This window comes from Adlercreutzia sp. ZJ141 (assembly GCF_011038965.1).
GTDB lineage: Bacteria > Actinomycetota > Coriobacteriia > Coriobacteriales > Eggerthellaceae > ZJ141.
On sequence record NZ_JAAKEB010000010.1, the window covers coordinates 57,672 to 105,466 of the forward strand.

General features: G+C 56.2%; 33 protein-coding genes, 1 pseudogene and 2 riboswitches (1 of these 36 only partly in view). Of the genes and pseudogenes, 7 read left to right on the top strand and 27 right to left on the bottom strand.

Features of this window, described 5'->3' with window-relative positions:
- The 11 genes from atpB to G7Y44_RS06475 form a co-directional block, all read right to left on the bottom strand.
- Positions 1-236, bottom strand: partial view of a F0F1 ATP synthase subunit A gene (gene atpB / locus G7Y44_RS06425; protein WP_165043512.1) — the 5' portion only. 562 nt of this gene lie to the left of the window's left edge; only the first 236 of its 798 coding nucleotides appear in the window; it begins with the start codon at positions 234-236; its stop codon lies off the left edge, out of view.
- Positions 237-250: 14 nt separating this feature from the next.
- Positions 251-568: a hypothetical protein gene (locus G7Y44_RS06430; RefSeq protein WP_165248444.1), complete on the bottom strand. Its 318-nt coding sequence runs from the start codon at positions 566-568 to the stop codon at positions 251-253.
- Between the two features lie 380 nt (positions 569-948).
- Positions 949-1,404: a deoxycytidylate deaminase gene (locus G7Y44_RS06435; RefSeq protein ID WP_165248446.1), complete on the bottom strand. Its 456-nt coding sequence runs from the start codon at positions 1,402-1,404 to the stop codon at positions 949-951.
- A gap of 1 nt (position 1,405) precedes the next feature.
- Positions 1,406-2,659, bottom strand: coding sequence for a serine hydroxymethyltransferase (gene glyA / locus G7Y44_RS06440; protein WP_165248448.1), 1,254 nt, complete (start codon positions 2,657-2,659; stop codon positions 1,406-1,408).
- 6 nt (positions 2,660-2,665) lie between these two features.
- Positions 2,666-3,106: a ribose 5-phosphate isomerase B gene (gene rpiB, locus G7Y44_RS06445; protein ID WP_165248450.1), complete on the bottom strand. Its 441-nt coding sequence runs from the start codon at positions 3,104-3,106 to the stop codon at positions 2,666-2,668.
- Positions 3,107-3,408: 302 nt separating this feature from the next.
- The gene (gene glpK, locus G7Y44_RS06450) at positions 3,409-4,902 is read right to left on the bottom strand and encodes a glycerol kinase GlpK (RefSeq protein WP_165248452.1); all 1,494 of its coding nucleotides are present in this window, start codon (positions 4,900-4,902) and stop codon (positions 3,409-3,411) included.
- A complete protein-coding gene (locus G7Y44_RS06455; protein ID WP_165248454.1) occupies positions 4,881-5,951 on the bottom strand; it encodes an alpha/beta fold hydrolase in 1,071 nt (356 codons plus the stop codon). Before G7Y44_RS06455 ends, glpK begins: the two co-directional genes overlap by 22 nt.
- Before the next feature lie 224 nt (positions 5,952-6,175).
- A complete protein-coding gene (locus G7Y44_RS06460; RefSeq protein WP_165248456.1) occupies positions 6,176-6,673 on the bottom strand; it encodes a hypothetical protein in 498 nt (165 codons plus the stop codon).
- A gap of 8 nt (positions 6,674-6,681) precedes the next feature.
- Positions 6,682-6,772, bottom strand: a riboswitch (SAM riboswitch).
- Between the two features lie 78 nt (positions 6,773-6,850).
- Complete coding sequence (locus G7Y44_RS06465; RefSeq protein WP_206214417.1) at positions 6,851-8,092, bottom strand: PDDEXK nuclease domain-containing protein; 1,242 nt, start codon at positions 8,090-8,092, stop codon at positions 6,851-6,853.
- Positions 8,093-8,310: 218 nt separating this feature from the next.
- Entirely contained in the window at positions 8,311-8,661 is a 351-nt protein-coding gene (locus G7Y44_RS06470) for a HigA family addiction module antitoxin (RefSeq protein ID WP_165248458.1), read from the bottom strand.
- Between the two features lie 13 nt (positions 8,662-8,674).
- Complete coding sequence (locus tag G7Y44_RS06475; RefSeq protein ID WP_165248460.1) at positions 8,675-8,956, bottom strand: type II toxin-antitoxin system RelE/ParE family toxin; 282 nt, start codon at positions 8,954-8,956, stop codon at positions 8,675-8,677.
- A 587-nt stretch (positions 8,957-9,543) separates the two neighbouring features.
- Between G7Y44_RS06475 and G7Y44_RS06480 the strand changes: the two genes are divergently transcribed.
- Together G7Y44_RS06480 and G7Y44_RS06485 are read left to right on the top strand one after the other, a co-directional pair.
- Positions 9,544-10,578 (top strand): AAA family ATPase, encoded by a 1,035-nt coding sequence (locus G7Y44_RS06480; protein WP_206214418.1) that lies wholly within the window; start codon positions 9,544-9,546, stop codon positions 10,576-10,578.
- A gap of 1 nt (position 10,579) precedes the next feature.
- Positions 10,580-12,928 (top strand): S8 family peptidase, encoded by a 2,349-nt coding sequence (locus G7Y44_RS06485; protein ID WP_165248462.1) that lies wholly within the window; start codon positions 10,580-10,582, stop codon positions 12,926-12,928.
- Between the two features lie 26 nt (positions 12,929-12,954).
- Here G7Y44_RS06485 and G7Y44_RS06490 read toward each other — a convergent pair whose 3' ends face one another.
- Genes G7Y44_RS06490 through G7Y44_RS06505 form a run of 4 tightly spaced genes read right to left on the bottom strand, consistent with a single transcriptional unit; the run spans position 12,955 to position 22,945 of the window.
- Complete coding sequence (locus tag G7Y44_RS06490; protein WP_206214419.1) at positions 12,955-16,392, bottom strand: DUF499 domain-containing protein; 3,438 nt, start codon at positions 16,390-16,392, stop codon at positions 12,955-12,957.
- 13 nt (positions 16,393-16,405) lie between these two features.
- Positions 16,406-19,177: a DUF1156 domain-containing protein gene (locus tag G7Y44_RS06495; RefSeq protein WP_165248464.1), complete on the bottom strand. Its 2,772-nt coding sequence runs from the start codon at positions 19,175-19,177 to the stop codon at positions 16,406-16,408.
- The gene (locus G7Y44_RS06500) at positions 19,168-22,767 is read right to left on the bottom strand and encodes a helicase-related protein (RefSeq protein WP_165248465.1); all 3,600 of its coding nucleotides are present in this window, start codon (positions 22,765-22,767) and stop codon (positions 19,168-19,170) included. Before G7Y44_RS06500 ends, G7Y44_RS06495 begins: the two co-directional genes overlap by 10 nt.
- Entirely contained in the window at positions 22,760-22,945 is a 186-nt protein-coding gene (locus G7Y44_RS06505; RefSeq protein WP_165248467.1) for a type II toxin-antitoxin system prevent-host-death family antitoxin, read from the bottom strand. Before G7Y44_RS06505 ends, G7Y44_RS06500 begins: the two co-directional genes overlap by 8 nt.
- Positions 22,946-23,365: 420 nt before the next feature.
- On the opposite strand from G7Y44_RS06505, the gene G7Y44_RS06510 reads away from it, so the two are divergent.
- Positions 23,366-23,992, top strand: a complete 627-nt coding sequence (locus G7Y44_RS06510; protein WP_165248469.1) for an L-threonylcarbamoyladenylate synthase — start codon at positions 23,366-23,368, stop codon at positions 23,990-23,992.
- Between the two features lie 91 nt (positions 23,993-24,083).
- Here the strand turns inward: G7Y44_RS06510 and G7Y44_RS06515 are convergent, their stop codons facing one another.
- From G7Y44_RS06515 to G7Y44_RS06555, 9 genes are all read right to left on the bottom strand, one after another.
- Positions 24,084-24,779: an ECF transporter S component gene (locus tag G7Y44_RS06515; RefSeq protein ID WP_165248471.1), complete on the bottom strand. Its 696-nt coding sequence runs from the start codon at positions 24,777-24,779 to the stop codon at positions 24,084-24,086.
- Positions 24,776-26,635, bottom strand: coding sequence for an ATP-binding cassette domain-containing protein (locus G7Y44_RS10505; RefSeq protein ID WP_305793584.1), 1,860 nt, complete (start codon positions 26,633-26,635; stop codon positions 24,776-24,778). Before G7Y44_RS10505 ends, G7Y44_RS06515 begins: the two co-directional genes overlap by 4 nt.
- Positions 26,632-27,540, bottom strand: coding sequence for an energy-coupling factor transporter transmembrane component T family protein (locus G7Y44_RS06525; protein ID WP_165248473.1), 909 nt, complete (start codon positions 27,538-27,540; stop codon positions 26,632-26,634). The genes G7Y44_RS10505 and G7Y44_RS06525 overlap by 4 nt, the downstream gene beginning before the upstream one ends.
- A gap of 13 nt (positions 27,541-27,553) precedes the next feature.
- Complete coding sequence (locus G7Y44_RS06530; RefSeq protein WP_165248475.1) at positions 27,554-28,462, bottom strand: DUF4430 domain-containing protein; 909 nt, start codon at positions 28,460-28,462, stop codon at positions 27,554-27,556.
- On the bottom strand, positions 28,459-33,198 hold the full coding sequence (locus G7Y44_RS06535; protein WP_165248477.1) for a DUF4430 domain-containing protein: 4,740 nt from the start codon (positions 33,196-33,198) through the stop codon (positions 28,459-28,461). The genes G7Y44_RS06530 and G7Y44_RS06535 overlap by 4 nt, the downstream gene beginning before the upstream one ends.
- 426 nt (positions 33,199-33,624) lie before the next feature.
- Complete coding sequence (locus tag G7Y44_RS06540; RefSeq protein ID WP_165248479.1) at positions 33,625-34,905, bottom strand: SLC13 family permease; 1,281 nt, start codon at positions 34,903-34,905, stop codon at positions 33,625-33,627.
- The gene (locus tag G7Y44_RS06545) at positions 34,893-36,668 is read right to left on the bottom strand and encodes an NAD(P)/FAD-dependent oxidoreductase (protein ID WP_371807467.1); all 1,776 of its coding nucleotides are present in this window, start codon (positions 36,666-36,668) and stop codon (positions 34,893-34,895) included. Before G7Y44_RS06545 ends, G7Y44_RS06540 begins: the two co-directional genes overlap by 13 nt.
- Positions 36,662-38,002: an aminoacetone oxidase family FAD-binding enzyme gene (locus tag G7Y44_RS06550; RefSeq protein ID WP_241159213.1), complete on the bottom strand. Its 1,341-nt coding sequence runs from the start codon at positions 38,000-38,002 to the stop codon at positions 36,662-36,664. The genes G7Y44_RS06545 and G7Y44_RS06550 overlap by 7 nt, the downstream gene beginning before the upstream one ends.
- Before the next feature lie 142 nt (positions 38,003-38,144).
- The gene (locus G7Y44_RS06555) at positions 38,145-39,536 is read right to left on the bottom strand and encodes an alanine/glycine:cation symporter family protein (RefSeq protein WP_165043790.1); all 1,392 of its coding nucleotides are present in this window, start codon (positions 39,534-39,536) and stop codon (positions 38,145-38,147) included.
- A gap of 487 nt (positions 39,537-40,023) precedes the next feature.
- Positions 40,024-40,221, top strand: a riboswitch (FMN riboswitch).
- Positions 40,222-40,386: 165 nt separating this feature from the next.
- On the opposite strand from G7Y44_RS06555, the gene G7Y44_RS06560 reads away from it, so the two are divergent.
- Genes G7Y44_RS06560 through G7Y44_RS06575 form a run of 4 tightly spaced genes read left to right on the top strand, consistent with a single transcriptional unit; the run spans position 40,387 to position 44,174 of the window.
- A complete protein-coding gene (locus G7Y44_RS06560) occupies positions 40,387-40,977 on the top strand; it encodes an ECF transporter S component (RefSeq protein ID WP_165043550.1) in 591 nt (196 codons plus the stop codon).
- A 3-nt stretch (positions 40,978-40,980) separates the two neighbouring features.
- Positions 40,981-42,888, top strand: a complete 1,908-nt coding sequence (locus tag G7Y44_RS06565; protein WP_165248481.1) for an energy-coupling factor transporter ATPase — start codon at positions 40,981-40,983, stop codon at positions 42,886-42,888.
- Positions 42,888-43,697 carry an energy-coupling factor transporter transmembrane component T family protein gene (locus G7Y44_RS06570; RefSeq protein WP_165248483.1) on the top strand — a complete coding sequence of 270 codons (810 nt, stop codon included), beginning with the start codon at positions 42,888-42,890 and terminating at the stop codon, positions 43,695-43,697. Before G7Y44_RS06565 ends, G7Y44_RS06570 begins: the two co-directional genes overlap by 1 nt.
- Positions 43,698-43,748: 51 nt before the next feature.
- Positions 43,749-44,174 carry a pyridoxamine 5'-phosphate oxidase family protein gene (locus G7Y44_RS06575; protein WP_165248485.1) on the top strand — a complete coding sequence of 142 codons (426 nt, stop codon included), beginning with the start codon at positions 43,749-43,751 and terminating at the stop codon, positions 44,172-44,174.
- Between the two features lie 288 nt (positions 44,175-44,462).
- Here G7Y44_RS06575 and G7Y44_RS06580 read toward each other — a convergent pair whose 3' ends face one another.
- From G7Y44_RS06580 to G7Y44_RS10435, 3 genes and pseudogenes are all read right to left on the bottom strand, one after another.
- Positions 44,463-46,196: a BCCT family transporter gene (locus G7Y44_RS06580; RefSeq protein WP_165248487.1), complete on the bottom strand. Its 1,734-nt coding sequence runs from the start codon at positions 46,194-46,196 to the stop codon at positions 44,463-44,465.
- A gap of 63 nt (positions 46,197-46,259) precedes the next feature.
- Positions 46,260-47,051 (bottom strand): creatininase, encoded by a 792-nt coding sequence (locus G7Y44_RS06585; RefSeq protein WP_165248489.1) that lies wholly within the window; start codon positions 47,049-47,051, stop codon positions 46,260-46,262.
- Between the two features lie 99 nt (positions 47,052-47,150).
- Positions 47,151-47,795 (bottom strand): annotated as a pseudogene (locus tag G7Y44_RS10435) (serine/threonine protein kinase); the annotation flags it as partial.

Genomic DNA, 47,795 nt, shown 5'->3' on the forward strand with positions numbered 1-47,795 from the left:
ACGGCGTCATAGCCCCACTCAACCATGCCGGCAAACTTGCCGTTCGGAACGACTCCGATCTTACGTACACCGATAAGCACCACCGCCAGCACCACCGCCAGCACGATAAACATCCACAGCGTGTACTGGGTGATGCCGAAGCCGCCGAAGTCGACGACGAACGCCGAATCGAACGAAGAACGAAGATGTTCGATCGGAGCGGCGATGTCCGCCAAAGGGTTACCCGTCAGTTCCATGTAGCTCTCCTCTACTATTGTCGCTTCGATATAAGACCGAAAGCAATAACCGCAACGATGAACGACACAACCTCGGCGAGCGCGTACGCAAGCAAAACGTCACGTGCAATCAAGCCGCACACAACGATACCAGCGCCGAGCATCACGAAGGAAACGGCGATGGCGGCGAAGAACAAACCTGCAAGGCTGCCCGTGTGCGTTGGGTTGATTGCACGCACGCGGACGGTGGCATACCGAAACGGCAGGCAGCTCACCACGCCTATCAGAACTCCTATGATGATCGCAATCGCCAAAACAACTGCTTCCCCTCCGCATGCCGTACGAATCGACATGCATGAAACGTCATTTGAAAGTATAGTAGCGAAACGCGCGGAAAGCACCTATTTATATTTATTTTTTTGCCTCGCAATTCGGTAGATGATGCATAAACTCTCACTATTATGAATAATTTCTGATTAGTTTGATTTATTATCAAGATAATGTAAGTTCTGGAGCTTTTCCCAAGAATCGAAAAAAGAATTTTTTAACCTGATTACCCATACAACTTGGGAAAAATGCATACCGCATCGCAAAAAAACAACCTTTTCACCATTTTTGCATGGAAGCTATTTTATACAAATGTATTCGTCTGTCTCGATACGAGCCACAGAAGCGTACAAGGAGCGCTGCGTGCAACCTACGCCGCCCCTTGTAGCACCGAAAAAGCTAGTGATTATTCGTATACTCGCAGTTTCATACCCGACTCGCGCAGCATATCCATGGCAAGTTCGTCAGGATATGGGTTCTGATACACCACCTCGGTTATACCGGCGTTGATAAGCATCTTGGCGCATACCACGCAAGGCTGCGTGTTTACGTAGATGCTTGCCCCCGAAATGTCGATGCCGTAGCGCGCCGCCTGGATGATGGCATTTTGCTCCGCGTGTAGACCGCGGCAGATCTCATGACGCTGCCCACTGGGAACGCCCATCTGCTGACGCAGACACCCCGTCTCGCCGCAATGCGCAAGACCAGTGGGAACCCCGTTGTATCCTGTGGCCAAGATGCGGCGATCCTTCACAATGACGGCTCCCACCGCACGTCGCAAACACGTCGTGCGCGAGGCAACCTGGTTCGCCAATGTCATGAAGTATTCGTCCCATCCAGGACGATTATCCGGCGTGCCCATGCTAACCCAACTCCGGATACAGGGGGTACTTCGCCAACAAAGCATCAACCCGTTCGCGCACCTCGGCAAGTTTCGTCGCGTCGTCGGCATTAAACACCGTTTCGGCAATACAGCAGCCCACTTCGCGGAAGTCGTCGGTGTCAAAGCCGCGCGTGGTAGCCGCGGCGGACCCCACGCGAATGCCACTCGTGACGAATGGGCTGAGTGGCTCGTTGGGAATCGAATTCTTGTTCACCGTAAGCCCCACTGATTCAAGCAGCGTCTCGGCGTCCTTGCCGGTCACGCCGGCTGGCGTGAGATCAACAAGACACAGATGATTGTCGGTGCCACCCGACACCAGGCGCAAGCCCCCTTCGACCATAGCCTTTCCCATGGCAGCACAGTTGACTACCACGTTGTTTATGTAGTCGGCATACGACGGCAGCAGCGCCTCGCCGAACGCCACAGCTTTGCCGGCGATAACGTGCATGAGCGGGCCTCCCTGCGTACCAGGGAATACCGCCTTGTTGATTTTTTTCGCCATAGCCTCATCGTTGGTGAGAATAAACCCGCCACGCGGGCCACGCAGCGTTTTGTGGCTGGTGGAGGTAACAATATCGGCGTACGGAACAGGGCTTGGGTGCGCTCCTGCGGCAACCAAACCGGCAATGTGCGCCATGTCCACCATGAACAGCGCCCCCACCTCATGCGCGATGTCGGCCATGCGCTCAAAGTCGATAACGCGCGGATACGCGCTCGCTCCGCCGATAATGAGCTTCGGGCGCGTTTCCTTCGCCAAGCGCTCCATGGCGTCGTAATCAATCGTTTCGGTTTCAGGATCGAGACCATAATGAACCATGGTGAACCACTTGCCCGAGAAGTTCACCGGCGAGCCGTGCGTGAGATGTCCACCATGATCGAGACTCATACCCATAACGGTATCCCCTGGGTTTACTGCAGCCATGTACGCTGCTAAGTTCGCGCTTGCACCGGAATGCGGCTGTACGTTGGCGAATGCACAGTCATACAGCTTACATACGCGCTCGATGGCAAGATCCTCAACCAGATCGACTTTTTCACACCCACCGTAATAGCGCTTCCCCGAATAGCCCTCAGCGTACTTATTGGTGAGCACGCTGCCCATGGCCTCCATGACGGAAGGCGACGTAAGGTTTTCGCTGGCTATAAGCTCAACGCAACCGCGCTGGCGGGCAAGCTCCTGTCCGATGATATCTGCGACCTCAGGGTCGGTCTGCGAAAGAAATGCGTGCGCCATACTATGCTAGCTCCTTTCCAACGCCATGATCTTCTGCACGCGACCAGCATGACGGCCACCGCCGAAATCGGTTGACAGAAACGCATCGAGAATAGCCTTATTCTCGTCAAGCGTAACGAAGCGGCCCGACAGCGTGAGCACGTTCGCATCGTTGTGTTCGCGGGCGAGCTGGGCAAATTGTGTGTTAACCGCGTTCACCGCACGAATGCCGCACACCTTGTTCGCGGCCACAGCCATGCCGATGCCCGTACCGCACACGAGCACACCGAAATCGGCGTCGCCAGCGGCCACGCCGCGCGCGACACATGCAGCGAAATCGGGATAATCGACCCTCTCGTTGGTATCGGGCCCGCAGTCGATGACGTCGAAACCGCCTCGAACCAGGTAGTCAACGAGACTTTGCTTCTGCTCGAACCCCGCATGATCGCTTGCGATACTGATAATCACGGAAACACACCTTCCCTATTCTCGCCGTATCCTTGCGTTTGTTGCACCCGCCTTACAACTGCTTGGGTGCAACAGAAACACTATAGCGCCCAACGCGCCTGTGCCGCGTGAAATCTTGGTTAAGTTAGAGCGAGGAAGCGGCAAAGGCGGGCGAATGTCGAAGGCGGCACAAACGAAGGTGACGGAAGAAACCGGAGCGAAACGCCAGGGCGGACTCTCCTTACAATCAAGCGCGACATTGAAACAAGCACACGTGCCAGCAAGCGTACCTTTAGAGCAGGCGCCACCCAATCACGCCCCGACTACGCCCTTACCTTACCCACTGCGCGTACCCATCCGTCAAGCAGCGCAGCGCGTTCATGCGCTTCCATAGTCGGATGAAAGCACGTATCAGTCGTGCGTAAGGCACGCAAGGCGTCCGTGTCACTCCAGAAACCAGTGGTAAGCCCCGCCAGGTACGCCGCACCAAGTGCGGTGGTTTCCGCATTCGCCGGACGACGAATAACCGCATCAAGCACATCGCTTTGGAACTGCATGAGGAAATCGTTCGCCGACGCTCCCCCGTCGACATTAAGCGACGTCAACTTCACACCGGCGTCGGCTTCCATAGCTCGCACCAAGTCGGAAACTTGATAGGCAAGCGACTCAAGCGCTGCGCGAACCACATGCGCACGAGACGTGCCGCGTGTAAGACCGAGAATGGCACCGCGTGCCTGCGCATCCCAATACGGCGCACCAAGGCCCGTGAACGCAGGTACCACATACACGCCACCCGTATTTGGCACGCTGCGAGCGATGTCGCAGGTGTCAGCGGCTCGATCGATGATCCCCAGCTCATCGCGCAGCCACTGGATGAGCGCGCCGGCCATAAACACACTGCCCTCAAGCGCGTATTCGGGCTGGGCAACACCTGGAGCGCTGGCGGCTACCGTGGTCACCAGACCATGCGACGACACACACGCCTCATGCCCCGTATGCATGAGTAGAAAGCAGCCCGTACCGTATGTGTTCTTCGCCTGACCAGGCTCGAAACAGCACTGACCGAACAGCGCCGCCTGCTGGTCGCCTGCCACGCCACAGATAGGAACTCCCGACAGCACCGCGGAGTTGGTGGTATAGCCAAACGGCGACGACGAGGGACGCACATCGGGCAGCATGCTTGCGGGAATGCCGAACAGATCGAGCAGCCACGGATCCCAGCACATCTCGTGGATGTTGAACAGCATGGTGCGACTGGCGTTGGTAGCATCGGTAGCGTGAACGCGACCTTGAGTGAGCGTCCATATAAGCCACGAGTCAACCGTTCCGAACACCAACTCCCCTGCCTCAGCGCGCTCGCGAGCGCCCGCAACGTTGTCGAGAATCCACGCTATCTTGCTTGCAGAGAAGTATGGGTCGGGAATCAGGCCCGTCCGGCGCGTGATCTCGCGCGCGATGGATTCGTCGGTACACAACGTCTCAACCATGTCGGCCGTGCGGCGGCACTGCCACACGATGGCGTTTGTTACCGGCTCACCCGTGCGTCGATCCCACACGATGGTAGTTTCCCGTTGATTCGTGATGCCAATGCTGTCGATGTCGGCAGGCTCCAAGCCGTTCGACACCACAAGCTCGGTAAGCGCTCCGAGCTGTGAGCTTAGTATCTCGCGTGGATCGTGCTCAACCCAACCCGGCTGGGGGTAGATCTGACGAAACGGGTTCTGCACGCAGGAAACGACGTTTCCCAGCGCGTCAATGAGCATAGCGCGTGACGAGGTGGTTCCCTGGTCGAGCGCTACGACATACGTTGCTGACATGCGTTGTCCTCCATCCAAACCGCTATATCTTCGAACACCTGGCGCCGACCAGGTTCGTTGAGTATCTCATGACGCATGCCTTCGTACAGACGCACGTTAACCTGACGTGAGCCAGCCCGCCGAGCCAGGTCGGCTGCGCGCTGCACACCCGCACCGAAATCACCCACCGGATCGCACGCACCAGCAATGAACAGCAGCGGCAGATTAGGCGGCACCTTGCGCGCACAGGAACACGATGCTACCTCGGCCGTAAGGCTGGTGAGCGCAGCATACCCACCCACCGAGAACATGACTCCGCACAAATCGTCGGCGCGGTAGGTGTCAACCACGGCGTCATCGGTACACAACCAGTCAAACGGCGTGCGAGCATCGGCGATCTGGTGAGCGTAGGCACCCACCCCCAATCGGTCGAGCAGTGAGCTGCGGTAGTCGGCACCCTTTAGCGCCGCGAGCGCCCGGGCGAGCAGGTTGCCGGCACGCGAAACAATAATCGGCTGCTGCCCCGTGCCGCACAGCACCGCCGCCGCCACGCCCTGGCCATGGCGAGCAAGGTAAGCGCGAGCGATAAAGCTACCCATAGAATGCCCAAACAGAATATAGGGAACCTGCCGGGGATAACGTCCTTCTACGATACGACGAAGCTCGTGCACATCGCCAATGAGAATCTCCTTGCCACAAACCGGCAGCACACCCAACTCATCGGCGCTGTCCACGCTTTTGCCATGCCCGATATGGTCGGCTGCGCAAACAACGAACCCACGAGCAGCCAAAAAGCGCGCGAACTCGTCATAGCGGCCCACATGCTCGGTCATGCCGTGTACAATCTGCACGATGCCGCGCGGGTGCTGCGACATGTGAGCACGCAAACCCCGCGCGCCACGCACGTCAACCGGTGTCCATATAAGCCCCTTGATGGCGGTTTTTCCATCGCACGATTGAAACCCCACCGGCGCAACGTTCACAGTATGTTCGACGTGCTCGGCACTATCGACACTCGCGGCGCTTTCGACACTCGCATCGCGCGCAGCGCACTCTCCCTGTTTCTCCATAGACACCCCTCCGTCTTTACTTCACCCATTTGTAATGCCAATAATCTACAACAAAATCACTACGTAATAATACCAAGCGAGCATTCGCTAGGTTTACCGTTGGTAGTCACGAAGAGCATACCAAAGCGCTCGCCCTTCTTGAACGCCTCCGGAAACCCTTGAGAATATGCATATTGAGGAGACCTTTCTTCTGAATGGCCACCAATTGAGACGGCTATATGCGCCTAGAAGACGCGATTTATCCTGCTTCCGAGACTACCATCACCATCGGGCGGCTCGTGTGCTGCTATTGCGCGGGCGCAACTAAGTATGCGGTAGTCGTGCTCGCTCAGAGCCGCAAGCCCTGCCTTCTCGACCGCACGACGACAGACCTGCAGGAAAGCGTCAGCGGACTTCTGGAAAAGATTGCGAGCATAGTCGCCAGTGCCGCTTGCAACCAGAAACCCGTCAGCGTAGAGCTTCCAAGCGGTAGGGTTTTGCCAGTCGTCATCTTGCCACTGGAGGTTGAGCTGGAGAACGTGTGGGTTGTTGACCTTTGCGAGGTCGCTCTCGAGCACGTCGATACTGTACTGCATCTGGTAGCCCAGATTGTCCATGGCGAGAGAGCTGACATACCCCGATGGCTTGCGCAAAAGCTTGATGCGAACCTTGTTGACGCGAAGGTCGAAGAAGTCCTCAGCGGCATCGGCTTTAGCATTCGTTGGTTCGATGGTTGTGTTCATGGTGATTCCTTTCATCGATGCTGGCATTACCACCTTGCATGCTTGCAGGTTGGTGTCGGGATCAACGAGCCAACTCTCTTCCCCGACTCTGGATAAAAGTACTGCGCGACTTGCGCGGTATCCAATACTAGCACAGCTGTGACGTATTTTAAGTCATCGATTCAACGAAACTGAAGACTATCTTTCCGAAGTCGAATTCTCGTCAAGGTCTTTAATGAATTCTCGTTCTGCCGTCTCGACCTGCTGCCTGATCTGGTCGTCGGAGGGCAGGTGTTTCTGTATATCCTCGATTCGCACGTTGCCGTACGTCGCCACACCCATCGGGGTGTCTATTCCTCTGAATGCCCACTGCACTTCGGTGCGATCTTTCTCCCTACAGATGAGCAGCCCTAGTGTTGGGTTATCAGTCGAGGTCTTCATCAGTTCATCGACCGCGTTCACGTAGAAATTGAGCTTCCCAGCAAACTCAGGCTCGAACGCTCTGGTCTTGAGCTCAACCACCACGTAGCAGCGCAGGTGGATGTGGTAAAAGAGCATGTCGATTTTGCGCGTCTTACCAGAAACGATAATCTCCTTCTGTCTCCCCATAAAAGCGAAGCCCGTCCCCAGCTCAAGCAGAAAGCGCGTGATGTTCTGCTCAAGCGCAACCTCGAGGTCATGCTCGTCGTATTCGGGAGGAAGCGCAATGAAGCCCAGATCGTAGGTATCCTTGGTGATCGCCTGCGCCAGCTTCCCCTGCGCTGCTGGCAGAAGCTCGCCGAAGTTCGTCATGGCGTTTCCAGTGGTATGGAACAGATCAGCCTTGATGGCGTTTTGCAACGCGCTCCTACTCCAATTCTCCTGAATTGTGCGGGCCAGATAGAATACGGCCTCTTCAACGGACTTGCAGTGAGTGATTATCTCAACGTGATGCCTCCAAGGCACATAAGCAAACACCTGCGGGAACGACACCGCCCCTGTTTCTGCACCAGATTGGTGCAGAATATCAGCATCATACGCACTGGCAACTTGGCGTAACTGCGCGGGTGCCGTTGAGGCTATTTCCTCATAGAGACGTTGCAGCTTTTCCTGCATTTTGTCGATGGCGTAAAACTGATACCAACGCTTCATATACCAAAGGTTTCTTGTTGAAAACCCTTTGGCATGTGGAAACTCACTCTGTAGGTCAAGGCTCATCTGCTCAACAACACCAGACCCCCAGCGCTCCTCGGCCTTTCGGATTACAAGATCACGCCCCAGCTCCCAGTTGAACAGGAGCTGTTCGGAGTTGACTTTAACCGCTGCCTTTACCTGTGCGCCACGATAACGACGCTTGATCTCGCGAATCCAGTTCGCGTATTCAGCGTCTAGCGTCACATCATGCGACCTGACCATACGAGGCATTCTATCGTTATTCTCAGATACAGCATTATCAGTCATGGCAGAGCTCCTTTATTTCACTCGCGATGTCATCGCACATGTGCTTTGCATTTTTCTGTCCTAAAGTCCTCGTCCAGCTCATGCGCGTCGCTTCGACACAATAAACCCTGCAAGTTTATGTGACCTAATTCACGTCAACCTGTAAGACGGAGACACCAGCCTTTCTGAAAAAGCCGAACCCCTGGAAGAACAGCAAGCGCCCTTTGATGCAAAAGCAACTATCCTACAGCTCTTACTAGCTCGGGCACCTCCAGCGGCTCAACTTTTTCGATATCCTCACTGTGAAGTTCCATCGAGTTCCACAGATCAACCTTCTGCTGCATGTTCATCCAAAACTGCGGAGTGGTGCCGAACAACCGCCCTAGTCGTAGGCACATCTCAGGACTCAGACCCCGCTTCTCGCGAATGATCTCGTTCACCGTCTGACGCGTAACACCAAGCCGCTTTGCTAACCCTGCCACACTCAAACCAAGTTCCGGCATGTAATCTTCCCGAAGGAACTCGCCAGGATGAATAGGCGCACGACCGATGAGTAGGGCGTCTTCTCTTAGACATATTTCATCATACATAATGCCCCTCGATTCAGTGGTAATCGCAAACCTTAACGTCGTAAACACCATCGGTCTTGAAGCGGAAGCATATACGCCACTGATCGTTAATCGAAATGGCATGCTGTCCTTCCCTATTGCCCTTCAAAGCATGAAGCCTATTTCCAGGAGGAAGTCGCAAATCCAGAAGAGCCACCGCATTGTCGACATACTCGAGCTTGCGCAACGCACGGCGCTGAATGTCCGGAGGCAGCTTTTGGCAAGAGCCCGTTTCAAACAATTCTCGAGAATCCGCGTCAGCAAACGTCCGAATCATAGCACCTCCTTGCAATGCAGTGTATCATGTCACGTGACGCTTTACAATATGCCATGAAGCAGCAGACTCTGGGCGCCTGAATGCTATTCGAATGCTGTTCGGTACACCACATCGAATGGAGTCATGACCGCCGGCAGAGAGATAAACGCCCCTATGTCTACGACGAGCAGGACGTCCTCATCGATGTGTTCCAGCGTGGAGAAACATGCACGTGCGATTCACTCGCTCCGAAGACATCACCGCCGCCAACTCGCCGGCATGCGCCGATAACCGCCGACAAGAAGATGCCAAGGCAGCCATCATCAAATACGCGCGCTAGTCAGGCGAGCAAAGATAAGCCCACGCTGTTGCTGATATGGGAATCTTCCGGCACCGTCACAAAGTCATTCCGTTGCCAGAGCTCTTTGTGTGGATATCAGTTCAGATGTGTACAAGACACAGCCCATTGTGTATATTTTCTTCGTAGTGGTACAATTTAGCTTTTGATGGTAGATTTTCATTTCTGTTGGTTGTTTTTTGGGAGCACAATGATGCAGACAGAGGTCATTCGCATAATTGAAGGCGGACTATCAGGTGATAGAGTTCGTGTGCTTAACTACGCAAAAACGCTTGCCGCCAATCTTGAGAAAGAGGGCGACACCAGGTTCGCGAGACGAATCAATTCTGTCCTCGCGAATAAGAAGTTCAGCACCGCTACGCTTGACGGATTATCAAGTAAGCCCGTAGACCAAGAGAGTCGGATGGATATCGTAGATGTTGAGATGATCCTACCAGAAGACATCGATCTCATACTCAGTAGCTTTCTTGACAAGGAGACCGAATCATTCATTTCTATGTATGACCATAGGGAAAGCATTGCGGCTCGCGGTATTGAGACACAGAATCACCTTCTGTTATACGGCCCTCCCGGTTGCGGAAAAACCAGCATCGCTCGGTATATTGCCGCCAAAACCGGACTTGCGCTTGTCACCGCACGACTGGATGGACTGGTGTCTTCTTTGCTTGGAAGCACGGCTAAGAACATACGCAAAATCTTCGATTATGCGGCCCGTCAGGAATGCGTTCTGTTCCTTGATGAATTCGATGTTGTCGCCAAACGCCGCGACGACGAGAACGAGCTTGGCGAGCTCAAGCGTGTTGTGAACAGCCTCATTCAAAACATTGATGCCTTCGCAACCGGTAGCATCCTTATAGCGGCAACTAACCATCATGAGTTGCTCGATCCAGCTGTATGGCGACGCTTCAACAAGGTTATCGAAGTGCCAAAACCCACGGCCCGTGAAATAAAGATCTATGCCGACAAGTTCATCCAGCCGCATATGTCTGAAAGCTTGACCCCGCGCTACATCTCATCGTTCGAGGGGCTTAGTTACTCAGACTTAGCCACAGCGACGAAGAACGCACTCTGTGCTGCGACGCTACGTGACGAAGAGAGCTTCACGAGATTTGATATCGTTCACGAGACATACGTACTGCAAAATCATGGCATAGACAATAGAGATGACTACCTTCGCTACCTTTTGTCACATGGCTGCACAATCGCCGAGATACATGACAATACCGACATTCCGAGACGCACTATATCCGACATGTCGAAGCGTCTGAATACGAAGGAGAACTAACGTGGCCGAATTCCTGCCCATCATAATGTTCAAGCAACGCTCCGACGACAATCAGCGTGTCAAAGGTGGCGGCGGAGATAGAATCCCTGGTTGGTATCTTCAGGGTGATGACCTGCTACTCCGTTCAGAAGAATTGGTAACCGAACTACTTAATGGAATCGCAGTGGCACGAAAGAACCCTAAGCTGCCTTACCTGTTTGAGGTCCAATTAGACGGTGACGACACCTCGAAAACGAAGCGAAGTGCCGTTGCTGGTATGCTTGGCGATAGCACAGCAAACGAGAGACCCAGCATCATCGGCATGCGTGGCACTGATAGCCTTATCGTTCAGGCAAAGGACAAGACTGCTGTCCGGCGCATGGTCGCCGGAGTTAAAGATACCGAGCGAAATGTTGCCGGGATCTCTTGCGTAAAGAAGGTCTCTGCGTTCAGTGCTGAAGTGGATCTATCTGAATCCAAAGACTACAAAGTTAAGCTCGTCGATTACCGCAATTACGATGACAACATTGCATGCCAGCGTGCTTTCGAGGAATCGCTCGCTGCCGAGTTCATCACTTTTTTCCGGTGTGAATACTCGAGCGACCTTATCATTTATGACGTGGAGGCATCCCCCAAGCAAGCGCAGGCAATGCTTGATGGCATCATGGGTGAGTCCATCTTTTCGATCAAGCCAATGCCTCGCTACGAAATGACGCTCGATGGCTTGAGCCTGCCAAACGACATCCCAGGCATTAAGACACCGGAGAGCGAAGAGTATCCAGCTCTGGGCATTCTTGACTCCGGCATCGAGCGCATTGACCATCTTACACCATGGCTCATTGAAGAGCAGTGGTCAACGTATCCCGACAACGAGCAGGATCGGGCGCATGGTACGTTCGTGGCAGGAGTTGCGCTCTATGGTGACGAGTTCGAACACGAGGCGTGGATTGACGGTTTGCCCGCAATGCTGTTCGATGCTGCAGTGTTTCCCAATCCCAAAGTAGTTGGAGGCGTGAAGGAATCTGAGATCATCAGCAACATTCAGGAGGCGCTCGAGTATGCGCACGATAAGGCACTTGCTTGGAACCTCTCTATAAGCGGAGTTGGTCCAGTCAAGCCTAATGAGTTTTCGGACTTCGCGGTGGCACTCGATGCGCTCCAGGATAAGTACGGCATACTCATCTGCAAGACAGCTGGCAATAGTCGAGCTTTTCTCAGGGGCATGGATAAAGAGCCGCTAGCGAAGGGCGCAGATTCGGTTAGATGCCTAACCGTCGGTTCTGTGGCACATGAGACGGGTACGTATGACCAAGCATCCGTCGGCGAAGCATCTCCATTCTCATGCAAAGGACCTGGACCTGAGTTCATAATTAAGCCAGAGGTCTCACATTATGGAGGTAATGCCGGTATCAATCCCAACACGGGTGAGTCGACAGTCTCCAATGTGCATTCCTTTGGCATTGACGGCAAAGGTGCCGAATCGGCAGGGACAAGCTTCTCAACCCCGCGGATATCCGCACTTGCAGCAAACCTAGACTTCGCACTCGATGATGAGTCGGATGCACTCCTCGTCAAGACACTCATCATGCATTCGGCAACTTTCACCGACGGCAAGCTCATTGCGCCAGACGATAAAGTGAAAGAACTCGGCTTCGGTGTGCCGGCATCGTTGCCGCAAATTCTCTCCGATAACCCTTACGAAGCCACTCTCGTCATGCGTGGCACGCTCGCAAAGGGCGAAAAGATCAACATCATGGATTTCCCTATGCCACCCTCGCTCATCCGAGACGGCGAGTATACCGGTCAGATAATTCTCACTCTCGCGTACAATCCGATTCTCGACGCCAGCCAGGGCGGTGAGTACTGCCAGTCTGACATCAAAGTAATGTTCGGTTCCTTTGAAGAAAAGGTGTTCAAGGACACCAACTGGCCGACGATTCTCAAAGAGATTGGCCGCACCGACACGCTCAACCTTCTGCTTGATACGCCATACAGTAGGAAACGTTTAAAGGAAGCAGAGGGAGACTTCGCACTCAGGGAGCGCATGCTTGTTGAATTTGCAGGCAAGTACGCACCAGTGAAAAAGTACGCCGTAGATCTTGCCGATCTGAAGGACAGTTTCAAAAAGAAGGTTGGTAAGGACAGACTGTGGTACCTGCAGCTTGAACCACTATTCCGCTACAACATCGAGCAGATGGCGCTGAGAACCGGCGAGGTGCTCGAGCAGGAGTTCTGTGTCATCACCACAATTCGCGACCCTCGAAAACAGGCGCCTGTATACAACGAAGTGAGACAGCTTCTAAACTACCACAACTTCGAGCACAACCCCATTAAGCTGAGGAACCAGGTCAGGGCTCGTATCGGAGGCTGACCCAGCTCCCCAGCCATTGGAGACCCCTACCCATCGAACCGGTAATTCCCGATATGTAGCGTGTTGCAGTTTTCTGAGATTGCGCGTGTAGTGGGCACGGGTATGCCCTCGTTCACCCGCGCACGCACCTCGAAAGACAACTCCACATTGGCACCATCCAGCTGAATCAGTTGGCTCACGATTTCCTCCATGATGGTGCGAACGTCGCGGTTTACACGCGTGCTGTCCAGCTGCGCGCTCATGGTAAACGTCAGCGGTAGCTTCATCTGCTCGCCCGTGCGACTGCTGCCACCGGCGCTGCCGCTGGCAGTCTCGCCAATTCCACCAACTCTACCGCCCGCAGCGCCAGCACCTGACCCGACACCCGAAGAAATTCCGCCGAGCCCATCGAGCACCGCAGCACCGCCACTAGCAGCTTCGCGCTCCCGACGCTTCTGCTCGGCCTCGGCCCGTTCCTCTTTCTCACGCTCAATCTGATCCAGCGCTACTGCGGGTTTCACCAAGTAATCGCTCTGGTTGATGAATGGACGGGCCTCGCCAATCGTCAAGTCAAGGTAGCGATCTTCTCCCACGCCGGCCGCGATGCCGAAATACTCGCTTGAGGGCAATCCCTGCTTTATAGCTGTCTCAAGCACCGTGTAGTCTGTCAACCGCGGCAAGTAACAATACGTGCAAAGGTATTCCCATAGTTGCTTGATCTGAATGCGATCCGTGTCTTTCCAGAGCAGCCGGTCAAGCTCCATACGCAACAACGCGGGAGCCCATACAGAAATTGCCGCCTCGTTCGCAGCCAGCTTGCTCACAGCCCTGTGCACCACGTCCTGACCGCTGCCCGCAATGCGGTCGATTTCCCATGCGGTTTCCATTGACCCTGCCGACAAATCCACATTCGGAGCGATAAGCCAACTGTATGCCTCTTGGATACGCGTGGCCAGCGTCTGATCTGCGCGCTTCATGTTTGAGTCGGTTTCACGTTGCTGAGCCATGTCCAAATTCAGGCGCTCACGATCTTCCGATATGGACTTCCATGCTAAATAGGCACGCGATGCCTGCTCAACCGAACTCACCTGCCCAGCATCACAGGCAACGAATACCAGCATGTTTTTGTACTGCCGGGGTGCTGTTCCACGTGTTTGCAAAATCTCTCCAGCACGCTTCACCGCAGCAGAATCCTCAACGCCGCCGCGATGCGAGGCAGCCGGCGGAAGAACTACAAGTCGCAGCGCTTTTTCGTCGGGCACATCAAGCGAGCTCGCAGGACATACATGCAGCCCGGCAAGGGGGTCAACCTTGCTGAACGATTTGACCCTTTGCTCTATCTCGTACATCACATCGGCGCGATCGAGCTGCTGTGCCCTGTCCTCCATCGTTTTGCGCAACGTCGGGCGCGTGTCATACCAATACCGATTGCCATTACCATCACTATAGAGAAACGAAGATTTTCCCTGTAGAAGGCTCAGTGCATCGTTGAACACCGCAATGTTCTCCCCTGGTTGCACCACTCCCAAACGAATATGTGCACGCTCGATGCCTCGCGCAGTTTGCGCGCCCACATCGGGTGCCGATCCCAACATGATAGTGCGCGACACACGGCGCGCAGCGCACAGGTGACCGTAGCGAGTGTTCTCTTTATCGGTCTTAAAGGGCAACGAGTTTTTGCCGTCGATCTCTGAGTCTACAACGCCGTTCCAGTTCTCATCCAGATAACGCGTCAACTCATCTCGTACGCCTGACACGTTGAGGGGCAATGAACCAGGCATAATCATGGGGCTTGCATCCTGACTCATCCACAGTTCGTGAATTACCGCAGCCATCAGGCGCAGAACGCCACGTGTGCGCTGGAATCTCTCGAGTGTCGCCCAATCTTCATACAGGCGGTCAAACACTTCCGGGTGAATGGGGTAGCAACTTATCATGCGGTCGCGATATTCAAGTTCTTTGGCATCCACGGGAAAATCGGTCGTGTTTTCAGCATACATTCTGGAGAAAGCGTTGCACACCTCGTTACGTTTCGCCTCATTCTTGCAATTGAGAAAAAGACGTCGACGCACCACTTCAAAGCCCTCGTTGGCGCTGACCGGCTTCCAGATTGCCTCCATGCGCCCGAAGGTGTGCTCGATGGCCTCAAGTGCTCGCTGGCCGCTCTCGCCGCCGATCTCGCGCTCACTTTCGGGGATGGACGCCACTACCAAACTGCACTTGCTTGCCCGTGCGGCTTCGGTCAGCTCCTGAATGAAGGTGATGAAGTTGTCGAACGACCCCGCTGGCAGCCCGTCTACGCCGTAGAGTTTCTTGGCGTAGGCAACCAGTTCGTCTACCAGCACCAATGCGCATCCGCAGGCATTGAAAAGCTCAGCCAGCGCTTGTGAACCGGGAGACACGTGCTTGCGGTCGGCATCACGCACGAACTCATACAGTTCTGGCTTTCCGGCCGATTCAGCCAATTGGCACGCGATTTCACCCCAAATGGTGTTCACGGTAATGCCAGGCATTGTTTGCGGGCGGCGCGCTTTCGCCGGGTTCAGCGCCGTGCCCACAATAACAGCCACGTGCACCTTGGGTATTTCGGCAACCCCGGCTTCTTCAAGCACCGGCTTAGCGTTGGGAATCTGATCCACCAGTGAACGACTACGCAGCAGATGGTATAAAGCTAGCATGCTGTGCGTTTTACCTCCGCCGAAGGCGGTTTTCAGTTGAATGACGGGCTCGCCATCTTTGCCAGCTACGCGCTTGAGCGACTGCACCAGCAGTCCCTTCATGCCCTCGGTCACATACGTGCGACCGAAGAACTCCACCGGATCGCGATATTCAAGCGAGCCCTCGCTACGTGCCACCTGCGCCAGGTCGGCCGCAAACTCGGCGTTGCGATAGCGTCCCTCAGCTACGTCTTGGTGCGGCTCCATCACATCGCGCCAGCTGGGAAGCCCTACCACGGATGCTGTTTCAGCAGTGACTTTTTTCGATTTGACAGGTTGTGGAGCACTATTGCTTGTTATTGCAACGGAACCTTGGGTGCTGCCATAGCGAGCTTCACGTAGAAGTGCGTTGATGTCTGCTGCACCGTCTGGGTCAATTTGCTCGCAGAACCGTGACATGGTGTCAAGTGCACGCCATGTGTCGTTGTCGTTTATGTCCTGACTACCCCTGTGCGCCCATTTATTTCGTGTGGTGCGCAATTCATTCAGCCAAGTTCTGCAATCCTTCGAGAGTCTTTTGCGGAACACATCGTTCCATTGAATATCGGCCAACAACAGACACAGTGCAATGTCGAGTGAGTCAACCAGCGTTTCGTAGTCGCCCGACGTAGGCAGGTTTCGTTTCTGGTCCTCATACAGCTTATCTAGCACTCCCTCTTGCCACCAGCGTTCCTGCCCGTAGGCGAGGATGAACTCGCGCGCAACATAGGGGGCAAGTGAGTTGGTCAGAATGTCGAATCCCTTGGCAACCCGTACGTAATTCTCCATGATATCAACCCTCCTAGTCGCCGAAGATCAATTCTTCTTGCACGGGTGTCTCTGCCTGAAGTTGTGCCGCACGCGATTGAATCTCAGGCCACGACACCACCAGTGAGTTGTAGGCAAACGCCTCTTGGGTCCAGTTCTTTTTGTCTGCGATGGTAAACAGGCGGTAGGCCAGCGCCTTTGCGCTTTCTGCACGATTGTCCACTATGTCTCGCAGCAATGCCGCACAGGCATCTATTCCCCCGGTTTCCATAGCACGCGCGAGCTGCTGGGTGAACAACCATGTGAAACTTTTATCGACGCGTCCGTTCAGCTCGTCGCGCCCGAGCAGCCGCACCACTCCCTTGCTGGCGAAGAGCGCTCCCTTCTCTGCCAAGCCTTGAATAGATGTGTTCTTTGCGCGGGCGAGAATGTCTGCATCGCCAAACTTGATCTCATTGAACGCGCACTGCGTGTACAAATCCACGCAGAAGCGACTTTCGCGATCAAGGTCGCTGTCCTGATCGGAGAAGTACAGATCAAGCTCTTGGTTGATGATCTGAAGCGCCGAGCGCACCGTCATTTCAGAGCCATCGGCTTCAAGTACCTTGGAAAAGCGCGAGTACACGCCAATGCCAGGGCCAATGGCCGACTGAGCCATGTCAACAGGCGCGATATTGCTGGTCTGGAGCTTGTCGAGCGCAGGCTTCAGTTCGCGCTTGAGCGTGTTGACGAATTCACGCCGCGTCGCCATGGGCGCGTTGGCAGGACGCTTACGGCAAACGAGAACAATGGAGGAAGCGAGGGCGTTGGTACCGTTTCCGATTACACGCCCCTCCTTCTCTGTTCTGAGGGGCCATGTTCCTGTGATGGAGAATCCCGCTTTTATAACAGCAGAAAGCATCGTCTCCCAGCCAGTTGAAACCGTACTCTCTGCCCCGTCTGAAGTCTCCGTTTCTTTTTCTTTAAAGCCGTAGTAGATCGTAGCCGGAACATCACTTCTTACATACTCATGAACCTGCTGAAAAGCACGGTACATGCCGTCCTCGAAAAAGGCCTTGGCACCATCTTTTCCTCGATTATCTCTGTATGGCGTAGCGACCAGCTCTTCCGATTTCGGCACGAGCATCGTACTGAATAGCTTCGGGTAGGTCTTGCGCAACGACTGCCTCAGCCAGACGTAGAAGTAGTCTGACAAATCCGCATAACCTATATTGTCGTAATATGGCGGGTCAGCCGAAACAACATTATTTCGCATGCCATTGTCGCTCTGTGCATCCCATTGTCTCGCTTGGCCTTCGATGCTATGCGTCGGTAAACCACCAAACGCCTTTAACATTCGCCTAAACAGACTAGCAAAACTGCCACTTGAGTCGCAGAAAGGATTGCTTTCTGCATAATCCCACACCATGGGTATCGCCTGACGAGCAAAGACGTTTCTCATTTGCGAATTCGTCGCGTTCCATCCGCATACAGATGAATTATGATTAGCAAGTTGATCTACAAGAAACGCCAGATAGACGCCGATGGCTTCGCCGCGGGCTTTTGCGCCGGTGCCGCCGTCGGCAAGACCAATGCCGTCGTCTGGAACCCCGGCTTTTACCGCATCCTCATAGGCTTTCTCTTGCGCTTCATGGACAAGTTCGCTAAACGTAGTCAATGCCGTCAGCTGCCTGTTGGTGAATAGATCTGAAAGACAACTAAATCCATACGCAGGAGGGCTAAACCAACGAGGATTCTTGCATATTTCACCGCCAGGATACTCATCTGGTCGCTTCACTTGCGCTGCGACGTTTTGAACATTGTCTGACGCAAGATAAACCCTGCCTTTCTTTCCCTCGGCAACAATAGCCATTAGTCGCGAACCTATAAGACCAGCATGACCCTCGGACCTGATGTGCTCGTTACTATAAGCCTGTCCACAGAATAGACAAGAAGCACCTTTGCGCAAAATGACAGTCCCTTCGCGCTGGCTCTTTCCTGGCTTCACCTCAAAACGCATTTCCCCATTGTCCACGATGGGCTCAACGTGGTGCTCTTTGCCCTTCTTCTTGGACAGGTCGAAGGAACGCACCAGCGCCGTCTCATGCCCGCATGCAGGGTTTGGGCATTTTACGGTGCGTGCCCAAATCCATGCGATGACCGTTGCTTCTCCGCCACCTTGTTCGGCGGGGACTTTCACTTTGGGGTACAGGTGCCCTATGCGCTTGAACGCCTCTTCTTTCATCCAGTTTCCGTAGTATTCAACATCGGACGCAAGGCCCGTATTGCCTTCCCAACTTTCCCAAGCAGATCTTTGTTGAGCATCGGGATTTACTGCCGCCTGGCCCGCAAACTTAGGCGGAATCTCAATCATTGCCTTGTTGATGGTGACGGCAACGGGGTTCAGATCTTGCGCATACGCGTCAAGTCCCAAACGCTGCGCCTCAAGCGGAATGGCACCGCCACCCGCAAATGGATCGAGCAGTTTGATGGGCTCATCCCCCATGCTCTTGCGTATTTCCGCCTTCGCGGCATCAAGTACGCGCTGGTTGTTCGAATTCTCCCACACCACCAGCTCTTCTAAGATTTTGAAAAGGCGCTCGCGTTCGGCGTTTTGCGCTTCTTCGGTTGGAAATTGTTCTGGGTGACTCGACGGGTCATCAACCAAAGATGCCCAAATAACAGCCCGCGCCGCAGCCAACGGCCGTCGCGCCCACCACAAATGAAGCGTGGAAGGATGCCCGTGGCGAATAGACTTCTCGCGCGCCGACGCCACATTGATGGCATCAAGCGGCAGTGCAACTTCAATGAGCTTCTTCACTGCCATGTATCGGTCCTCTCTAAGACGACCTCAGCGGACTCAATGAGTCGTCCTGTATCGTAATTGACACTGTTCTCAGCAAACGATGGCGCACGCAGTGCGGGGCGCTTTAAGTAGGTTGTCTTGGTGGAGTAGCCTTCGACTTCAACAATAGCGAGCAGCCACCCGTCGGGCTTGTTGAGGGCACACAGTATTTCGTTCTTCGTCAGCGTGACGGAGTCGCCGCCAGCGATGCGCCCCTTCACCTCTATCATGCGAGTCACCGGGTCATTGCCGTTGCGCATGTTGTCGGGTACACGACTGAAGATGTCGTAGCCTATTCCACGCTGCTCGCTCACGTCCTTGGGGTCATACCCCAGCTCCCGCTCTATCGCCATAATGGCATCCATGGCGGCAAGTTCGGTCTTGCGTTTGGCTGCAGCGTCAACACTCTGGCCGTTCGGGTCTGCGGTTGCAGCTGGGTGCAGCATCGATGCTGGCATCACAAGAGCGCCCCCTACCACGCGCGGCGGCATGGGGCTTAACTGCTTCTGGCGCTCCAACTGATCCATGCGTCTCTGCAGGCGCTCGGCTAGCTCGTTCGCACGACGCTCGGCTTGCTTCGAGTTCAGGCGGGCGTTTCGCTTGCCCGCATGCTCACGGTCGGCGAGTTCTCCCGCGCGATAGTCCCAATAGTTGATTTCGGCACGAAGGCGTGCATCCACGGCCTTCTGCACCTTTGCAACTTGAGCGAGCGTTCGCTTGCGCACTTCGTCAATATGCTCGGGAATGATGTTACGGATGGCGAATTCGGTGGCTATTTTGTCTGGGTCGCTTTCCAACCATCCCAGTTCCTCGGCGAACACGCTTCCTATCGACGCACGTTCCGTCTCAGTCGCCGGACGATAATCCAGATACGGCGCATATCCCGCATCGAACGTATTACCGTCGTAGTCTATTTCCACGAAGTGCACCGCACGACTCACGGTCTTCTTGGTGCCGTCGGGCAGCACGGTTCCATCCTGTATAGCGCTTTCCACGTAGAACAGGAAGCGCGGTGTGTCGGCAGCCTCGTCGTCATCTATAAGAACGGCCCCTTGCCGCAGAACCCCCAGGCTCTGTTCAAGGATGACCGATACCGTAGCGTCGAGCAGTGGATGTCCAGGACACACGAGGTCAGCGATTACGCCGCCGGGTACTTGCATGCGCTCCTTCTCGAAACAGATGCGCTCGTAGCTGCGCAGCACCGGGTCGGCGATGCCGATGCGCATATCGTGACTGCGCACGTTAAATGGCACCTTCAAAACCTCGTAGCGCCCGTCCTCACGCTCGGATATACGACCGCCCAACCGATGCATAGCTTCCACGAAGAACGCCTCGATGAAGTGCGGCTCCAGCTTTCGGGCCTCCATGCGCTCCATGTCTTCTTTTATTTTCATCACGGAGTGCACGTCCATCACGTCAGAGGTGAGCGCGTATTCTTCAAGCAGCCGCTTCAATGCGTCGCCATCGAGCGAACTGTCGACCACCTGATTCAGTCGGTCACGCACGTCGGCCCTATCACCGTAGCGAATTGCTTCTACCAAGAGCTCACGCAGCGGCTTGTCTTCGAAGGTCACACGCCCCAAGATATCGAACACACGCCCGCCCAATGCGGCACGTTCCTCTTCGAGCTTCTGGAACAGTCGGTCGAACACCTGGCCCTCTCGTGTCTCCTTTGCCACAAGGTTCCACAAGTGACATACCTCGGTTTGGCCGATGCGGTGTACACGTCCGAAACGTTGCTCAATGCGGTTGGGGTTCCACGGCAAGTCGTAGTTCACCATCAGGTGTGCGCGCTGCAAGTTTATGCCTTCGCCGGCAGCATCGGTCGCCACCAGAATGCGCACGTTCTTGTCCTGCTTGAACAGCTCTTCAGCTTTGTGGCGCTCATCGCGCGGCATGCCACCTTTGATGGTTAGCACCGCGTCAGGCGAGCCCAGCAACTGACGTATCTTGGTGGCAAGGTACTCCAGCGTGTCCTTGTGCTCGGTGAACACAATCAGTTTTTCACGCTTGCCGTTTGGTCCGAACATGTCGGAGTTGTCCTGCAGCAGACGAGAAAGTTCGTCCCATTTGCGATCTTCCCCGCTCATGCGAACCTCGTTGGCCTTGCGTTCCAAGGCTCTCAGCGTCGCAATCTCAGCTTCGAGTTCAGCTGCAGTGGCGGAAGCTGACGCCGTGTCGATAACAGTGTCCTCCATACCTTCGAGCTCTTCGGCCGTGTAGTCGTCTTCATCGAAGTCCTCTCCGAACTGGCTGAACACGGTCGCATAGGAGCCGGTACCATTCGCTTGGTCACGCACTTCAATCAATCGCGACTCAAGGCGTTCCCTGCGGCGACGGAGCGACTGGTAGATGGCCTCGGGCGAAGACGCCAGCCTACGCTGCAAAATGGTAAGCGCGAACCCGACGCTATTCTTTCGCTTGCCATCCAATCGATCGGCGCGGTTGAACTCCTCGGTCACGTAGTTCGTTACCATCGCGTACAGGTCGGCCTCTGCGGGTGAGAGTGTGTAGGTGACAGTCTGCGCCCGGCGCTCAGGAAAGAGCGGGCGTCCGTCGAAGCGGAGCAACTCTTCTTTCACCAGGCGACGCATCACGTCAGAAACGTCGAAGTCGGGTTTTAACACTTTTACGGGAGCGTTGCGGGTGGATGCGTCAGGCGACACTAATTCACGTGGCTTTTGCTTGCGATGTCGTGCTCCTTCGAAGCGATCACGGTCAATGAGCGCCATGAATAACTGGAAGTCCTCAGGCTTGCCGTTATGAGGTGTTGCTGTCATCAGCAGTAGGTTCTCGGTCGTTTCACCTAAAAGCTGCCCTAATTGGTAGCGCTTCGTGTACTTTACTTCGCCACCGAACACAGTCGCGCTCATTTTGTGCGCCTCGTCGACAACCACAAGATCCCAAGTCGTGTCACGCAGAAGTGCCTGAACATCATCACTGCGCGATAGCTTATCCAAACGAGCGATACAAAGGTCGTGCTCCTTAAACGCATTGCGCGTAACCGATGCCTCCAAGAGGTCGTTTGTCAGAATTGTGAACTTGAGGTTGAACTTGCGGTATAGCTCATCTTGCCACTGTTCCACCAGGTTGCCCGGACATACGATAAGGCAACGCTTCAGGTCGCCGCGAGCCAGCATCTCTTTCACCAAAAGCCCTGCCATAATGGTCTTGCCGGCACCCGGATCGTCGGCAAGCACGTAGCGAAGCGGCATCTTTGGCAGCATATTCTGGTACACGGCCGATATCTGGTGCGGAAGCGGATCGATGGCCGATGTTCGCACCGCAAGGTATGGATCGAAAAGATGCGCCAGGTTGATGCGATACGCCTCGGAGACCAGCTTCAGTTCTCCCGGGTCGGCGTCGAACGTCCACTGCGATGAGCTGACAAGCTGAAGGTTGGGTTCCATATCGCGATAGAGCATTGTCTCACCAAGAACGTTGTCCTCGGTGCGATACGTGAGCGTGAGTGCGCAGTTTCCGTACCACTCTACGGCAACGGTAGTCACAACTTTGTCGCCAACTACGCCAGTGAGCTGGCTTCCTACTCGAATATCTTCAAGCTTAGCCATTTTTGCGCTCGTTCTTCTCGGCACGCTTCTGAAGCTCGGCAAACGCGTCGGCGTCCATGAGCACCAGGTGTTCGGTGCCGTTCTTCGAGAGGTAGATAGGTTCGCGCGTCTCCTTGGCAAGCGTGGTGAGTTCGCCGATTCTGCGCTGCAGGTGCGAGACAGGTCGTATCGTAGCCATTAATGTCAACCTTTCCGCATATGAATATTAATACAGCACATCATACATAAAGTCATCAGCACAGAGAAGGTCGAGAATGTCAGTGACAAGATAATCCCATGCGGATGAAAGAAACACACCGACACCGAGAAGAACATGCCATCGCAGAGAAAGCCACGGCGCTCACGAACATTGACATCGCGCTTGCATCGTTAAGACGTATTTGCCGCCTGTGCCGATTCCCACGGCTCATCACCCAGCAGCCATCGTAAGCCACCAGTAAGCCCAGCCCAAAAACGCTCACCTGCTACCGCACCCCAACAGTGTAGGCTGACGGCGAAGCGAGACTGTTGACTAGATGAAAGAGTGGTAACGCAGGTGGTACAATCGTTTGACTCAAAACCGCGAGATTACCGCCCATAAAACTGCCAGGAGAACCTGATGAGCAATGTTTTAAACCCACAAGCGAACACATTTGAAGAAACCGTGCAGTGGCTGCGCGCCGGCAAGGCGGCGGTGTTTCCTACCGACACCGTATATGGGTTGGGCGTTTCGGTGATGCATGCGCACGGCCTTAGCGCGCTCTACGACCTGAAGCAACGCGATGCGGGCAAGCCTATCGCGTGGTTAGTGGGAGGTGTTTTCGACCTTAACCGCTACGGGCTCGATGTTCCCGATTACGCGCATGACCTAGCGCAACGTTTTTGGCCCGGAGCTTTAACGCTCATTGTGCGCGCATCGGATGCGGTACCGCGCGCGTTTGTTTCTTCATCGGGCAGCGTTGGGCTGCGCATGCCCGCAAGCGACATTACTATCGCGCTCATTGACGCCGTAGGGTCGCCTCTTGCCACCACCAGCGCGAATCTGTCAGGATGCGCCGACACGGGTCAATTTGATAACCTAGACGCCACCTTGCTGCAGCAAGCAGGGTGCGCGCTGCGCGACGACGCACCGAAAAGCGGCTTGGCCTCAACCGTGGTCGACTGCACAGGAGAAAAGCCTGTGGTGCTGCGTGCAGGCGGCGTTGATATGAACTCTGGGAGCTCGGATTCTTCTATTGGGTCATGAGGGACAATAGCCTACGTCCCCGTTGTCCTTCTATTGGGTCATGAGGGACAATAGCCTACGTCCCCGTTGTCCTGCACGGCGTGCCACAACGCTACACGAGCGCATACTTCCGTTTGATTCGCTCGAGCTTGGCACGCCACGGCACATAGAGCGCCGCCAAAAACGCAACCGTAGCCGCACCGTGAATGCAATCGAAGGGAACGGCCGCCACAAACGCCGCAACAACCGCCGGCCACGTGATGGGATGCACGTAGCCAATAACATACCACCCGTTCAGCAGCATCCCGTACAGGAGCGCCGACGCGAAGCCGTACACCAGCACAACGGACGTTCGGTTAAACGCACCCGTGCGTGCCAGTACGCCAGCCACGTACCCAACAAGACCCCACGCGTACATCTGCCAAGGAGTCCACGGGCCTTGCCCAAAGAAGAAGTTCGACACCAGCGCCGCGAGCGCGCCTACCATAAAGCCGCATCGTCGGCCGAACACCGCTCCGGCCACAATACAAATAGCCGACACCGGTTTCACGTCGGGCACCGGCGCGAACAGCACCCGACCAGCAGCGGCGAGCGCCGCGAGTACCACCGTGGGCATGATCTGCCGCAACGCAGGACGGCTTACCTCAAACCCCGCAAAGAAGAGTCCCACCGCTGCGACAACAATAAATAGAGTGAGCGCCGCCGTCTGATCAATCTGTACATACGCACATACAATAAGCGATACCGGCACAGCACTAAGCACCGCAGGTTCAGCGACGCGTGAAAGGAAGTGCTTGACGCGGTTCATGGGCGCTCCTTTTCGCGATTCCCCGCACATCCGCACATTGACACACGCTCACACGTGGCCGCATGCTCTTCCGCAAGCCTGTACCCTTCCTCAACCACCTGTGCGTTATCGGCCGCCGCCGCTCGATCTTCCACGCCGTCGGCTGCCGTGTGATCTTCCGCACCGTCAGCTACTGCATGATCTTCCGTACCGTCAGCTACTGCTGCGGCCGCTGTGCGAGCATCCCACAGACGTGCGAGCTCATCGACAGGCGGACAGTAGAACAAGTTGTCAGAGAAAAAATCGGCGGCGGGCTGGGTGCATGCGTTTTGTCCATCGAACAGCAGGGTTATCGTATCGGCAATGCGCGCCGCAAACGACAGGTCGTGCGTGGCCAGAAGCACCGTTGCGCCCGAGCGGGCGCGCTTTGCAATAAGCGTTGCCACGAGCAACTTCGTAGGGGCATCAAGACCCTTTGTTGGCTCATCGAGCAGTAGCAGGCTGGGGTTCGTGAGCAGCAGTTTCGCCAAGGCGAGCAGCTGCTGCTGTCCGCCGGATAGATCATACGGGTGGGCACTCACGCGATGGGTTAAACCAATGGAGGCAAGCATCTTGTCAATGGCGGCATCGCTGTATCCTGCGCTGCGCTGCCACTCACGCAACTCATCGAGCACGGTGTCGCACACGAACAGCGCTTTCGGGTTCTGCGGAAGTAGCGCCTGGGAATCATGCAGGCGGTTTTCCACTCGTCCGCGCACTGGACGCACGATGTGTGCAACAGTATGAAGCAGCGTTGTCTTACCGCATCCGTTGCCGCCGATGAGTGCATGCACCGACCCTTCTAAAACCCGCAGGTCAAGCCCGCGTAGCACAAAATCGGACTGATCGTAGCGCATGTACACATCGCGACAGATGATGGCGTCAGCACAGGTGGAGACGGCTCGGCTGGCGACATCGGTGTGGGTGGTGACGCCGACGGCGTGGGTGGTAGCGACGTCGCTGGCGTCAGCATCGGCGTGGGTGGCAACGACAACTCGGGTGGCTGCCAAAGGCGCAGAAACAGCCGACGCCGCAGCAGTGCAGGCAGTTTCCGGACAGTTGCCGAATGCGCCACGCGAGCCTTCCGACACCGAACCTTCCACCCGCCGGACACAAACGCGCCCATCGGCCAGATGAGCCAGGTGTGTGGCATACGGCAGCATAGCCTCAGGCGAGTGCGTCGCAACAACCACGGTCATACCAAGCTCGCGGTTTACGCGGAAGAGCGCATGAAGAAATGTCTTCTCGGCTATAGGATCAAGCTGAGATGTAGGCTCATCGAGCAACAGCACGCTCGGACGCAACGCCAGGGTGCTGGCAAGCGCGAGCACTTGCCGCTGACCACCAGACAACTCGTCAACACGGCGGCGAAACCACGGCTCGATACCAAAAAAGTGCGCCACTTCGGCAACGCGGCGGTGCATAACGTCGGGCGCAACCCCTACGTTCTCCAGTCCGAACGCCATCTCACGCCACACCGTATCGCACACCATCTGGCTTTCGGGGCTCTGCGCCACATACCCAATGCGAGCCGCCGCTTCAAAGCAACTCAAATGCTCGATCGGTTGCCCCAAAACCAGCAGGTCGCCCGACCGGCGACCCACAGGCGCAATCGAGGGCTTGCAGCTACGCAAAAGCGTCGTCTTGCCACTACCCGTGCCGCCCGTTAGCACGTGAAACTCGCCGTGTGACACACACCAATTAATGGGGCCAACACCAGCTGTTTCCAGCCGTTCGCCCGCGCCTTTCCGCAGGTCAGACGACCCGTCTTGATCATCGGGCGGTTCGGGATACGAGAAGCAAAACTCCCGCAGTTCAAGTGCCAATTCGCTGCTCATAGCGCATGCTCCTTCGTCTTCACGCCCGCAACCCACAAAAACGGTAGCGCTCCATACAACGCAAACGGCACGCAATACCACACTGGCTCGATCCCAGAAACAACCGGGTAGAACGAAAACGCGCGACATACCTGCCAACACATCAGCGCCGCTGCAGCGGCTACTATCAGAAGTGCGACAAGCACCAGCGCATCAGCAGTGCGGAAGCGTTCGCGCACGTACGCTGTGCGCCGTTTTGCAGCACCCCACCCGCGCGCTTTCATAGCGTCAGCCGTAGTAAGCGAGTCTTCCATACTCCATCCCAAAAGAACGCTCGACAAACGAAATGCATCGCGCATGCGCTCGCGTCGACCGAGCGTGCGGTGCGGACGCGCCGACGTACACGCTCGCTGCGCCGAGTCGATAACGCGACCCTGACGAACAAGCTGGGGAACAAGTTTCATGGTCATCGACAGCATAAGCCCAACAACAGGGGCAACGCCGCCAAACAGCTGCATAACCTTATCGGCCGACAGCACGCGCGCGGCATTTGCGAACGTGATGAGCATGCCAACGAGAGCGAACCCCATACACGCACCATAGAGCAAGCTTTCCGCATAGACCGCACGAAATCCAATGCGGAAAAGCTCCGTTGAACCCGATGCGGAAAAAAGCGGATTTACAACCGCAATAACGGCCACCAGGGGAAGCTGCCATGCGAGCGAACGAGCCACTTCCCTGCCGCCCCTGATTAACGCGCCTTGAGCAAGGGAAATGGCGAAGAACAACGCCGTGACAACCGGTTGGAAGGAAAGCATACCAACGAGCAGTAGCACCAGCCAATACACGAGCGAAACAACAGGATGAAGCACGTCGAAGCACGCGCACGCACCCCGACCGGCGTCGGAAAAAGCACTGCGTTGCATGTCGCGCGCGCCGCTAGACAACGTAGCGCCACTGCACAACATCGCCGTCGGCGAGCACGTATGCGCTGCAAGACATTGCAGGCTCCACGCCGTTGACGGAATACACCCAGCCACTGGTACCGCCATGCTCCTTCTCGGCCAAACCTCCGATGGCGCTCACGTACACGCCATACTGGCTCTGTGACGCGTTCACCGACAACCCACACGCCATAAGCGCGTCGTACGCGGTAGCTCCCCGCTCGAACGTGAAGGTACCACCGCCAGACACGTTGCCGTACCCCGACCCGCTCACACCAACCGACACGGTAACAGTTGCCGACTGATTGGGTGCTGCGGGAGCACCACCCGCCGTAGATGGCGTACCGCCAGATGACGAAGAAGTCGCACCAGATGCGCCGAACGAACCCGCTCCTGTGGATGCGCCCGCACCCACAGGCACATCCGATGAAGATACAGTGCTTCTGTTTCCGTCATCTGCGGTGTCGACAGCATCGACGTCGTCTTCGTTGGCATTGGAGTCCGTCGCACCATTATCGCCTGTGGCATCGCTACCAGCGTCTACCGCGTCGGAGTCGGCAGATGAGTGCGTTGCTGCTTTGCTTTGTTCCGGCATGTCGGCAGCACCGGGCGAATCAGGCACCTGGAATAAAAACGCTGATGACAGCCCAATGACAACAACCGACAAAACCGCCACGACAACGGCGGCCACCGTTCGCGAACGCCCGCTGCGATTTTGCGCTGCAACACTTCGGGACGCAGCGTGCGACTCGTCGGCATCTACAGTAGCGTTCGCTGACGTTACCGCGTTACGGAGCGCATTGTCTGCCGAAGTCGTGGTGCCGCGCAACGCTTCGCCTGTCACAACCGCGTTATCGGGCGAAGCTTCCGTTTGTTGGGTAGCGTCTTCTTTTTCATCAATCATGCGCGCGTGCCTTCCTGGTTTTCTCCCTCATCGTCTTTGCGGCAACGACCCAGCAGGAACACGAGCGCGCCACCCAAGCCCGCCAATCCGGCAAGCAGCCCAGCAAGCGCAACCGGGTTGAACTCGCGCGTAACACCCGTTTCGTTTCCTCCATTCAGCACGCTTGCCCCAACGGCAGCATCGGCAGACTTCTCCTTAGCAGCCGTACCTGACCGCGCATGCTCAGATGCGGCATCTTTACCGGCCTCATCGGCAGCTTCAACACCAGCATCGCCTTCGGCATCCTTCAACGCCGCCGCCTGATCGGGCGTCAGCGGAGCACGCAACGCCGGCACGTGTCCGCCACTAAACGGCGCAGCATTGTCATTCGAGTCACCACCAACATCACCCGGCGTGCCATCCAGCGTACCATCGGAAGGCTCAACAATTTCGCCGCCCGAGCCACCCGACGAGGCCTTCAGCGCAAACAATCCTGAATCGTTTACGTAGTACAGCGTACCATCGCTCCCAGCAGCAACCGAACCCATGCAGTAGTTCGCCAGACCAGCCGGTGGATCATACAGAACAGCAGCTTCTGTATCACCTGCGCGGTACACAAGCACGCCTCCTCCACTCGTGTAGGCAGGCCATTCCCCTACAGCCCCGTTGCATGTGAAGTACACGTACGTACTACCTTGTTGAACCGACACAAGCGGTCGGCTCTTCACCTCGGCAATAAGATCAGTTCCGTCAGCTTTCGTCACTTGGGATACGAGCGTCATCGCGGCCACGTCGATAACGGCAAGCACCCCTTTATAGGTAGACAAGCTTCCGCCCACGTACGCCTTACCATCAACTATTGTAGGAGTTGATGTCGAAAACGCCGCGAATTGAACGCTGGCAACCTCGCTCAGCACGCCATCAGACCCCACGGACACCTTATGCAAAACGCCATCTGTAGTAACCACATACACGAACGCCCCGTCGGAAATGATCGTTGAGCGAACCGAAGCCGAAAGGTTCAAAGAACCCAGCGCAGCGCCATCGGCCGATGAAACCGGCACCGAGCAAACCACCCCGTCATCTCCCGCAAATACCGCATAATCTCCCACGAAGGCAGCGCCCGCCCAATAATACCCGGCAGTATCGTTGCGGGTCATCCACTTGATCGCACCGGTTTTCGCATTCACACACAGGAAATAGCCGCCGTAGCTCGTCGAATAATCAGCTACAGCGGTTCCTGTATACAGATATCCATTATGCACTGAAATGGTGGAAAGCGCTTGCTGCCAGCTTTGCCCGCTGCCTAGCGCACCGTCGGGAAGCGGGTCGGTCAGCCACACCGTCTCCAATGCATCGGCCGTAAGTGCCTGCAAGCGACCCGAGTTTAGCGCAACCACAATCAGTCCGTCAACATACACGGGACGACTCCCGTACCCCACCGATGCAGCCAACGGCGCACGTGCGAGCACCTTGCCCGTCGACGCGTCAACTGCACGCAACTCGGTTTCGGAAGCAAGGTATACCCTACCGTTCACAACAACCGGCTCGGACCACGATGCGAACGCAGCCTCTTCACTATAGTCATACGTCCAAGCAGCCTCAGCTTTTTGCGTCGGCGTTGCCGCCTCGGTTGCTGACCCATTTTCCGCATTGCCATATCCGCCCCAGTCCGCTTTCCCATCAGGCACAGCAGCTCCAGGATTCGGCGTGATATCAGGGAATGTCTGCTCCCCTGTCGCGTCGATGTACACAAGTTCGATAACGTCGCCATCGCGAAGCGCGTACCCGTTTGGCATACTGGTAGCATAGCTTCCGTTCACGTAGAACGACCAGTAACTCCATGCAGCGCCCGGCTTTTGAGCGAGCGGACGCTTGTCCGGCGTCGTTATGGAATATGGGCAAGCACCAGTCGTATTGTATGAGTATCCAGCCTTGTCAAGCAGCTCGGCGAACACATCCCATGCTGTCTTGCGTTCAGTGGCACTACTGAACCAAGTATATTCAGTCAGGGAAATCCACGGCTCGGCCTGAAACGCCTCGCCTACAGCATGCTCGGTCACGCCCGTCACCTTCACCGAAACGGTCACCACCTGCGCCTCGGCGGGTTCGACCCGAAACACCTCAGACCGCATGCTATTCGCACCCGCGTTCGCAACCACGTACAGGTACGCGCCCTCATGCGCACCTACAAGCTTAAGCGCACCCGTCTTCGCATCAGTAACAGGAATGACCTGAGCGTTTGATCCTTCGGCGTCATCGGATGCATACCACGTGTAGCGCACAACCGCGTCGGTGGGAAGCCCCTCTTCGTACGACCCCCATTCGTTTGATACCATCTGCTTCACAACAGGTGTAACTGTAGCTCCCACCTGCGCCACGTTTCCCGAGCATTCCATGTCAACCGAAGAGATCTCGTAGCTTGGAATATCCTGCGCCGGAGGCTCGATGGCATACCGCATCGTAGCAACTTCGACATTGAACCCCGCCGACACCTCGCACCGCAGGTACTTGCCCACGTACGATTCAGGAATGACGAACTGCGGTTGATGCACATTCTCGTCAGCGAGTTCCACGTAGTCGCCATTCCGCTCGTCGCTGATCTTCCACGTGAACGTCAGTCGGTCGTTGGCAAGCTGCTGCCCCTTCGTTCCTGCCGAGCTGGTTTCATTCGCCGTAATACCAATGATCTCGCCTGCTTTGTACACAAACGCGTCGTCGCCCGACACCTTATTCAGTGCAGCGTAATACAGTTCCGCAGATCCCGCAGGCTTAATATGCACCGCAGACCAGTCGTCTGATTCAACCTGATTATCGCCCGCACAAGCGGCAACTGAAACCCAACGTCCCACAAAATCGTCCGGTACCGTAAACGAGTCGCCCGTCACGTCGGGAACGTTGTGCCACCCCATAACAGCATCAAAGCTCGCCGACGTTGGATCCTCGTCGGCCCAGCGCCACGTGTACGTAACACCCTCACGAACGGGTTCCTCACTCCAATAGTCGCCTTCGTACGCCATCGCCTCAAGCACCGTGCCAGTGTCGAGCGCTGCTCTGCTAGCATTGAGCAGCTTGACAGATGACAGCTCATGCACACCCCGAGGAAGAATGCGGCCGGCTTCGGTGGCATGAACATTGCAGCCAGGAACACCATTTTTCGCCGTGGCGACCACCCGCAAGTACTTGCCCTCACAGGCATCTGTGACGGTGAAGCGCTCACCCGTGGCGATTTCGCGGAAATCGGAGTCGGAGACGGTTGCTGAATCGGCAATCTGCCACGAGAAATCAACGTTATCAGCACCGAAAAGCGTGTATGGATCGTCGCTGTGATAAGCCTTCGCCTGCAGCTTGTCGCCAACGTTGCCAGTTGGCACGCTCTCGTAATCGCTGCCGAATTCCTCGCCATTGTACGCAAGCACAACGTGGTTGAGCATAACCTGACCTGCAGCGACAATGGGACCCGGTGTGTCGTACGAACTCGACGCGGGATAGTCCCATATCGAGCTAGGACCATAGAGTGTCTGTCCGTCACCCGTCACTTTCACGCGAACGTATTTGCCCGAAAGCTGGCGAGCAATCTCTTCAGTGATCGTCAACGACGCACCCGTCTGGCCCTCAATAGGCTGATAATCGGCGTCTGCAGCGTCGCGAGAATCACCTGCGAGCCACTGATACGACCACCCGCTTTGTGCGGAAATACGCGCCGAAGGAGAAGCCTCGCTGTCCCATGCGTTGGCGAAAAGCGTCGCACCCACATACACAGACGCTGCCTCTACGGTCGCAAACGATGAGACAACGTCAGCGGAATCCTGCAACAAAATGTATGACTTACCGTCGAGCGCGGTCTTCGGTGGCACGGGTGCTTTAATTCCGCCAATAGCTGAAAGACTGCCGGAAACTCTTGCGTTCGGGCCTACAAATGTTGCTTCATCCGAAGTTATTTTGACGCGAATATATTTGCCAGCATACTGTTCACGCATGGTATTCGTAATGGTGATCGACGAACCTGTCTGCCCCTCGATCTTGACGTACGTTGAAAGGTCGGCAGCGTTCTTGTCAGCACCTACGTACCACTCGTACGTCCATGATCCATCATCGTTAATCTTCACACTACGACTTTTCCACGCGTGCGCATAGAGCGTCGTTTCCTGCTGGATGAAACCGGTCGCATTGGAGAAAGTTTGCGGGTTCGGATTCGTCCCCACCGACACTCCACGCGCATCTGTCAACGTTGCCGCTACACGAGCACGCGCGGCAACCTGCGCTTCGCGTTCAGCCACTTCGTCGGTTGCGCCAACGCTCAGCTGCGTCATGTCTGTTGACACATCATTGTCGTTGGTGGCAACAGGCGTTGAGCCATCTACAGAAGCCTGCTCGCTGTCCTGTGTGTTCTGTGTATCACCAAATCCCGAAGCGACATCGTCTCCATTTTGGGCGCCGCCATCTTGCGAGCTTTCGCTGGCGGCCGCCCCCTCGCGTGACACACTTTCGTCATCGGCGGCAGGGGCATTCGAGCTGCTGCCACCTGCTTCATCGGCGTTTTGCGCGGTGGGCAGTGCCATAACTGAAGCCGTTGCAGCAACATCATCAGTCGCACTGCGGGCGAACTCTTCATCGGTACTTTCTGCCCATGCCGTGCTCGGCGTCATCGACACCGCAAGCACAAGAGCCATGAACAGCGCAATTGCTTTGCGGAAAACAGTACAGGGATGCGTACTGCGCTCGTTTGAGTGCACACAGACAGAACCGATACTCATCGGGACCTCTCTTCCAGGGCTACGTACGATGGGCAGGTATTCCGACTTCGCCTTCATTGAAGCGGCTGCGTGCCCGCAGCTTATCGCCTCATCGGCTCTTACGGTTACTGGTATAGCGCGGGATTCTCACCCGCATTCCCCTGAATGCCCTTCGAAAGCGTCCGCATACGTAAACACACCTCAAAGCAGCACCTGCTCCGCGCCCGGAGCATCCCATCATGCCATCATTACAACTGTGCCCGATTCTACCACCGCATCACGCAGCAGAGTTCGCAAATCGGGTGAAACAGATCTAGAGCACGGCACGGCATGATTGATTACTTCCCATGGGCCAGCCAATAACAGGCAGCTCGTGCAGGTGCACGCAGATGAAGCTGGCAAATCACCACACGCAAGAATTTCGTTATGATTATCGAAGAGTAGCCCTCAATTCAGCAGCAGCCAAAGGGCACAATTGGCGGCGAGAAGTGCGGCGTTCGCCAACAAGAATGCGCGCAGAAACTGTACAGTGGAGCCGCAACTCTCTTTTCGATAGATCCCTAAGGTGATTAGGCTCGCAAGCGACGCAACTGGCGTTCCCAGCCCACCGATGTCGACCCCTAGTACCAGCTGTTGCCACGAGGTAGCAAACGGCATGAGCAGTGCCGCTGCGGGAACATTGCTGATCACCTGACTCGCTGCAAGCGGAATGAGGAACGAGTGCTCGGAAAGCGCACCGGACAACACCTGTCGCACAGCGTCGGAGGCCGCAAGTGTTCCCGAGAACACGAAGAAGCACGCAAACGTGAGCAACAACGCATAATCAATGCGCGCGATAATGAGCGTGCCGCCACCCACAACGTCACCGCATTCTCGCTTTCTCAGCGGTCCACCACCATCACTGCTTACAGTTTCGTTTTGCTCCCGACCTCGACCTTGCAACGGTTTGCCGCCTTTATCACTCATGACAACCAAACACTCTCGACTTCGCAGCAGCTCGATGCCGTCACACGCCAACGCGAACACGACTGCACAAACAAGCGTCATGTTAAGCGGCACCACATCGAACACGGTTGCCACACACAACGCAAACAGTACACCAGCAGCGGCTGTTTTGCGAACATCTACAAGCGGAAGCTGTCCGCAAAATGGTTTCACCGCACGGTATCTTCCCGCTACCAGGCAAAACACAACGATAAGCACAAACGATAGCCCCACATACGGAATAACCACGACGAAAAACTCTGCCGCGTCTAAACCGAACCCCTTAAACAGTAGCAGGTTTTGCGGGTTGCCGAACGGCGTAGCCATGCTACCCATATTCGCCGCAAGCGTTTGCAGCACCAACACGGGAACAACCAGTCGCTGCTCACCGCTGGCGCGCAGTACCGCACACGCGAACGGAACGAACGCCAGCAGCGCAACGTCATTTGTCACCACCATGGACGCAAAAAATGGTAGCAGCACCAGCGACAACATGAGCGTACTGAGCGACATGTCGCCCCTCACCAGACGAAATGCCAGCCACGAAAGTGCGTTGGCCTGTTGCAGCGCCGCCGTACACACCATAAAGCACGCAAGCAGACCTATCACCTGCCAATCAATGAGCCCAGCAACCTGCGCACCTTGGGGAGAAACCACTTGCGACAGAACAGCCGCCGCAAACGCGCAACACAGCACAGGCTGACTGCGCACGAAGCCTGCGGCGCGCGATGCTAGCCGACGCATGCGCACACAGCCTCGGCTACGCGCAGCCCATCACATGCAGCACTCATGATGCCGCCCGCATAGCCCGCACCCTCGCCGCAAGGATACAGCCCCGCAACCGATACCGATTGAAGCGTGTTTGCGTCGCGCACGATACGCACAGGGCTCGAACTACGCGCTTCGACCGCCGTCATTAATGCATTGGGGTTCGCGAAGCCGGGTAGCTTCGCATCGAGCAGCGGCAGCGCCTCGGCAATGGCATCACACAGAAGCTTCGGCAACACATTATGCAAGCCACACAGCACCACACCGCGCGGGTACGTGGGAGAAACGTCCCCCTCCGACAGATGAACTTCCTGCTCAGGGAAACGACCGCGAGATGCAGCCGCCCAATGCGCGTGCAGGAAGTCGCTCACCGTTTGAGCCGGCGCAGTGTACGGTGCGCCACCTGCGCGCACCGCCGCCTCGTAAGCAGCGCGCTCCACGCGCCGCTGTAGCTCCACACCTGCAAGCACACACTCGCCGGGCACGTCGTCGGGACGCACCTCCACCAAAAGCGCACTGTTGCAGTTAGCTCCATCGCGCGCAAAGCGGCTCATGCCGTTCACACACACGCCACCACGCTCGCTGGCTGCTGCAACAACTTCCCCACCAGGGCACATGCAGAAGGTGTACACTCCCCGGCCGTCAAGCGCACGAGTATCTTCGGCAGATTTCCCAGCAGCTACCCCACCGTCTTTTTCTCTCTTCGCGACCACCGCATGACCGCTCGGCAAGTGAACCGCAAGCTTGTAGTCGGCCGCTCCCAGCGCCGGATGCGCAGCTGCCTGACCGTACTGCGCAGTATTCAGCCATGATTGCGCATGCTCAATACGCACGCCCATGGCGAACGGTTTGCGTTCCATGTACACGCCTGCATCGTGCAGCATGCCAAACGTGTCACGCGCCGAATGTCCACATGCAAGCACAACCGCGCTTGCGGGAATTACCTCGCGGGAACCCGTCGCAGTGTGAGCAACCTCAATCGCGGTAAGCGCACCATCTTCCTCGCGCATACCAATCAGCTGCGTATCGAAACGAACGCACCCACCTGCTGCGATGATGCGCTGCCGCAAGTTGCGAACGACGCTGGGCAAAATGTCGGTGCCAATATGGGGCTTCGCCTGCCAGAGAATCTCTTTTGGAGCACCCGCGCTGGCAAACGTTTGCAGCACATGACGGATGTGCGGACTTTTCGTTCCCGTAGTCAGCTTGCCGTCGGAAAACGCACCAGCACCTCCCTCTCCGAATTGGATGTTGGTCTGCTCGTCAAGCTCGCCGCCTGCCGCAAACGCGCTTACCGCCGCCTGACGGCGCTCAACACACGCTCCGCGTTCAATAACAAGCGGACGCAACCCAGCTTCAGCCAAATACAGCGCCGCAAAGAGCCCCGCCGGCCCCATACCAACAACCACCGGAGAGCAAAACCCTGGCGCATCAGCAACCGTCGAGCAATCGGGTACGCGCAGCAAAGGCGTGGGCTCGTGTCGTTTCACGTTCACACCCCGTGCAGGGTGCACAGCAGCAATATCGTCTGCGCACACGTCCACGAGCAGCGTTGCCACAAAATGAACGTCACGCTTCTTGCGAGCGTCCACACTGCGCTTCAGTACGCGAACCGAACGAATAGCGTCCTGTGGCATACCAACCGCCCGCGCGCAAGCCATATTCAGCGCTCGCTCACCCGACCGACCGGAAAGGCCAGCATCGAGCGGTAACGCCACATTCGACGCTTCAATCAGCATGACGAACCTTTCCCACCACGTGAAGCACCCAATGCCGAACGCGCGGCAGCGCACCCCGCCAAAAGCCCGCTTGCCCACGCCCAGTGCAAGTTGAAGCCACCACAGGGCGCGTCCGTATCGAGCGCTTCACCGGCAACATACAGCCCCGGCAACCCTTGTACCTGCAAGCTTTTGTCATCCACCGCAGAAACTAGCACGCCCCCGCGATGCACCTGGCATTGGCGCGCATCACCAATGCCGCGCACAGTGAGCCGAAATCCCTTGAGCACATAAGCGAGCGCACGCAGGTGCTCACCGGAGACCTGATCGCGTTCATCAACTCCAGCGCTGTGCAGCAACACGTCTGCCACCTGCGGCAATAGCATGCCACAGAGCAACTGCCCCATGTGTGCGCCATCTTCCCCGAAGGTTTCGCGCAAGCGCCGAGCACGTGCAACCAAAAACGCCTCACAGTCTTCAGTAGGAACCTGCGGCAGAAAGTCGAGAACAAGTTCGTCTTTCGGTTCGGCAACGCGCGACACGTTGAACACGGCGATACCCGACACGCCATACTTTCGAAACAACACCTCGCCCGTCTCACGCGCTTTCACGCGCCCATCTGCGCCGTGCAGCTCTATCACACATTTCACACGGATGCTGTCGAGACTTTTCACCGGACCGTCGGTAGCCAGCGGACCGAGCACCGGTACTGCATCGCACATAGGCACACTTTCGGGAAGCAGCCCGCGCGCCAGCACGCCGCCACACGCCACAATAACAGCATCGGCGTGTTCAACGCGACCGTCATCAAAGCGCACATGGTAGCGTCCACCCTTCCGGTCGGGCACATCGATGCGTACGGCACGCTGCGAAGGCGCTTCCTGCACGCCCAAGGCACGCATGGCGTCGCGCAGCACAGAAAGCACGCTTGTCGCTTTGTTCGCCATTGGATACAGGCGTCCCTCGGATTCTTCACGCCATAAAAGCCCCAAGCCGTCGAAGAAACGCAGCACTGCGTTTTGAGAAAAACCCCCAGACAAGGTAACGTTTCCGCCCTCTGCATACTCTCGCTCAACGGCTTCAAACACCGCGCCCACAAACGAAGCGTTATGATAGAACGCAGCATCGGGATTCGCATTCGAGAAGTTACACCGCCCATTGCCTGTGGCCAAAATGGAGCGGCCTACGCGGTCATCCCGCTCAAACACGACTACGTCTGCGCACGCGCCCGTTCGTTTGACCTCTCGAGCTGCTGCAATGGATGCCGCCAAACCGGCAGCTCCCCCACCTATGATCGCGATCTTTTTCGCATCGGCCATCGCATGCACCGAACCTTTGCTTTCGTTTCTACTCACGCGATAAGCCCAAGCCGAACCTAAGCTTCGCGCCATTTTGCACACAGCATAACAAACGCCCGGAGCCGTGTGCCCCGGGCGTTTGAAAGATCAGATAAGGCAAAGCTGTCTGTCTGATTGTTTACGTACAGTTGCCGAGCAGCTACTTGCTCTCGATAACGGGGATTTCTACGTCGTAGACCTCTTCGATATTACCATCGTATACGTAATGCTTCGTTTCCTTGGCGATGACACCGGAAAGAGCAAGCACAGCGATGAGGTTCGGAATGGCCATGAGAGCGTTTGTGATGTCGGCGATATCCCACACAAAGCCCGACACACCAACGGCACCCGCAAAGCAGATGCAGCAGAAGATAACTTGGTATGGCTTAATGGCATGCTTGCCAAACAGGTACGTGACGCAACGATTGCCGTAGTAGCTCCATCCCAGCGACGTGGAGTACGCAAACATTGCCAAACCCAAACACAAGATGATGGTGCCGACAACCGGAATCTGGTCGAACACAGCCGTAACCAGCATCGATGAGGTGAGGTCGCCGTTGTTCAGGTACATGTCCATAATGGCGGGGTTCGCCAAAATCGACGACACGAGCGCGATACCCGTGATAGCGCACACCACCACGGTGTCCCAGAAGGTGCCCGTCATGGAAATGAGCGCCTGCTTAGCGGGGTTTTTCGTCACCGCTGCGGAGGCAACAAGCGGCGAGGAACCCAAGCCAGACTCGTTAGAGAACAAACCGCGCGCGCAGCCCTTCTGCAATGCAACAACAACAGCCGAGCCGAACGCACCACCCATGGCCGCCTGCGGACTAAACGCACACTGCACGATAAGGGCGACAGCGGACAGGAAGTATGCGCCGTTCATAACGATAACAATCAGGCAACCTGCCACATAGAAGATAGTCATGAAGGGGATAAGCTTCTCGCACACCTGCGAGATAACCTTAATACCACCAAGCACCACGATAGCAATGAGGATGGTCACGCAAATAGCGATGATCAGCTGCATGGGCGAAGTCTGAAGCCCGAACAAGTTCATGGTGTCGGTTTCGCCCACAGTGTCCTTAATGGTGCTGGCAAGCGAGTTCGTTTGCACCGCAGCACCAATACCAAACGCGGCGATAGCGGCAAACACAGCAAACAGCACGCCTAAGAACTTGCCGAGTGCCTTGTTCTTCAACCCGCGCTCGAGCGCGTACATAGCACCGCCGAGCATATTGCCGTTGTGATCCTTCACGCGGTACTTCACAGCAATAAACGTTTCGGAGTACTTCGTTGCAATACCGAACACGCCAGTGATCCACATCCAGAAGATAGCGCCCGGGCCACCAGCGATAAGCGCCGTACCTACGCCGATGATGTTACCAGTACCAATGGTGGCCGCAAGCGACGTGGTGAGCGCCTGGAAGGGACTCACGTCGCCAGCGCCTTCGTCCTTGGTCAGCGACATCTTAATGCCCTGGGGAATCTTGCGCTGGATGCCACGCGTGCGGAACGTCATGAACACGTGCGTGCCCAAAAGCAACATGATCATGATAGGGCCCCACACAAAACCGTCGATAGCCGACACCACATCGGCCGCGCCGGTTGCCTCAGCCAACCCCGAGCCTAAGCTCGTGAATGGCTCAACGAAAAACGAATACAGGAAATCCACTCCTTGCGCCTCCTTGCAAAAACATGAACGCGGGGCTTATCGGCAGCGCGCTCGGCTAACACACGCCAAAAGCGTTCGCGCGAGCACTCATCTTTCATCGAAGGGCGCTCCCCCAAACGCTTCAGGCAGTTTCAATATCCTTCCGCATTATAGGGACCAACACCGCCTGTTATTGTTAACAATTGAGAAATTTTCATTAACGGCATGATTTTTCGTCATGCAACCGCATACAGAAGGAAACACCCTCTAGCAGACAAGAAAATTTGAGATAGAGCGCATACATACAACCCCGGCTATTGCTCGGATTGTTCTCCTCAAGAAGTCGCTTGCGCGCGATGGGCGAAGCAACTACAATGGCGGTGCATGAGTTCTGTTTCAGGGCGGGGCGAAAATCCCCACTGGCGGTAACTGATGAGCCGGCAATGTACTGGCTACACATCAGAAGTCCGCGACCCTGCTGCGATTCGTGCCCGGTTCGAATTCTCGAGTTAGGCGCGATGTACAGCAGGCTGATCCGGTGAAAATCCGGAACCAACGGTCATAGTCCGGATGGAAGAGGCAGAAGTTCGCGCATGGCTCGAAACGCGCCCCGGCAAAAGCCAGGTGCCGAATCTGATAGCAACGCGAATGACAAGCCCGAATGAAGGAATTCATACGGGCTTGTTTCTTTTCGAGCGAGGCGAAGAAACACCCTCATCTTATTGCTGCCTCGCGAGAAAGAAGGTGCCTTATGGCTTCCCCTTACAACGAGAATCTCGATTTTCAAAACACAAACCGCTGGTCAACACGTCAGATGGTCACCATGGCCCTTATGTGCGCTATATCGGCCTTGTTGCAGTTCGCCCAAATTCCCCTGCTGCCCGCTGCACCTTTTCTAAGTTATGACCCGTCATTTGTACCCGCTATGGTGAGCGGATTTGCGTACGGACCTACGTCGGGTGTGGTTATTGGCGTTCTCGCGTCTGTTATCCACGGCCTTATCACCGGCGAATGGGTGGGCGCACTTATGAACTCCGTTGCCTGCGTGGCGTACGTTGTGCCTGCGGCGCTTATCTACTCGAAAGTGCGCACAATGCGTGGTGCCATCATCGGCCTGATTGTCGGTATCGTATGCGTGGTATTGGCAGCTATCGCCTCGAACCTCACCATCGGCGTGTGGTTCTGGTATGGCAGCCCCGATGTTATCATGCCACTCATGTTGCCCGCTGTACTGCCCTTTAACCTGATCAAAGCTACCCTGAACTCCGTTTTGACCATTGTCGTGTACAAGGCGGTATCAAACATGATCACCCCAAAGAAAAACCAGGTGAAAGGCCGTTAGAGCATGGAATCCCTCATTGAGTGCACCGATGTTGTCTTTTCCTACGACGGCGAGCGTAATGCGCTTGACGGCGTAACCTTGCGTATCCGTGTCGGCGAGTTCGTTTGTGTGCTTGGCGGAAACGGTAGCGGCAAGTCGACGCTTGCCAAGCACCTGAACGCCCTGCTTATTCCCGATACAGGCACGGTTCTCATCGACGGAAATGACACTCGTGACCCTCGCAAGACCTACGTCGTGCGGTCGACGTGTGGCATGGTTTTTCAAAACCCCGACGATCAACTGGTGGCAAACCTCGTTGAAGACGACGTAGCCTTCGGACCCGAAAACTTAGGAGTTGTCACCAACGAGCTGCGCGAAAGGGTTACATCGGCCCTGCGTGAAGTGGGGCTTTCCGGATTCGAGCAACATGAGACACATGCATTGTCCGGCGGACAGAAGCAGCGTGTCGCCATCGCGGGAGTGCTCGCTATGCGCCCCCGTATCCTCGTACTCGACGAAGCGTCCGCAATGCTCGATCCTCGCGGACGATCGGGCCTTATGCGGGTTTGCAAGGAGCTGAACGCCGCCGGCATGACCATCGTCATGATCACGCATTTCATGGAGGAAGCCGCCGAAGCCGACCGGGTTGTCGTACTTGATGCCGGGCGCATCGTACTGGAAGGAACGCCTGATGATGTGCTCTCGCGCACCGATGTACTAGGGAAGCTGAACCTCGATGCCCCTTTCGCGTGCGACATGTCACAAACCTTGCAACATCTTGGTATACCCGTGCCCACGTGCGTAGGAGAAGCCGAACTGGCCGATAGCCTGGCAGATTTGCTGCCCCACAACCCCTCGCTGACAACGATTGACAGCACAACGCACGACAACGCCCCGAGTGCATCCCCCACAAACGCCCTCTTCAGCGGAGAAAGCGAGCTCACAAACGCCGAGCTATCGCCATCAGGTAGCCCTGCCGAATCCAACGACCCTGCTCTTGCGGCTAACACGATTGCCGATATCGAGCACGTGTCGTTCGCCTACGATGCCCCCAAGGCCAAGCGAAAGCGGAAGTCCAACAACACGCATGAAAAACTCGCCGACTGGGGCAACAGCCCCGATGCCGTATGGGCCCTGAAAAACGTTAGCCTTACCGTTTCCGAAGGCGAGTTTCTGGGACTTGCCGGACATACCGGATCGGGAAAATCAACCCTCATCCAACACCTGAATGGCATCTTGCATCCTACACTCGGCCGGGTCGTGGTGATGGGCACCGACGTCAGCAATAAGAAAGCTGCTGCCAGCGTGCGCGCAAACGTTGGCGTGGTTTTCCAATATCCCGAACACCAGCTGTTCGCGGAATCGGTGTACGCCGACGTCGCATTCGGCCCACGCAACTTAGGCCTTTCCGACACCGACGTCGACAAGCGCGTGCAAGAGGCACTTGAGCGAGTGGGCCTTGACTTTGATGAACTGAAAACTGCGAGTCCTTTCGAACTGTCCGGCGGCCAACAACGTCGCGTAGCGTTCGCAGGCGTGCTGGCCATGCGCCCACGCGTACTCGTGCTCGACGAGCCTGTAGCCGGCCTCGACCCAGCATCGCGTCGCGATTTCCTGCAACTGATACGCACTCTACATGAGCAGGGTCTAACGATTGTCATGGTGTCTCACAGCATGGACGATCTCGCCGCCTGCTGCGATCGCATCGCTGTAATGAAAGAAGGCGAGCTCTTCTGTCTTGGCACGCCAGCGCACGTGTTCGCAGACGCCGACCGCATGAACGACGTGGGCTTGGGCGTTCCCGCCGCACAACGCCTGGCCAACACCTTGCGCGCCCGTGGTGTACCTCTGCGCGATGACGTGTTGTACAACAAAGCTACGCTCGCAAACGCTTTAGCACACCTGGCAGACTCCAACAGGGTAGGTGCCTAATGGGAAATGCGTTCTCATTCGGAAGCTACTACCCTGCCTCAAGCGCGCTCCATCGAGTCGACCCACGCATAAAACTTGCCTTAGGGTTTACCTTCATCGTTATTATCTTGCTGGCGAAATGCGCGCTGGCACTGATTGCTATAGCTGCGTTCGTGGCGATGCTGTACGCAATCGCGCGCGTTCCCGCAGTTAATGCAGTGAAATCGCTTGCCCCGCTCATGATTATCGTTGTGTTTGCGTCGGTGTTGAACCTCTTCATGATCGATGGCGGAGCTACGCTCGTTCAAATAGGGTTTATTCGCATTACCGAAGAAGGTGTCCGTCGCTTTCTGTTTGTCGCCTGCAGGCTCGCCCTTATGATGATGGGCATGAGCCTTATTACGCTGACCACCACCACCCTTGATCTTACCGAGGCGTTCGAACGGCTGCTTTCACCCCTTGCACGCATCGGCTTACCTGCACATGAGCTGGGCATGATCTTAGGAATCGCGCTACGCTTTATGCCGCAGTTCGCAAGCGAGCTCGTTTGGACCTACCATGCGCAGGTAAGCCGCGGTGCCACATTGGGAAGCAGCCCCGTGCGCGGCGTGCGCATGTTGTCATCGCTCATGGTTCCGCTGTTCGCCAGCGTGTTTCGCCATGCGGAAACCCTGGCGCAGGCCATGGATGCGCGCTGTTATCACGGTGGTGCCGGCCGCACGAAACTCCATCCGCTCGCCTTCGCACCGCGCGATGGCGTAGCTGTGGTAATGACAGCCTTGTTGCTTGTCTGCGTGTTGGTCGCAAACGCATTCATGGCTGCAGCGTAACGCGCAGCTCCGTACTATGAAAAGGACTCTACAAGGAGATAGGAAACCACCATGACCATACCCCCTACCGGAAACGAGCTTATTCTGCAGTACTTAACCAGCGTACCCGCCTGGTACCTGGCAACCAGCGTGTGCGATCAGCCACATGTGCGTCCTTTCAGCTTCGCCGCCGAACAAGACAGGAAATTATGGTTTTGCACCGCCACCACGAAAGACGTTTGGGAAGAGCTGCAAGCAAACCAACGGTTTGAAGCAACCAGCTGGTGGCCAGGACACGGCTGGCTTATTCTGCGCGGCATAGCTGGACTGAAAGACTGCGCAAATGACAACATCCGCCAAGCGGGATACGAGCACTTAACCGCGCTCGGTGAGCACTACAACGGTCCGAACGACCCTACGCTCACGTTTTTCTCGGTGGAGAATCCACAAGCATGGATTTGTAATCACGACGAATGGGTTCCGGTTCCGCTGCCTTAGCGCTCCCCCGCAGCTTCGGCACGTCATCAACGAGTCATAGCTCGTTTTGCGCACACGCGTAAAAGCTTCTTTTCCATAATCTGCCGTCAACAAACGTGGCTACACGCCACACAAAAGCGGATCGCTTACAAAAGTGGGTGGTGGGACGCATGGAGTGCATCCCACCACCCGCTTGTTTCGGGGCAGTACGAACCTTATATAATCGGGCGGGCGGCTTGTCAACATGGCCCCTTCAGCCTGCGCTCAAAAGAGCCCGGACATAACCGCCCGCGAACGGACAGATGAGGGCTACTTCGCCGCTTCCTGTGCTGCGCGTGCAGCACGAGCTTCAACGGTGTTTGCTTCCCACTCGCGCAGTTCACGCGCTTCACGCGAGTCCTCGGCAAACGGAGTTGCCTCGCCCAGCTCTACCAGCTGCGGGTCATGACGCACCCACTTGAAGAACTGTACGCCCATGAGCACGACCACAACACTAAACGGAACGCCACCAGCAACAGTAGCGAACTGAATGGTGGTCAAGAAGCCCTGGCCGGCGGTGAGCACGAATGCAGCAGCGAGCGCGGTAATGCACAGTGCCAACACGGCCTTAAAGGTACGGCTTTCCTTCGCAGCAGGCGACACGAAGCTGCTCAGCGCCATAACGCCAGAGTCAACAGAGGTAACCATGTAGCCACCGATGAGCACGATGGCGATAACAGCCAAAATGCCTGTGATGTGCGGGATCGAGTTGATCGTAGCGAACAAGCCCATGGAGCTGTCGGCCATAGTAGCTTCGATCATAGACGGGTTGGTCATGGAAGCCCACACGCCAGCACCACCGACGATGACGGTCCACACCACACAGACCGACGCGCCAACGAGCACGACGCCGATCAAGAACTCACGCAGCGAACGACCGCGGGAGATCGTGGAGATGAAACCCGCGGTAAAGATACCAAATGCAAAGCACCAGCAGAAGATGAAGAACGACCAGAATGCCTGCCACGACTCGCCGTAAGAAGCAATACCATCTGCCAGGTTTACAGCTTCGGTGTAGCCACTCATCATGAAGAACTGGTCAACGAACACGGCCAGCGACTCAGGCAGCACGCCCAAGATGTAAAGCGTCGGGCCAAAGATGAACACCAGGATCATGAACACGATAGACAACACTGCATTGATGTTCGAGATGTTCTTAATGCCCTTCACCACGCCAAGCCACACCGACAGCGTGGCCAAGCCACCGAACAAGCAAACGGTGCCAACCAACAGACCCGTGCTCGACGTAAGGCCAAACACCTGACCCAGACCAGTAACGAACTGATACGAAGCGCAGCCAATGGAGGTGGTCAGGCCGAAGATGGTGGCAAGTACCGCCAAAGCCTCGACGATGATGCCCACAACGCGGCTTAGGGCCCCTTCGCCGAACAGGTTCTCGATGGAGCCGCGGAAGGTATTGTCCTTCTTCATGTTGTAGCGACTATACGACAAGAAGAGCGACACCACAGCATAGACTGCCCATGCCGGAAGTGCCCAGTGGAAGTACGTCCATGCAAGCGCCATGTCGCCAGCAAACACAGAATCCTGCAGCTCATAGGCCATGCCGCCCATCATCCACAGCGGCTCAGCAACGGCCCAAAACACCAGGCCTACACCCTGGCCGGTGGCAAACAGCATCGTAATCCACGAGAAGTACGAAAACGCCGGGCGAGCATCCTTGCCACCCAGACGAATCTTGCCGTACTTCGAGAATGCAACAAACACGCATACTGCAAAACTCAAGAACGTCATCAGAACGATCCACCAGCTGCAGTACTGTGTTACGAAGGTACGGATGTTGTCAACGACAGCAATAAATCCCTCAGGACTTACGATGGCCACCAGAAGCGATGCTGCAACAACCGCCACAGCAATGCCGCGGATGATGAAGTCGTGGCTTACTTTACGGCCGAGACGGTTTGCTTGATCCTGTTTTGCCTCAGGATCAATTTCACCCGTCTCGTTTTCTTGTTTTTTAATATCGGTATACTCTTTATCACTCATAGTTTCCCCTTAAGCGTGTGATGGTGGGTTGTCGGTTCGCACGCCGCCCCCCGAAGCAGGCGCTTACTTAGATAGCCCGAATTCCTTCTCAATTGCCGCCACCATGTTTTCCACGGCAACGTCGCGCAGGATGACCCCTTTCTCACGGGTCGATGCACCGGGATGAGACAAACAACCCGATGGGGGTGTGTACTCTGGAACAATGGGAAGCATGTCGTAGTTGGGAAGCACTGCCGGCAAGCCTGTGTAGAGCTCAGGGTCAATGCGGTCCATGTCCACCAGATCGGGATAGAACAAAAGCATGAGCGATGTTTCCATAACACCTGCATGCTCCAGGTCCCAGCCGGTAAATCCTTCGGGGTAGAGCTCTTCGATGGTCTTGTCATCAACGAAGTCCCAATATGACATGAGCATGACCCGTGCGTCTTCGATGCCTTTTGCACGCAAATCGCGCAGGGCAAGGTCGACGCCTTCAAACACGAACTGGTAGTTCTCGTAGTGTCCGTTCATGAACACTACCTTGCGGGCACCATCTTCCACCAGGTTGCGAGCAATATCGCGCACAATGGCGATAAGCGTCGAACCATCAAGGCTTGTGGTACCTGTCAGATGAAAGCCACCACCTGAGCGCTGCTGCGACTTGTAGCCATAGATGATAGGTTCTGCACAAATGCCACCCACCCGCTCGGCGGTAGCACCAGCCATAGCCTTGGTCAGGTACGCATCAACACACATCGCCATATGCGAGCCGTGCTGCTCAAGCGCGCCTACCGGTACGAACACGACGGGGTTTTCAGCGAGCTTCTCCCGATAGGTAAAAGCATCCATCTCCGCCATGTACACTGATTTCTTCATATCGTTAAACCTCGACTCTCTTCAATCGGCGAAGGCCCCGCAGCCCGGAGCGGGCCACAGGGCCTTCCTCGTAAATCGACGAGCTTCGCGCTCACGCGATTAGTCGTTCCACATCTCCGGATGGATCAGCGTCGAGTCGGCAACGCGGTTCGGGAAGTAGTCGAGACACTCGCCCTCGCGGTAAACGTCAGCCGTGGAGCAGTGCAGGCCGCCGCCGAAGGCGTAGGCACCACGCAGGTCAACGGGGATGACGTTCTGACCGAGCTGGTCGGCCTGCTCCTGCTGATACTTCTCGGAAGCCTCGATGATGGTGGTGTCGGGGTCGAGCACCAGCACGTTCATGGACAGCCACACAGAGGAGTAGCACAGCTCGGGCGGCTCGGTGTGAGCCGGCTGGGCGGCGTCGACGATCTGCCAGTCGTTGGCCTCAAAGATTGCCTTCTGCTCATCAGGCAGGTGGCGAACCGGGTTGTTGGTGATCAGGCCCGGCTTGTAAGGCACGAAGGTGGCGTCAATGTGGATCGGATAGGGGTCGCCCGGGAAGTTAACCGCATGGATACGGTACTCGGGGTAGTAGCGCTGGAACCACTCCATAGCGGTGCGGTTGGTGGTCAGGCCATGCTGGATGAAGAAGTCCTTGCCCATACGCATGATGTCAGCAGCGTCCCACATCGGCTCGACCTCAGTGGTCACGAAGTCCTTGTTGGCGGTGCGCTCCAGGCGCTCTTCCAGCGAGATCTTCTC

What these genes read in the sequence shown, in the direction of transcription:
- G7Y44_RS06430 (WP_165248444.1), bottom strand. Translation starts at nt 568, where the DNA reads ATGTCGATTCGTACGGCATGCGGAGGGGAAGCAGTTGTTTTGGCGATT.
- G7Y44_RS06435 (WP_165248446.1), bottom strand. Translation starts at nt 1,404, where the DNA reads ATGGGCACGCCGGATAATCGTCCTGGATGGGACGAATACTTCATGACA.
- glyA (WP_165248448.1), bottom strand. Translation starts at nt 2,659, where the DNA reads ATGGCGCACGCATTTCTTTCGCAGACCGACCCTGAGGTCGCAGATATC.
- glpK (WP_165248452.1), bottom strand. Translation starts at nt 4,902, where the DNA reads ATGTCAGCAACGTATGTCGTAGCGCTCGACCAGGGAACCACCTCGTCA.
- G7Y44_RS06455 (WP_165248454.1), bottom strand. Translation starts at nt 5,951, where the DNA reads ATGGAGAAACAGGGAGAGTGCGCTGCGCGCGATGCGAGTGTCGAAAGC.
- G7Y44_RS06460 (WP_165248456.1), bottom strand. Translation starts at nt 6,673, where the DNA reads ATGAACACAACCATCGAACCAACGAATGCTAAAGCCGATGCCGCTGAG.
- G7Y44_RS06465 (WP_206214417.1), bottom strand. Translation starts at nt 8,092, where the DNA reads ATGACTGATAATGCTGTATCTGAGAATAACGATAGAATGCCTCGTATG.
- G7Y44_RS06470 (WP_165248458.1), bottom strand. Translation starts at nt 8,661, where the DNA reads ATGTATGATGAAATATGTCTAAGAGAAGACGCCCTACTCATCGGTCGT.
- G7Y44_RS06475 (WP_165248460.1), bottom strand. Translation starts at nt 8,956, where the DNA reads ATGATTCGGACGTTTGCTGACGCGGATTCTCGAGAATTGTTTGAAACG.
- G7Y44_RS06490 (WP_206214419.1), bottom strand. Translation starts at nt 16,392, where the DNA reads ATGGAGAATTACGTACGGGTTGCCAAGGGATTCGACATTCTGACCAAC.
- G7Y44_RS06495 (WP_165248464.1), bottom strand. Translation starts at nt 19,177, where the DNA reads ATGGCAGTGAAGAAGCTCATTGAAGTTGCACTGCCGCTTGATGCCATC.
- G7Y44_RS06500 (WP_165248465.1), bottom strand. Translation starts at nt 22,767, where the DNA reads ATGGCTAAGCTTGAAGATATTCGAGTAGGAAGCCAGCTCACTGGCGTA.
- G7Y44_RS06505 (WP_165248467.1), bottom strand. Translation starts at nt 22,945, where the DNA reads ATGGCTACGATACGACCTGTCTCGCACCTGCAGCGCAGAATCGGCGAA.
- G7Y44_RS06510 (WP_165248469.1), top strand. Translation starts at nt 23,366, where the DNA reads ATGAGCAATGTTTTAAACCCACAAGCGAACACATTTGAAGAAACCGTG.
- G7Y44_RS06515 (WP_165248471.1), bottom strand. Translation starts at nt 24,779, where the DNA reads ATGAACCGCGTCAAGCACTTCCTTTCACGCGTCGCTGAACCTGCGGTG.
- G7Y44_RS10505 (WP_305793584.1), bottom strand. Translation starts at nt 26,635, where the DNA reads ATGAGCAGCGAATTGGCACTTGAACTGCGGGAGTTTTGCTTCTCGTAT.
- G7Y44_RS06525 (WP_165248473.1), bottom strand. Translation starts at nt 27,540, where the DNA reads ATGCAACGCAGTGCTTTTTCCGACGCCGGTCGGGGTGCGTGCGCGTGC.
- G7Y44_RS06530 (WP_165248475.1), bottom strand. Translation starts at nt 28,462, where the DNA reads ATGATTGATGAAAAAGAAGACGCTACCCAACAAACGGAAGCTTCGCCC.
- G7Y44_RS06535 (WP_165248477.1), bottom strand. Translation starts at nt 33,198, where the DNA reads ATGAGTATCGGTTCTGTCTGTGTGCACTCAAACGAGCGCAGTACGCAT.
- G7Y44_RS06540 (WP_165248479.1), bottom strand. Translation starts at nt 34,905, where the DNA reads ATGCGTCGGCTAGCATCGCGCGCCGCAGGCTTCGTGCGCAGTCAGCCT.
- G7Y44_RS06545 (WP_371807467.1), bottom strand. Translation starts at nt 36,668, where the DNA reads ATGCTGATTGAAGCGTCGAATGTGGCGTTACCGCTCGATGCTGGCCTT.
- G7Y44_RS06555 (WP_165043790.1), bottom strand. Translation starts at nt 39,536, where the DNA reads ATGATCATGTTGCTTTTGGGCACGCACGTGTTCATGACGTTCCGCACG.
- G7Y44_RS06560 (WP_165043550.1), top strand. Translation starts at nt 40,387, where the DNA reads ATGGCTTCCCCTTACAACGAGAATCTCGATTTTCAAAACACAAACCGC.
- G7Y44_RS06565 (WP_165248481.1), top strand. Translation starts at nt 40,981, where the DNA reads ATGGAATCCCTCATTGAGTGCACCGATGTTGTCTTTTCCTACGACGGC.
- G7Y44_RS06570 (WP_165248483.1), top strand. Translation starts at nt 42,888, where the DNA reads ATGGGAAATGCGTTCTCATTCGGAAGCTACTACCCTGCCTCAAGCGCG.
- G7Y44_RS06575 (WP_165248485.1), top strand. Translation starts at nt 43,749, where the DNA reads ATGACCATACCCCCTACCGGAAACGAGCTTATTCTGCAGTACTTAACC.
- G7Y44_RS06580 (WP_165248487.1), bottom strand. Translation starts at nt 46,196, where the DNA reads ATGAGTGATAAAGAGTATACCGATATTAAAAAACAAGAAAACGAGACG.
- G7Y44_RS06585 (WP_165248489.1), bottom strand. Translation starts at nt 47,051, where the DNA reads ATGAAGAAATCAGTGTACATGGCGGAGATGGATGCTTTTACCTATCGG.